Consider the following 57671-nt stretch of genomic DNA (forward strand, 5'->3'; position numbering starts at 1 on the left):
TCAGCCGAGCCATCGAGTATATGCCAACTTTCGCCGCTCGCAAGACATCTCGCAAGAATCACAACAAAAAGACGCCTTCAAGACCCGTCCCTATATAGAGACGCACCCTCCTTCCAAGGCGCGCCTGCGGCTCCTCCGATAATTCGCGCCACATGGCACTCATCACACTCCTCGACGCCCAACTCGCGTTCGGTCACGTCCCGCTGCTGGATCATGCGGACTTTTCTCTTCAGGAATCGGAGCGCGTCGGCCTGATCGGCCGCAACGGCGCCGGCAAGTCTTCGCTGCTCAAGATATTGGGAGGTCTGGAAAAGACCGACGACGGCACCCTGCAGCTTCAGCAGAACCTCCGGGTCGCGTATGTTGCCCAGGAGCCGGTGCTGGACATGGACGCGGACGTCTTCACCGCCGCGAGCCAGGGCCTGGGCCCGGTCATCGCCATCAGAGACCTCTATCTCTCCGGCGCCGACGGCCTGGACCTCGATGCCCTTCAGTCCCAGATCGAAGCCTTCGACGCCTGGAACTGGGAGCAGCGCGTCGAAGAGACGCTGCATCGCCTCCACCTGGACCGCGACGCCCGCGTCGGCTCGCTCTCCGGCGGTACCCGCAAGCGCGTCGCGCTGGCCCAGGCCCTCGTGGCCGCACCCGACGTGCTTCTGCTGGACGAGCCCACCAACCACCTTGACCTCGACTCCATCGAGTGGCTCGAGCAATTGCTGATCGACTTCAAGGGCAGCGTCGTCACCGTCACCCACGACCGCAGCTTCCTGAACCGCGTCGCCACCCGCATCGTCGAACTGGACCGGGGCAAGCTGGGTTCCTATCCAGGCAACTTCGAGCAATACCTCGTGCAGAAGGAAGAGCAACTCGCCCAGGAAGCCGTGATCAGCGCCAAGGCCGACAAGCTGCTCGCCCAGGAAGAAATCTGGATCCGCAAGGGCGTGGAAGCGCGCCGCACACGCAGCCAGAGCCGCATCACCCGCCTGCAGGAACTGCGCGCCAGCCGCTCCGCGCGCCGGGAAGTGCAAGGCAGCGTCAACATGGACGTGGCGTCGGGCCAGTCCAGCGGCAAGATCGTGGCCGAACTCACCGAAGCCACCAAGTCGTTCGGCCCCAAGACGGTCATCCGCAACTTCAGCGGCACCATCCTGCGCGGCGACAAGGTCGGCCTGCTTGGCCCCAACGGCGCGGGCAAGACCACGTTGCTGAAACTGATCCTCGGCGAGCTCGAGCCCGACAGCGGCAAGATCCGCCGCGGCACCAACCTGCAGGTGGCGTACTTCGACCAGATGCGCGACAAGCTTGACCTCGACGCCACGCTTGAAGACTTCATCAGCCCCGGCAGCGAGTGGATCGAGATCGGCAGCCAGAAGAAGCACGTCAAGAGCTATCTCTCCGACTTCCTGTTCTCCCCCGCGCGCGCCAACTCCCCCGTGCGCTCCCTCAGCGGCGGCGAGCGCAACCGTCTGCTGCTGGCACGCCTGTTCGCGCGCCCCGCCAACGTGCTGGTGCTCGACGAGCCGACCAACGACCTCGACATCGACACCCTGGAACTGCTCGAAAACCTGCTGCAGGACTACGACGGCACCGTGTTCCTCGTGAGCCACGACCGGACCTTCCTCGACAACGTGGTCACCAGCACCATCGCCTATGAAGGCGACGGCCGCTGGCGCGAATACGAGGGCAGCGTGCAGGACTGGCTGATCCAGTCCAAGCGCGCGCGAGAGATCGCAGAACAGCGCCAGGCCGCCGCCCCAGCTCCGGCACCCGCCCCCGCGCCAGCCGCGGCCGCGGAACCCGCCGCGCCCAAGGCGGCTGCGGCCCCTCGCAAGAAGCTCTCTTACAAGGAACAGCGCGAACTCGAAGCGCTCCCCGCGCAAATCGAAAGCCTTGAAGCGGAGCAGAAGCGCATCACCGAGATGCTCGAACTCGACGGCGGCGCCATCTACGCGACCGATTCCTCGCGCGCCACCGAGCTCGCCGAGCGCCACGCAAAGATCGACGACGAACTGCTCTCGGCGCTCGAACGACAGGAAGAACTCGGCGCCGGCCGCTGACCAAAGCACTCACTGGCGCGCCCACCGCGCCAGTCCTGTCCCTCTGTCCGACGCCGCCGGGGCGCGGACTGCGCTATACATGCGGCTTCATCCCCAAAGCCCCGGGAAAGCTGCATGTCTTCTTCGCTCCAAGCCTTCTTTCGTCGGTCCACCGCGCTGCTGGCGCTGCTGATCCTCGGGGCCTGCGCGCAATTGCCGCAGAACGTCGACCGGCCCGTATCGACCGCGATCGCCGCGCCAGCCACTGGCACAGCACTGGCCGATCTCGTGCAGCAGCGCCGGCAGGCCGCCAGCGCCCGCTATGAATCCGGCTTCCTGCTGCTGGGCGGGCCGCAAGCCGCCTACGGCAGCCGGCTCGCGCTGATCGAAGGCGCCCAGAAGACGCTCGACCTCCAGTACTACGCCATCCACGCCGACGCCAGCACCGGCCGCCTGGTCAGGGGCCTGCGCGCGGCCGCCGAGCGCGGCGTGCGGGTGCGGGTGCTGCTCGACGACTTCCACACCACCGGCCGCGACGCGCTGGTGCTGGGCCTGGCCTTCATCCCGAACATCGAGATGCGGCTCTTCAACCCGCTGGCCGGTTCGCGCGACTCCACCTTCAGCCGCCTGCTCAACTCGATCGACGACGCCTCGCGCATCCAGCAGCGCATGCACAACAAGCTGTTCCTGGCCGACAACGTGATGGGGGTGGCCGGCGGCCGCAACCTGGGCGACGCCTATTTCGGCAACGCGACCACCGGCAACTTCGTCGATGTCGACGTGCTGGCGGCCGGCCCGATCGTGCAAGACCTCTCGCGCAGCTTCGACAGCTACTGGAACAACGAGCGCGCCTACCCCGTGCAATCGCTGGTCACGCGCGAGGAACTGCAGTCGATGCGCGAGCGCGCGAAAAAAGCCGACCAGGAACTGGTCGAACAGGCCGCCCGCGACCACGACGACCCGCCCCGCGACGATGCGCCGCCCACCGCGGAGCAGCGCGCCCGCGCCTGGGACGAGAAGCCGCTCGACCTGCGCACCGCCGCTTTCGTCTGGGCGCCGGCCGTGATGCTGGCCGACAAGCCAGGCAAGATCCCCGCCGACTCCGGCCCCGACACCGCCAAGGCCCCCGGCCTGGTGGTCAGCCAGCCGGACGACAAGCCCGCCACATCGCGCGGCGCGGCGTCGCTCGAAGCGGCTTCCGACCTGGCCGCCAACGGCGACACCGTGGTCGAAGGCCTGCTCCAGCTGATCGGCCAGGCGCGTTCCAGCCTGCTCATCATCTCGCCCTACTTCGTCCCCGGAAAGGACATGCTGAAGGCCTTCGGCGAGGCGCGCGCCCGGGGCGTGAGCATCCGGGTGCTGACCAACTCGCTGGCCTCGAACGACGCACCGGTGGCACACGTGGGCTACGCCCGCCACCGCGAGACGCTGCTCAGGATGGGCATCGAGCTCTACGAGTTGCGCAGCGAGCAGTCGAGCTTCGGCAATGTGTTCGGCTCCTCGGGCGGCAGCGGCGGGGTCACCGGCCAGTCGCGGGCGATGCTGCACTCGAAGGTGCTCGTCATGGACGGCCGGCTGCTGGTGGTCGGCTCGATGAACCTCGACCTGCGCTCGCAGCTGCAGAACACGGAGATCGCCCTGCTGATCCGCAGCGACGAGCTCTCGCGCGCCGCGTCGGCCCAGATCGAGCGCGGCATGAGCGAGCGCTCATGGCACGTCGAGCTGAAGGACGGCGCCCTGGTGTGGCGCGCGCCCGCGGGCAGCGGCCTGAAGGACGCCACCAGCGAGCCCGACACCAGCGCCAGCCTGCGGCTGATGCTCAAGCTGTTCGGGCCGCTCGCGCCGGATCAGCTGCTCTAGAAAACGCTCAGTGCTTGTGCTGGTGCGCCGAACCGGCGGCATCGGCACCTTCGGGCGCGCCTACCGGCAGCGTCACGTCCAGCGCGGTCTTCACGCCCTTGGCGTCCTCGAACTTCAGCGTCATCGGCACGGTCGCGCCCTTGGTCAGCGCCCCCTTCAGGTCCATCATCATCACGTGATAGCCGCCGGGCTTGAGCTCGACGGTCTGGCCCGCGGGCAGGTCGAGGCCGCCGGGCAGCTCGCGCATCTTCATGACGTCGCCTTCCATCTTCATCTCGTGCACTTCGGCGGTGCCGGCGGCCGGCGTGGAGATGCTCACCAGCTTCGTGCCGGTGGGCGCGGTGAGCTTCATGAAGGCGCCCGTGCCGCTCTGGCCCGGCACCGACTGGCGCACCCAGCCGTCGCGCACGTCGACCGTGGCCACGCCCTGCGCCACCACCACGAGCTTCGCGGCCGGGCTCTTCAGGCCGGCGGTCGAGTTGCCGGATGCCGGCACCTCGGCCCAGTCGGCCACGCCGGTGTCGCAGGTCTGCAGCACCTTGAACCACAGCGTGCCCGGCGTGGCCGGCACCTTGCCGCGCAGCACGAATTCGGAGCGCTCGCTGCCGGGCAAGGCGTTGCCCGGGGTCTCGGCGGTCCAGCGCACTTCGCCGTCGCCGGCCTTCGTCACGTCGAGCTTCCAGCCCTTGCGTGCCTGGGCGTCGCTCAGTACGAAGCCCTTGGGCAGGCGCACGGCCAGCCCGGTGGTGGCCTTGGCGCCTTCGCAGGCGTGGCCGACGCGGAAGGCGGCGTTGTAGTCGCTGCCCACGGTGGCGCCACCCGGCGGCAGCGTCACGTGCGCCAGCGCGGCGGTGGTGCCGGCCAGCATGGCGCAGGCGGCGAGGGTTCGGAGGGTGGCGATGGCCATCGGTTTCGTCATGTCGCGGGTCCTTTGCGGTTGGAACGGGAAAGTCAAAGGTCGAACTTGAGTTCGGCCACGTAGGTGCGTTGCGGGTACGGGTGGAAGGCCCAGTACCTGTTGTTGTTCAGGTTGTCGATGCCGACGGCCGCGCTCCACTGGCGGTCGATCCGGTAGCGTATGCGCGCGTCGACCACGAAGAACTTCGAGAAGCCCATGTACGCGAAGCCGTTGGGGTCGCTGCCGTCGAGCGTGCCGTACTGCCTGCCGCTGTAGCGCGCGCCCACGGTGTAGCTCCAGTTGGCGTCGGGCCGGTAGGTGGCGAGCAGCGCGGCGCGCACCCGGGGCACGCGCGGCTGGTCGTGGCCGACGCTCGCGGGGAAGCCGCTGTTGGCGGTGATCTTCGAGCGCGTCAGCGTGAGGCTGCCGCTCAGGTCCAGCCCGCGCACGCCCACGTCGACCGCGTTCAGCGCCACCTCGAGCCCCCGCGTGCGGATGGCGTCGACGTTCTGCACCGTGCTCACCAGGTTGTTCAGCGCCTGGGTATAGAGCGCGTCCTTGGTGTTCTCGAAGAACAGCGTGGTGCGCAGCACGCCGTCGAGCCCCCAGCCCTTGAGGTCGCGCTCGGCGCTGAGCTCGGTGGTCCACGAGCGCTCGGGGCGCAGGTTCGGGTTGGTGTTGACGATCTGGTTGCCGTTGATCGAGCCTTGGTACAGCTCGCTGACCGTCGGCATGCGTACCGCGCGGCCGGTCGAGGCCTTGAACAGCCAGTCGGACGTGGCCTGCCAGGCGACCGCAGCCTTGGGCGAGTCGTAGCTGTTCTTGCGCGGCGCGAAGTTCAGCAGCGTGCTGGCGTTGCCGAGCTGGCCGCCGTAGGCTTCCCAGCGCTCATGGCGCAGGCCGAGCGTGGTCTTCCAGTCCTGCGCGAAGCGCCAGGTGTCCTGCACGTAGAGCGACTGCAGCCGGGTGTTGCCGTTGAAGGCCGAGAACGGCGATACCGGCGATCCGTTGATCCAGTCGAGCGTGTTGCCGACGCTGGTGCGCAGGCGCGCCGTGTCCTGCTGGAAACCGAAGTCGACCACGTGCGCGCCCACGCCTTCGGCCGAGCCAGTGGGCCGCCAGGTGCCCGCGGCCTTGAAGGTGTTCCAGCCCGAGCCGCCCATGTCGGTGGTGCGGCCTTGTCCTCCAAATGCAGCGCCGTTGAAGGCGCCGGGCAGCGGCGTGGTCGGCGTGCGCGAGGTGTCGCTCGAATAGTCGAACAGGCTGGCCGCCACCTCCCAGTCGAACACCCCGCCCGTGTGGCTCTTCACCGACAGGCCGTGCATGTAGTGGGTGAGCGCGGTCTCCGTCGGCGCCAGCGCGGCGCTCGGCGAATCGAGGTTGTAGGTGCGCCCGGCGATGTTCACCCGGCCGCCGTACACGGGCTGGCCGAGCGGATCGCGCAGGTAGGTGTCGACGCTGCCGTGCGTGGTGTTGTTCCAGGCGCCCAGCGTGTAGGTGGCGCGCACGGTCGGCGAGAAGTCGTACGCCACCTTGAGCTTGGCCTGTTCCTGCGTGGTGTCGTAGATGGTCGAGCCACCCACCAGCCACCAGGGCTGGTTCGACGGGTTCAGCCCCAGCACCGCGCCGGTCACCGGCGTGCCGGCGCTGCCCACGGTGCCGGCGCTCACCAGGCGGTTGCCGAACACCAGCGCCTGCCCCTTGCTGTGGGTGCGCGAGGCGCTGAGCCACCACGACCAGTCGCCGCTGCGGCTGCCCAGCGACATGTCGAGCTGCTGGCCGGCCGGCGACGAATGGCTGTTGTACAGGTCGAAGTTCGACGCGAAGCCGCTGAGCTTGACGTGCGCCTCCAGCTGCGTGGGCATGCGCGTCACGTAGTCGACCACCGCGCCCACCGAGTTGCCCGGGTACGCGGCCGAGAACGGCCCGTACAGCACGTCGACCCGCTCGATTTCTTCCGGCGACACCATGCCCCAGCGCGGCGCGTAGGTGGCGCCGTTGCCCAGCGGGTTCGACAGCATGATGCCGTCGGCATAGACCATCGAACGCGCGCTGTTGCCGGTGCCCGAGGCGCGCGTGGCCAGCACCGCATGGTTGAAGTCGCCGATGTAGCGCTTGCGCACCACCAGGCTCGGCAGGTACTTCAGCGCGTCTTCGCTGTCGGTGGCGTTGACCGTCTCGACGATCTGGTCGTGCGTCACGCCTTCGATGGTGGTCGGGATCTGCGCCGGCAGCGAGGTCGGCCGGCCGCCGGTCACGGTCACGGTGCTGAGGGCGCGGCCATTGTTGCCGGCGGTGTCAGGCGCGTCGGCGGCGGGCGCCTGCTGCGCCAGCGCGGTCGCGCCAAAGGGAAATGCCATGGCTATCGCCAGGGCGCGGGAATGCTTTTTCAAGAGGAACCTTCTCCATGAGACTTCAAGCCGGACAGGCCGCATGCGCACGCCGGGCGTGCGAATGCAGCTATCGTTTCGAGAGCGTCAGGAGAAGGTCGGGGGTCCGCGCGCCGGCAGCGGCGCGGCGGTGGCCGCGGCCAGGCGCGCGGCGGGAATGGACTGGACCACGCGGCCCAGCGGCAGGGGAAGATCGAAAGCCGGCGCCACCATGGCCGGCGGCGGGGCGCCGGTCAGCACGCACAGAGGGCAGTCCATGTGCGAGGCGCCGAGCTCGCGCGCGCCGTCTTCGGTGTGGACCACCACCTTGATGGGGCCGGCGCCGGAGCACACCAGTTCCATCGACTGCGGATGCACCAGCGGCGACGCCACCGCCACGCCCAGCGAGAGCACGAACCACAGCAGCACCCAGCGGCCGATGAGGCCGAGGGAGCGGGAGGGAAGGCGCAGCGCGTGCATGGCGGTCGCGATTATCGGCTCACTTTGCCCTTGGCGGCAGGGGCCTTGGCCGGCGCCTTGCCGGCGGCCTTGGCCGGGGCTTTCGCGCCCTTGGCTGCCGGCGCGGCCTTCGCTGCAGCCGGCCTGCCGCCCTTTGCCGCGGCAGCCGGTGCGCCCTTCTGGCCCTTCTGCGCGCGCTGCCCCTTCACGGCCTTGCCGCCATGCGCCCTGGGCGACGGCGACGGGGCCGCGAGCGCCGGCATCGGCACCGCCGTCTGCTCCTGCGCGTTGGTCAGCACCGGCGTCACGGTGAAGCCGCGCGCCGCCATCAGCGTGGGCAGCCCCTGCGGTCCGATCATGTGCAGCGCGCCGACCGCCGCGAACACGCCCTTGCCGCTGGCGTGCAGCCGCTCGATGCCGTCAGCCAGGCCGGGGTTGCGGTCGTCGAGCAGGCGCTTGAGCAGCCGCTGCTCGGCGGGCGTGTTGACGCAGCCGCACCAGTCGGCATAACGCGCCAGCCGGGCCGCGTCGCTGCGGGCCCAGACATCGGCCAGCTCCTTGAGCTGGCCGCGCAGCTTGCCCGACTCCAGTTCGTCGAGCGCGGCGTCGATCTGCTGGCCTTCTTCGTCTTCCGACTCGCCGGTCAGCACCTTCAGCTGGTCGGCCGCGTTCTCGAGCGCGACGATCGGTTTGCTGCTGTTGCGGGCGGACACGGCCAGCGTCTCGTCCACGCCGAACTCGGGGTACAGGCCGTCGGCGCGGCCCGCCAGCGCGGCCAGTGCCGTGACCTGCAGGATGGGCTGCAGCTTCGACGTGGTGCCGGGCGGCACGCAGGCCTCGGTGTTCTGGCGCTCGAGCCGGCGGGCGCGCTCGCCGTCGAGCACGCGGGCCACCAGCGCCGGGTCGGCCGGCTGCGTCATGGTGCGGGCGGTGGCCTCGTCGCGCGAGTCGAGTTCCAGCGCGAGCAGGTCGCTCTGCGCCAGCGCCTTCTGGATGGTCGGCCCGGGCCGCACCCAGTCGCCGCGGCCCACGTGCAGGGTGCCGTAGAGCCACGAGGTGCGGCCGTCGCGCTCGATGCGCCACAGCATCCCGCGGTCGACGCCGTTGCGCAGGCCGATGCCCGGCTTTTCGAGGCTGGCGATGGCCGAAGGCGGGCAGGCCGCATGGGCGGCGCCGAATGTAAAGACGCAGCACGCGCCCGCCAGGATCTGGCGCGGCGCCCGCTGCACGAGGCGCAGGGGCGCCGAGAAATCGATGTCGCGCATCCGCGCCGACATATAGATGCCGCGCATCCGCGCGGCGAGGATCCGGAGTATCCGCAAGGCTTGCTCCACGATGAAAGAAAGTCCGGCATTCTCACAGCACCGTTGCCCATAATCCGAAACCATGCAAAGCATCTTTCACCTTGCCTTCCACGTTCGCGACCTCGACGGCGCCCGCCGTTTCTATGGCGACGTCCTGGGCTGCGCCGAAGGCCGCAGCACCGACACCTGGGTCGACTTCGACTTCTTCGGCCATCAGATTTCCCTGCACCTGGGCGAGCCCTTCGCCACCACCCGCACCGGCCGCGTCGGCGACGCGATGGTGCCGATGCCGCACTTCGGCCTGGCGCTCGCCCTGCCCGACTGGCAGGCGCTGGCCGGCCGCCTCGAGGCCGCCGGCACCGACTTCGTGCTCAAGCCCCAGGTGCGCTTCGAGGGCCAGCCGGGCGAGCAATGGACGATGTTCTTCTGCGACCCGTTCGGCAATCCGATCGAGGTCAAGGGTTTCCGTTCCCTAGACACTCTTTACGACAAGTGACAAGCCCGCGCCTGCACCTGAGGCTGCTCGGGTTCGGGCTTGCCGCCCTCGTGCCCCTGCTCGGGGCCACGGCGGCGCATGCGCAACAGGACTGCGAGCTCAACGGGCGCAGCGTGAACCCGGACAACGGCGCCACCACCGCGGGCCAGACCGGCATCCTGCGCTGCAAGAACCGCGCGACCGGCGAGCTGCAGCGCGAGGAGCAACTGCAGAACGGCGTCTCGATGGGCCTGGTGCGCATCTACGAGAAAGGCAAGCTCGCCAAGGAGCACACCCTCAATGCCAAGGGCAACCTGCAGGGCCGCGCCCGCGAGTTCTCGCCCAACGGCCGGGTGCTGCGCGAGGCCACCTACGACGACGGCCAGGAGCGCGGCCTGGCGCGCAGCTACTACCCCGACGGCAAGCTGCGCCGCGTCATCTTCTATCCGGACACCGGCAGCGGCAGCGAACGCGGCTCGGTCGAGTTCACCGAGCGCGGCCAGCTCTCCGCGCTGCGCTGCGCCGACGCGCCCACGCTGGCGCCGGTGGTCGACGACGCCAAGCTCTGCGGCTTCAGCGGCGGCCCGTCGCAGGTCGACCTGTTCGATGCGCGCGGCAACCTGCGCTCGCGGCTGTCGTTCCTGTCGGGCAAGCGGGTGCGTTCGCAGAGCTTCTACGACAACGGCAAGACCGCGGCGCTCGACGAGACCATGGGCAACCAGCGCACCGAGCAGAACTACTCGTCGGAAGGCGTCAAGCGCCGCGAAACGGTGTTCCTGCTGGTCGAGCGCGCCGCCATCCGCCAGCGCGAGCAGTCCTTTTCCGAAAAAGGCACGCTGGTGCGCGACCAGCGCTGGAACAGCGCGGGCGAGCCGATCGGCGACGACAGCTACTACCTGAACGGCCAGCCGAGCAGCAAGTCGGCGTACAGCGGCAGCGGCAATGGCCGCGTGGTCGACATCACCGAGTTCTACGACAGCGGCCAGCGCGCCGCGCAGGGCCGCTACCAGATCGCGGGCCGCGGCAGGCAGGTGCCTGTCGGCACGCACCAGCGCTTCAACGAAAAAGGCACGCTCATCGCCGAGTCGAGCTTCGACGCCAAGGGCCGCGTGACGCGCGAGCGCGCCTGGGACGAAAACGGCGAGCTGCAGCGCGACGACGAAGTCTTCGAGGACGGCTCGCGCAAGGCCTACGCGAAGTAGCCGGCGGCCACTGCGCGAGGCTCCGGGAGCGTCAGTCCAGCTTGATCCCCGCCTGCTTGATGATCGGGCCCCAGCGATTGGACTCCGCGCGCGACAGCGCCGCGAACTGCGCCGGCGTGCCGGGCATGGCTTCCATGCCGAAGTCCTCGAAGCGCTTCTGCACGGCTGGCGTGCCGAAGGCCTTGTTCAGGTCGCCGTTGAGCTTGCTCACCACCGCGGGCGGCAAGCCGGCCGGGCCCAGGATGCCCTGGAAGGCGAACACCTCGGTGTTGGGCACGCCCACTTCCGCCAGCGTCGGCACGTTGGGCAGCAGCTTGCTGCGCGCGCCCGAGCCGATGGCCAGCACCCGCACCTTGTTGCTCTGCATGATCGACAGGCCCGAGGCCAGGTCGAGGAACATGCAGGGCACCTGCCCGCCCATCACGTCGGCCATGGCAGGCGCGGCGCCACGGTAGGGAATGTGGGTGATGAAGGTGCCGGTGCGCACCTTGAACATTTCCATCGCCAGGTGGTGCGGCGAGCCGTTGCCGGGCGAGGCGTAGTTGACCTTGCCGGGGTTGGCTTTCACGTAGGCCAGGAAGTCCTTGAAGTTCTTGGCCGGGAAGTCCGGGTGCACCACCAGCGCGAGCGGGAACTTGCCGATGGCGCCGATGTAGGTGAAGTCTTTCTCGGGGTTGAACGGCAGCTTGCTGAACAGGTGCTCGTTGAAGGCCAGCACGGCGTTGTCGGCCGACAGGACGGTGTAGCCGTCGGGCTTGCTCTTGGCGACGATGTCGGCGCCGATGTTGGTCGAGGCGCCGGGGCGGTTGTCGACCACGATCTGCTGGCCCAGCGTCTGGCGCATCGATTCGGCCAGCACGCGCGCGATCACGTCGGTGCCGCCGCCCGCCGGGTAGGGCACGACCCAGCGGATGAGCTGCGCCGGGTATTCCTGTGCGCGGGCGAAGGGGGTGACGGCCACGGCGGCGCTCGATGCGAGCGTGGCGAGAAGGGTGCGGCGATCCATGGATCAGTCTCCGGTTGTTGGTTGTTTGCAATCAGGAAGCGGACAGCGATGGTACGGGCAGCGCGCGCAACGCGTCGGCCAGCGCGTCGCGGCAGCGCGCCTCGTCGCCGACCTGCTCGAACAGCAGCAGCGCGAGCCGCGCGAGGAACAGCGATTCGCGCTCGGCGCCCGCTTCGCTGATGGCACGCGCGCACTCGGCGTAGAGGCGGTCGCGGGCCTCGGGGGGAAGAGCGGGGTGGGTCATGCGGAAAGTGTCTCCAGGGCAACGGCGGCCGAAACCGCGGCGCGTTCCAGCGCGGGTTGCAGGGCACCGGCCGGCAGCCGGTGCCAGCGCGCGGCCACGTGGCCGTCGGGACGCAGCAGATAGACCGCGCCGTCTCGCGCGCCGAGCGCCTCGAACACATCGGACGAGGCGTTCGCGTCGACACCGGCGATGCCCGGGCCGGCGATGGTGCGCACGGCGAAGGGCAGCGCGCCCTGCTGCGCGCGCGCGATGTCCGCGGCCGGCAGCACGGCGACATCGGGCCGCAGCACCAGCAGCGTGAAGGTGGGCGCGATCCAGTCGGTCAGGTGGCCGCGCTCGAGCTGCTGCTCGGGCATCGCCTCGCCCGGCAGCGGACCTGCCGGCAGCTCGTCGCCGATGCTGGACAGCGGCGAAGCGGCATAGCGCACCGCCTGCGTCTGGCGCGGGTTGATCAATTGCGCGATGCCACGGTGCGCCTCCGACAGCGACAGCGCCGCCTCGCGCAGCAAGTCGAAGCCGCGCGACGGCGGCGACATGAACTCGGTGCTGCGCATCGCGTTCTCGGCATTCACGTGGAAGGCCTCGATGCGCTCCTGCGAATAGCTGTCGAGCAGCGCCGCGTCCGACAGGCCCCTGGCCACGAAGGCCAGCTTCCACGCGAGGTTGTCGGCGTCGTCGAAGCCCGAGTTGAGCCCGCGCACGCCGAAGATCGGCATCGCATGCGCCGCGTTGCCCGCGAACACGACGCGGCCGTGGCGGTAGCTGTCCAGCGTCATCGCGCCGGCGCGGTAGACCGAGGTCCACACCGTCTTCCACGGCAGGTGGCCTTCGCCGATGGCGTCGAGGTGGCGCTGCACGAACTCGGCCACCGCCGCCGGCTGCAGTGCTTCCTCGGTGCTCTGGCCGGGGCGCAGCTGGTAGTCGATGCGCCAGATGTCGTCGGGCTGGCGGTGCATCAGCACGGTCGAGCCGGGGTTCCACGGCGGATCGAACCAGGCGCGGCGCTCGGTCGGGTGGCCGCTGTGCAACTCGATGTCGATGATCACGTAGCGGCCTTCGTAGCCCGTGCCCTCCAGCGCGAGCCCCATCGCCTTGCGCACGAAGCTCTGGCCGCCGTCGCAGGCCGCGAGCCACTGGCCGTGCAGCCGGTAGCTGCCCTCGGTGTTGCGCACGTCGAGCGTCACGCCTTCGTCGTCCTGCGAGAGACCGATGAGTTCGGTGCCCCAGCGGATGTCGATGAGCCCCGGCGTCGCCTCGTTGCGGCGGAAGATTTCTTCCAGCAGGTAGTGCTCGGCGTAGTACTGCTCCAGGTTGATCATCGGCGGCAGCTTCTGCCGCGCGTCGTGCGGCATCTCGAAGCGGAACACCTCGGCCGTCTTGTAGAAGCTGCGCCCGCCGGTCCACGGCAGGCCCTTGCTCATGAAGTCCGGCAGCACGCCGAGCCGCGCCATGATCTCCAGGCTGCGCCGCGAGATGCAGGCCGCGCGGCTGCCCACGCACACGGTGTCGTCGGCCTCCAGGATCACGCAGCGCACGCCGTGGTTCGCCAGCCCCAGCGCGAGCGCCATGCCGACCGGGCCGCCGCCCGCGATCACCACCGGGTGGCGGCCGGGCTCCACGCCGTCGTGCTCGAGCGGCGGGGTCCACGGCTTGTAGCGGGTGTAGTGGAAGGCGCCGACGGAAGGCGGCAGTTCGGTGGCGCTGGCCGGTGGCGGCACGGGGCCGCCGGCGGCGTCGCCGGGTGCGGCTGCGGGAGAGTTCGTCATGCGACGGGATTGTCCCGATGCGCGGGGACTGCCGATGTCATAACTTCGTACGAGGTAGTTACCCCAATCCCTGACTTTTTTCCCTTCCCATGAGACGCTGGCGCATCCATCCCACCGACACCGCGCTGGCCGCCGGCGTGGTCAGCGACGTGCTCGGCGGCGTGGGCACGGCGCACCTGGCCACCAGCTACCTGAAGGCGATGCAGCGCGTGATGCCCGTCACCTTCTGCACCGTGTTCGCGGTGAGCGCGGCGGGGCGCATCGAGGCGGTGTCGGCGGCCAGCAGCTACGGCAGCACGGCCGAGCGCACGTCGGAGCGCTACGTGGCCCAGCGCTTCGACCTGCTCGACCCCAACATGGCCTGGCTCGCGGCGCGCAAGCTGCCGCAGCGCGCGCAGCTGTGGCTGGGCCATCAGCGCGCCGACGAGGTGGCCGACCCCGCCTACCGCGCGGCCTGCTACGGCGACGTGGGCATCCGCGAGCGCGCGTCGGTGCTGTTGCTGCTGCCCACCGGCCAGCGCGTGGCGGTGAGCTTCTACCGGAGCCTGGCGCAGCCCGAGTTCGGCGCGGAAGACTTCGGCCGCATCGAGGCGCATGCGACGCTGCTGGCCGACGCGACCGCCGCGCACGGGCGCAGCGCGATGGCGGTGCGCGAAGCCGTGGAGCCCGCGCTGGCCTCGCGGCTGCTGACGCTGAGCCTGCGCGAGCGCGAAGTCATCGGCCACCTGATGGCGGGCAAGACCGCGAAGGAGGCGGCACGCGAGATCGGCGTGGAGCTGACGACCGTGCGCACCCACCAGTACCGGGCGTTCCGGCGGCTGGGGATACGGTCGCAGAAGGAACTGCTGCGCGGCGCGGGGCCGCACTGAGCCAGGCCGGAAGCGGGCTCAGTCCTCGGAGGCTTCTTCTTCCGGCGCCTCGTCGGCCTGCGTGCCCGCGGCCGGCTTCACCAGCGACACCGGCGCCTCCTTCGGCCGGCCGGCGGTCGACACGACCTCCTGGTCGATCGCGCCGAACAGCGAGCGCCCGTCAGGCCCCTTCATCTCGATGCGGATGGTGTCGCCGAACTTCATGAAGTCGGTGTAGGGCTGGCCGGTCTGGATGGTCTCGATGCAGCGCTTCTCGGCAATGCACGAGTAGCCCTTTGGCCAATCCATGTGGCCGTTCTTTTCCACGCCCTTGTTGCTCACGGTGCCGCTGCCGACGATGCTGCCGGCGCGCACGTTGCGCGTCTTGGCGATGTGGGCGATGAGCTGGCCGAAGTGGAAGGTCATCTCCGGGCCGGCGTCGCACATGCCGACCTTGCGGCCGTTCCAGCTGCTCTGCAGCGCCAGGTGCACGCGGCCGTGCTGCCAGGCTTCGCCCAGTTCGTCGAGCGTCACGGCCACGGGGCTGAAGGCGGTGGCGGGCTTGCTCTGGAAGAAGCCGAAGCCCTTGGCCAGTTCGGCCGGAATGAGATTGCGCAGGCTCACGTCGTTGGCCAGCATCACGAGGCGGATGCCGTCCAGCGCCTGGTCGGGCGTGGTGCCCATCTTCACGTCGCCGGTGATGACGGCGATCTCGGCCTCGAAGTCGATGCCCATGGCCTCGCTGGGCACGACGATGTCGTCGACCGGGCCCAGGAAGTCGTCGCTGCCGCCCTGGTACATCAGCGGGTCGGTGTAGAAGCTCTCGGGCACTTCGGCATTGCGCGCCTTGCGCACCAGCTCGACGTGGTTCAGGTAGGCCGAGCCGTCGGCCCACTGGTAGGCGCGCGGCAGCGGCGCCATGCACATCGCCGGATCGAAGGGAAAGGCATGGCGGGCGCGGCCGTGGTTGAGCGCGTCGTACAGGTCCTGCAGCTGCGGGCTCATGAAGCCCCAGTCGTCCAGCACCTGCTGCAGCCGGTTCGCGATGCCGGTGGCGTAGTGGGCGAGCGTGAGGTCGCGCGAAACGACGACGAGCTGGCCGTCGCGCGAGCCGTCCTTCAGGGTGGCGAGTTTCATGATGCGGTACTTGCGTGAGGGCGGCCGCCGCTCCCACTTAAACTGGTTGAACGGGCGGCAGTGTACCGAGGTGGTCTCGGTGAACCTCCGTGCCGGCGCCCCACTCCACACACTGATGCCGACGCTCGTCGCCCCCCCTCCGCTGTCCGCCGGCATGCCCGGCCGCCCGTCCTGGCGGGTGCTGGCCGCGCTGACGCTGCTGGTGGCGGTGATCCATCTGCTGGTGCTGGGGCTGGCGCCGACAGCCATCGGGCCGGAGCCCTCGCCGCTGGCCAACAAGTTCATCACGCGCACGATCGTGATCGCACCGCCCGCCTCCGAAAAACCGGCCGCGCCGGCCGCCGCCGCACCGCCGGAAGCCAGGCCGCCGGCCCCGGTGAAGCCGCGCCGGCCGCGCGCGCCGTCGGTGCCGAAGCCCAGGCCAGCACCGGCGCCCGAACCGCAGATCGACAACGCAACGCCCAAGGAGCCGGAAGCGCCCGACCTGACGGTGCAGCCTGCTACGGATTCAGGAGCAATGCCGGCGGACACCCCGGCCAACGCCGCGGGCTCGGACGCCGGCTCGGGCACGGCGGTCGCCGGCACTGGCGACGGCACGGCGGGCGCATCCGCCGGCGCCTCGAACCCCACGTCCGGCAACATCGTCGGCACCCAGTCGCTGCGTATTCCGGGATCGGTCACGCTCGATTTCGCGGCCACCGGGCAGGACGGCTCGTCCCCCATGCAGGGCGTGTTCGGCGAGCTGACCTGGCTGCAGGACGGCAGCCGCTACGACGCCCGGCTGACGCTGAAGGTGCTGTTCAGCACCATCCGCAGCCAGCACAGCACCGGCCGCATCGGCCCCTCGGGCATCGAGCCCGACCGGTACTCGGAGAGCCGGAAGTCCGAGGTGGCCTCGCATTTCGTGCGCGACCAGGGGCAGGTGGTGTTCAGCAACAACGCGCCTCCCGTGCCGCTCCTGGCCGGCGCGCAGGACCGGCTGAGCATCATGATGCAGCTAGGCGGCCTGCTGGCCGGCGACCCGGGCCGCTACCCGGCGGGCAGCCAGATCTCTGTCCAGACGGTGGGTCCGCGCGACGCCGGCGTCTGGGTCTTCGTGGTGGGCGACGAGGAGCAGCTGAGCCTGCCGGCCGGCGAATACCGGGCGCGCAAGCTCACCCGCAGCCCGCGCCAGCAGTTCGACAGCAAGCTGGAGCTCTGGCTGGCACCGGACTACGGTTATTTGCCCGTTCGAATCAAGCAGACCGAGCCGAACGGCAACTTTGCCGACGCCCAGTTGCGCAAATCCCTACCCACAACCCCCTCGAACTGAGGCAAAACTCACACATCGACGTTGAAGTAAACAAAAAGACAACGGGTCTTGAAACTGGCGCGTTGATTGCTACGTAATCTCTATGAATGCCATCGACATCCTTACGGGGCCAGCCATGAACATGCTCTATGACTCGGAGTCTTTCGTCGTCGTCCACGTCCAGCCGAATGAAGGCGACGCGCCCGCGCAGCCGAACATGCCGGTGCTGGAGCGCCACGGCTTCGAGATCGTGGACAAGCGTTCGGGCAAGGAGGTCTACCTGGACGGCTCATGGGCCGAGCTGTTCCAGCAGCAGATCGCCGCCTGGCAGCTCAACACCCCCACCCAGGAAGAAGTCGAGGACACGCTGGAAGGCTATGCCGAACTGGCCCACACGCCGGTCCTCGTGCACTGATCCCCTTTTCCGCTTCCCAGCAAAAAGCGCCCTCCTGGGCGCTTTTTTCATGGGCCGACCGCTCGGTCCTCAGCGACGGCGATAGATCCACCGGAACATCGGCCCGACCAGCAGCAGCACCGCCACCAGCCGGCACACCTGGAACGCCGTGACCACCGGCACGCCCAGTTGCAGCACCTTGGCCGTGATCGACATCTCGGCGATGCCGCCTGGCGAGGTGCCAAGGATCATCGTGGCCGGATGCAGCCCGGTCGCCGCCGCCAGCAGCCACGCCACCCCGCCGCACAGCGCCAGCATGCCGAAGGTGCCCAGCACCACCGAGCCCAGCCAGCGCGGCGCCGTGTGCAGGAACTCCCGGCTGAAGCGCACGCCCAGGCTCACCGCGATCACCAGCTGCGCCGTGTTCGACATCCACGTGGGCACGGCCGACAGCGACTGGCCCGCCATGGTGAAGCCCATCGCCACCAGCAGCGGCCCGATGAACCACGGGTTGGTGCGCTTCAGCGCGCGCATGGCGAGGCCGCCGAGGCCGGTCGCCGCCGCCAGCAGCGCCAGTCCGCCCGGGTTCACCTCGCGCACGCCCGGCGGGTTGATCTCTAGGCCGTGCAGTCCGCTCCACTGCATCGCGAAGGGAATGGTCACCGTCACCACCACCAGCCGCAGGCTGTGCGCCGCCGCCACGAGGTCGGTACGCGCGCCGGCCGATTCGGCCATCAGCGTCATCTCCGACGCGCCGCCGATGGCGCCCGAGAAGTAAGTCGTGGCTCTCATGGATTTCTCGGGCACATGCGGCATGCGCGCCGAGTGCACCCCGTGCAGCCAGCGCCCGAAGCCCCAGCCCAGCAGCAGCGCCCAGCCGATGGCCAGCGCGATCGCCCACCACACACTGGCCACCAGCGACACCACGTGCGGCGTGAAGTACAGCCCCAGCGCCATGCCGATGGTCCACTGGCCCGCGTTGCGCAGCGGCGTGTGGCTGGCCGTCGGCAGCCCTGCGATGGAGGCCAGCGACACCGCGATCAGCGGCCCGATCATCCAGGGCAGCGGCGTGTGCAGCACCAGGCATGCGCCCGCGGCGGCGAGCGCCAGCAGCAGCGTGGCCAGCACGCGGACAAGGAAACGGAAAGGCACGGACGGACAGGAAAAAGCGGAGATGGACGGCACGGCGCCCATGCGCCGAGCGCATAGTATGGCCCGATGGCTCTTTCACGACTCTCGCCCGCGCGGGCTCCCCGCCTCTTCTTTCCCCTGATCGCCACGTTCGCAGCGGCCACCCTCGCCGGTTGTTCGGCGCTGCCGTCCGGCGACGGCGCAGCCGATGCGCCCGGCACGCCCATCGCGCGCCGCGTCGCCGCGCTGCTGCCGGTCGACGCCCTGCTGCTCGGCGAGCAGCACGACGCGCCCGAGCATCACGTCATCGAGCGCGAGACCGTGGAGGCGCTGGTCGCACGCGGCCAGCTCGCCGCGCTGGCGCTCGAGATGGCGGAAGAAGGCCGCGGCACCGCGCATGTCGCGCCCACCGCCACCGAAGCCCAGGTGCAGGCCGCGCTCGACTGGAGCGACAAGGCCTGGCCCTGGGCCAGCTACGGCCCGGCCGTGATGGCCGCCGTGCGCGCGGGCGTGCCGGTGGTCGGCGCCAACCTGCCGCGCGCCCGCATGAAGGACGCGATGGCCGATGTCTCGCTCGACGCCCAGCTCGGCAGCGACGCCTACATCGCGCAGCAGACCGCGGTGCGCGAGGGCCACTGCAAGATGCTGCCCGAGTCGCAGATCATTCCCATGACCCGCATCCAGGTCGGCCGCGACCGCGCGATGGCGCAGGCCGTGGTCAAGGCGCGCCAGCCCGGCAAGACGGTGCTGCTGATCGCCGGCTCCGGCCATGTGGTGCGCACGCTCGGCGTGCCGCAGCACCTGCCGAACGACGTCAGGATCGCCACGGTGCGGATGCTGGCGGCGCCCACGCTGGCGAACGTGGTGCCCGGCGAATACGACCGCATCTGGCAGACGCCGCCCCTGCCCGAGAAAGACTACTGCGCCGAGCTGCGCCGGCCTGCCAAGACCAGCTCGCAGTAAGCGTAAAAAAAGCCGCGAACCCCAAAGGGCCCGCGGCTTTTCGCATGCCGCCTCGCGGCGGCGCTGCTGTCTCAGCGCGTCGCGATCGACGACACCGACGAGTTGCCCGTCGCCGATGCCGTGATCTGGTTGCCCGTGGTGCGCAGCGTGCTGTTGCCTCCGCCACCCGCCACGCCGATGCCCACGCTCGCGCCGCTCACGGTTGCCGTCACCGCGCCGGTGTTGACCTGCGTGCTGACGATGACCGCGCTTGGCGTGCCGTTGTTCAGCGCGGTCTGCGTGATGCGGTTGGTGGCGCTGTTGCCATAGGCCTCGGCGGTCAGGGTGTTGCCCGTCACGCCGACGGTGCCGAGCGTCGTGCCGACCGGGCCGCCGGTCGAGTTGAGCGCCACCATGTAGCTGGCACCCGAACTGCTTGCCGACACCGCGCCGTCATTGGTCTGGCTGTTGCGAATGGCGGCCGCCGCGCTGGCGTTGAGCGCAGCGGGCAGCAGCCCTCCGCCGCCCGTGCCCTGCGCGGCAAGCCCGCCGTAGCCGCTGCCCGCGCTCGACTCCAGCAGGTTGGTGGCCGCATTGCCGCGTGCGAGGGCGCTGGTCGTGTTGGCGTTGAGCGCCACCGAGCCGCCGTTGAGCGGCGAGGGCGCCGTCACCGCCACGTTCGCGGTGGTGCTGGCCTGTGCCGTGACGGCGGCGCTGCTGGCCTGCGTGTTGACGATGCCGCCGGTCGCGCCCTGCACCGCATCGCTCACCAGCGACACCGAGTTGGCGGCGCGGTTGGCCGATGCCTCAGCCACCGTGCTGTTGCGCGCGATGCTGAGCGAACCGCCGGCAAGACCTGCCGTCACCGGCGCGGGCGTGCCGCTGTCGTCGTTGTACAGGTTGGTGGTGGCCTTGCTTGTCACCGCCGCGGCGGCGGTCTGCTGGTTCAGCAGCACATGGTCGCCGGTCGCAGCGATCGCTGTCATCGCCGCGGTGGAGCCCGCCGCGCTCGCGGGCGAGGTGTTGGTCGAGGCCACGCTCAGCGTGTTGGACACGTCGTTGATCACCGCCAGCGACACGTTCTTGTTGCCCGACAGATCGATGCGCGACGACGTCGAGGCCGCCGGCGCGAACACCTCCATCGAGGACGTCGAGTCGACGTTCTTCGCGGTGCTCGTCTGCGTCGACTGCAGCGCCGTGCGTGCGGTGATGCTGTTGCCGGTCAGCTCGACACCGTTGGTCGCCGTGTTGGCGACGGCCTGCGAACCCTGCGCGTTGTTCGAAACGCTCAGCTGGGTGCCGCTGATGCTCGCGCCCGCGGTGGTGTCGATGCCGTAGGCGCCCGACACGCTGGAAGAAATCGCACCCGCGCCGCTCACGGTCTGGACGTTCGACACCGCATGGTCGGCGTAGGCGCCGTTGATCAGGGCGCCCACGCTGGTCGCAATGGCCGGGAGCGCGCCGCGCACGGCGATGGTGTTGCCGTCGACGGCGAGGCTGTTGCTGGCCGAGTTGCCCGTTGCGGAGCCGCTCGCGATGTTGCCGCTGACAGAAACCGCCTGGCCCTGCACCGTGAGCCCGTCGATCTTCACCTGCACGCCGCTCTGGTTCGCACGCGTCGCGGCGGCCGAGCCGATCTGCGCGGTGACGTCGGCACTCGTCTGCTGCAGGTTCTGCACCGCGCTCGTGGTGGCCAGAGCGTTGCCTTCGATGCTCACGCCGTTGGTCGCGCTGTTGCTGTTGGCCTCGACGATGGTCTTGTTCTTGTCGGCGGCCACGCTCGAACTGACCAGGTTGCCCACGATGTAGGTCTGCACCTCCGGCCCGCCGCTTCGCGTGGCCGAGACCGAGCCCTGGCCCGACTGCGCGTTCTGCACGCCGAACGCGGCATTCACGCTGGCCGCGCCGACCGCCACGCCCGCGCCGGAAGGTGCCACCGGAAGCGTGGCGACCAGCGTCGTGATGTTGTTGCCCGTCACCTTCACCGTGTTGCCCGTCGCGCTGTTGCCATAGGCCAGCGCCTGCGTGGTGTTGCCGGAGCTGGACACCGTGGCGTTGGTGACGCTGCCCGAGATCACGGTGCGCACCGGCGTCACGCCGCTGGCGTCGGCCGAAATCTGCGTCGCGTTGCCGGCCACGGACTGCACGTTGGTCACGTTGGCCACGTTGGTTCCGGAGAGCAAGCCCGAGAAGCCCGGCGCCGAGCTGCTCAGGTTGTTCAGGTCCAGCGTCAGGCCGTTGGCCGCGGTGTTGCCGTAGGCTTCGGCGCCCAGGGTATTGCGGTCGTTCGCCAGCTTGCCGCCCGCGGTCGTGTCGCCGAGGTTGCCGGCGACAGTGACCGCGAAGGCATTCAGGCCGGGTGCCGAGGGGCCGCTCGCCACGGCCTTCACGCTGGCCTGCACCGACTGGTCGCCGAGGATGCCGAAGGCGGCATTCACGGTCGGCAGGCTGCCCGCATTGCCGTCGAACGGCAGGCCGCCGGCGCCCACGGTGACGGTGGAGGCAGCGCCGCCCGCGGTCACGGCGGCGATGTTGACCGCATCGATACCCAGGGTGTTTTTCGCCGAGTTCCCGGTGGCGCTGGCGATCTGTTTGTTGTCGGTCAGCGCGATGCTGCTCGCGCTGCCGGTCACGTTGCCGTTGACTGCAAGCAGCGCCGCCGCATTGCTCAGCGTGGCGCTGACGGTCGCACCGGCGTCGCCCATCTGCACGCTGGCGATGCCCGCGCCGGTGCCGAGCGTCGAGCCGGTGGCAAGCGTCAGCGCGTTGGTCGCACCGCTGCCCAGCGCCGCTGCCTGCTGCGTGTTGCCGGTCACGGCAAAGGTGCTGCCCGCAATGGGCGAGGCGACCAGGTTCGCACCCACGAAGACCTGAGAGCCGTCGTTGGTCGCCGCGACCGGGCTGCCGTAGTTGCCCTGCAGGTTGGTGATCGTGGCCGCGCCGCCGGCCGAGACGCGGCCGTCGTTGGCGGTGCCGCCCGTCAGCACGGCGGAGGCGCTGCCGAGGGTCATTCCGCCCGCGTCGATGGCAAGGCTCTGGCTGATCTGGTTGCCCGTGGCCGTCGCCGCGGAGCTGTTGCCGGCCACCGACACGACGGCATTGTTGGTCGTGCCGCCGAAGCCGGTCAGCACGCCGATGTTCGACGCCGTCATCTGGGCCGTGATCGGCGACTGGTAGTTGGCCTGCTGGTTCGACAGGGCGCTGGTGCCCTTGAACGCGCTCAAGCCGTCGGTGCTGGAGATTGCGCTCGACGCGGCATTGCCGGTGGCAGCGGCCGTGACGGCGTTGGCCCGGAGGTCGACGGAACCGCCGCTGGCAATCGACTGCACCGTCGCGCCCACCAGCGCGTTGGTGGTGCTGCTCGTGATGCCCACGCCGATGTTGCCCTGGCTGTTGACGATGGCCAGGTCGGCGTTGACGTTGGTGTTCACGCCCACGCCGTTGTGGGTGCTGTTGTTCAGCGCCGTGGCGGGCGTGCCGATGCCGGCTACCGACACGCCGTCGACGAGGATGAAGTTGCCGGCGGTTCCCGCGGTGCCGCTCAGCGCCTCGTTGCCGGTGGCCGCGCTCGATATGTTGTTGCCCCGCACCGCGAGCGCCGACTGCAGCGTGTTGGTGCCGCCGAGCGGCACCCCGGAGACCACGGCGTCGATAGCCGAGTTGTTGTTGGTCGCGGAGTGCGTGACGGCGCCTGGCGCGGCGTTGTTGTTCACCTGCAGGTTGGAAACCACCGCCGAGCCCGCGAAGGAAGGCGCGCCGCCCGACACGATGGCGGCCGTGTTCGTCGCGCTGTTGCCCTTGAGCACGGCGGCGATGGAGTTGCGTTCGAGCGAAGCGCCGGCGGCAATGGCACCCGAACTCGGCAGCAGCCACAAGTCGACGCGATTGCCCTGGCTCTCGGCGCTGGAGCTTGCGCCCGTGGCCGACTGGAACGTGGTCACGACAATGTTGCCCTTGGCATCGAAGACCTGCGGGGCGCCCACCGGATAGCGGAGCACCGACGAGCCAGCGAGCGCGGTGCCGGACGCGGCCGCCGTGCCCAGCACCAGCGACGAGCCGCTGTTGAGCGTGGTCGTGGCCGAAATCGTGTTGTCCGCGGCGGCCACGCTGCCGGCCTGGATCGTGGTGGAGTAGTTCCCCATCGAGCTGTTCGTCACGCTGCTGGAGATCACGCCGCTGTTCTGCGAGAGCGCCAGCGTCGCGGCGCTGCTCACCGGCGTGGGCGGCGAACCGGGGGTCGGCGCGATGGTGCGCACTTCGATGTTGCCGGTGGCCTTGGCGCTGATCGCGTTGCCGTTGGTGTAGCTCGAGGTGGGAGGCGTCCCCGCGGTGCCGGTGGTGGTGACACCCACGGTGGCGCTGCTGATGGACGCGTCGACCGCGCCCAGGTTGGTCTGCGGATTCACCGAGGTGCTGGTCCCCGTGACGGAGGGAGCGAAAGCGCCGCTGACGGCCGTCTCTGCCGCATGCGCGCCGGTGGCGATCAGGACCATTGCAACGGCCGAGCCGATGCTGCTGAGTGCGGGCCTGCGTGCGGCCCCGTTGCGGATCTTGCGTGCTTTCATGTCATGACTCCTCGGATGTTTGAGAACGATGGGGCGAAGCGTGTGAACTGAATTTCAGGGGCTCGACTTGCTGGACGGATGCGCGGCGGCTCAGCCCCCTTTGCCGGCGCTCTCGGAAGAAATGGAAGCAGCGCTGCCGACCACCGCCCCGCCGATGCGCAGCTTGGCGATCTCCTGCAGCCCCGGGCCGTCGCGGTGGATCGATGTGTCGGCCGCGTCGGGCCGCCAGGTCACGCTGATGGCGCCCGGCGCCACGCCGCGGTTGGCCAGTGCCGAAGTGACGGCGGCGATGCGCTGGTCGGTGAGTTCGTCGCGTTTGCGGGCGTCCCAGTTCTCGGTGTCTCGCGCCACCAGCACGATGTCGGTCGCGCCCTTCTTGGACAGGCCCGCGATCTGGTCGAGCAGCGCCAGCGTGCTGCCGCCGAGCGTGGTCGCGCCGAAGTCGAACGGCACCTGCGTGGCCGTGCCCGTGAGGCGCGCGCCGCCGGGGCCGCCCGCGTTGACGGCCACGCCGCCCTGCACCACGGGCGAGGTGACCGCCGCGCCGCCCACCGTGGCATCGCCCGGGTTGTCGACTTTGCGCAGCTGGTCTGCGGGCACGGTCGGGATCGGCTCGCCGCCGCCCGGGCGCATCGTCATGCAGGGCCGGTGGTCGACCTGCGTGACGGCGGCCATGAGCCGCACCACGCCTTCTTCGAGCGCGGCGCGCACGCCCATCTGCACCGGCTCCTGGCCCTTGGCGCCGATGTCCACGTCGTACAGCTTGCTGCCGAAGAAGCGGAACACGTTCAGGCCCACTTCGTAGCCGTTGAACTGCTTGGTGAGGCTCACCGTGCGCACCACCATCAGCGACTTGGTGTCGACGATGCGCAGGTCCACGCTCACCGACTGGCTGAAGGTGCGCGCCTTCACGCCCACCTGGTTCACCGCGAACTCGGCGCCGCCGGAGTTGATGTTGTAGTTCAGCTCGGTGATGCCGCCGACGATGAAGTAGTCGGACTTGTTGATGGTGCCGCCGAAGTACGGCATCCACGGCACGGTCTGCCCGCCGTTGGGTCCGCCGAGCTGGTGCGTGCGGCCGTCGCCGAGCTGGCGGCGGTCGGCGTAGGCGAGTTCGCGCTCCGCGATCACCGGGTCGAAGCGCTCGGCGATGCTCACCGCGCCGCCGAGCTTGCCGAGCGCCGAATACACCATCAGCGCGCCGCCCTGCGTGATGGCGTTGCCTTCATTGATGCTGTACTTGCCGGTGTAGTCCTTCACGTCGCCCACGCCGATGACGATGGGCGGGCGCCGCGTGGCCGCGATGTGGTCGGCGTAGCAGGCGAGCACCGCCTCCATCGGCGTGACGTTGTCGCGCACGGCGGGGCCGAGCACCACGGGCGCCTCGTTGGGCGCAAATCGCTGCTGCGGCGCGGAGACGCAACCGGCGAGCGCCACGGTCGCGACCGCGGCGAGTGCGAATGTTCGGATGGTGTGCATGTCGCGTGCCCCGGTTTTCAATTGAGCACCCCGAAGGCGCACGCCGAGCTGCCGCCCACGCTGGCTGTCTGCGCGCCGGCGTTGCCCTGCGTCGAGTTCAGCGCCTGGTTGGCCGCGCCCTGCACCTGCGTGCTGGTGCCGCCGACCACGGCCGAGCCCACCGCGCCGCTGTTGGCCTGCGAGGTGCCCACCGTCGCGCCGCCCTGCGAGCCCACTGCGCTGCGGCTGTCGTTGCCCGAGGCATTCGAATTCGCGCCCGCGTTCGACGGCGAATTCGCGACCGTGCTGTTGTTGCCGTCGTTGCCGGTCGAGGTGGCCGAGACGTTGCAGTTGTACTGGCGGCCGATGGTCGTGTTGTAGACCGGGGCGGCGTAGTAGCCGCTCTTCTGCTTGCGGATCATGTCCTGCACCGCCGCCTGGTTGACCTTGTCGGCGCTCGACTGGAACTGCCACGAGGTGTTCTCGCCGACGTTGTTGGCCAGTGCAAGCGAAGAAGACGCGCAGCCGCAGGCCGTGAGTGCCAACGCGATCAGCCTGTGAATCCGATGGCGACGATGACCGGCCTGGCCGAGGCCGGCATGTGAAAAGACGCGCTGCATGACTTCTCCTCTCCGTGTGGCGCACGCCCTGAATTCGTCATTGAATTCACGGGTGCGACGTTTCGCGAGAGGGGATGCTAGGGAGCGGAAGAAGCCGCCGGTATCCCGAGAACCGGTAGAAGTGGTGGGAACAAACCCATGCATGCGCACGCGCCGTGCGACAGAATCGATGCCATGTCACGCACCGCCGTTGCACCCCATCGCCGCCTTCATTTCGCGGGCATCGCGATCCTCATCGCGGGCTGGATCTGCGCGGTGCTGGTCTACATCGTGGCAAGCGGCAACGACAGCGCGACGGCGGCCGATCGCCGCGTCATCGACGGACAGGTGTACGTGGTTCCGCTCGAAACATCGAAGCGCGAACAGCAGGAAATGGAACGGCTGGGCGGAAAGACGACCGTGTGGATGGTCGAGTCCGCGACCTGGCTCGGCTCGCTGTGGCACGGCAAGCGCCTGGCCTTCACGCTGGCGCTGCTGGCTACCGTTATCGGTGGGTCCTGCGTGTACCTCGCGGGCCTTGCCGCGGAGGAAGTGGACGGGTAGCCAGAGGCCGGTTCACGCCGCCGCGGCGTTGTCTGCGGCGGCGTGTGCAGGCAACGCTCAGGCGTGCGCCTTGATCGAATCCGCCAGCGTGTTCACCAGCGTGTCGATGTGCGACTTCTCCACGATGTACGGCGGCGCGATCACCAGCACGTCGCCCGCCGGGCGCACCAGCGCGCCCTTGTGGAAGCAGTCCAGGAAGACTTCATAGGCGCGCTTGCCCGGCGTGCCCGCGATGGGCGCAAGTTCCACCGCCGCGGCCAGGCCGAGGCTGCGGATGCCGATGACGTTGGGCAGGCCCTTGAAGGCGCTGTGGAAGGCGTCGCCCAGCACCTTGCCCATTTCGCCGGCGCGGGCGAACAGGTTCTCCTGCTTGAACAGGTCGAGCGTGGCGATGGCCGCGGCGCAGGCCACCGGGTGGCCCGAGTAGGTGTAGCCGTGGAAGAACTCGACCACGTGCTCGGGCGCGTCGGTCTTCATCATCGCGTCGTAGAGCTTGTCGCGGCAGATCACGCCGCCCAGCGGAATCACGCCGTTGGTCACGCACTTGGCGAAGTTCAGCATGTCGGGCACCACGCCGTAATAGTCCGACGCGAAGTTGGTGCCCATGCGGCCGAAGCCGGTGATGACCTCGTCGAAGATCAGCAGGATGCCGTGCTTGTCGCAGATCTCGCGCAGGCGCTTGAGGTAGCCCTGGGGCGGCAGGTACCAGCCGGCCGAACCGGCCACCGGCTCGACGATGATCGCGGCGATGTTGCTCGGATCGTGCAGCGGCAGGATGCGGGTCTCGAGCTCGACCAGCGGGTCTTCGGCCCACACCGGCTCCTCGTTGTGGATGTAGGCATGGTTCACCGGATCGTGGATGAAGCGCATGTGGTCCACGCGCGGCAGGAAGGCCGAACCGAACACCTTGCGGTTGCCCGGGATGCCGCCCACCGACATGCCGCCGAAGCCCACGCCGTGGTAGCCCTTCTCGCGGCCGATGAACACATTGCGGTGGCCTTCGCCGCGCGCGCGGTGGTAGGCCAGCGCCACCTTCATCGAGGTGTCGGCGGCTTCCGAGCCCGAGTTGCAGAACAGCACCTTGTTCAGGTCGCCGGGCGCCAGCGAGGCGATCATCTCGGCGGCCTTGAAGGCCTTGTCGTTGCTGACCTGGAAGGCGGTGGCGTAGTCGAGCGTGTCGAGCTGCTTCTTGATCGCCTCGTTGATCGGCTTGCGGTTGTGGCCCGCGCCCACGCACCACAGCGACGAGATGCCGTCGATCACCTTCTTGCCGTCGTGGGTGGTGAATTCCATGCCGTCGGCCGCCACGAAAACGCGCGGGTCCTTGCGGAAATGACGGTTGGGAGTGAAGGGCAACCACTGGTTGTCCATGTTGAAGTCCTGGAAGGCCATGTCTCGCTCCTGTGGGTTTCGGGTCGGGGAAAATCGCGATTCTGGCACCCCTGCGACAATCCCACCCCGATGACGACCTCTACGCCCACCTCGCCCGCCTACATCCTGAACCTCTCCTGCCCCGACCGGACGGGCATCGTGCACGCCGTCTCGGGCTTCCTGCTCGAGCATGGCGCCAACATCGAAGAGGCCGCCCAGTACAACGACCACGGCACGGGTCTATTCTTCATGCGGGTGCGCTTTGCCTGCGGCGACCACAGCGAAGCCGCGCTGCGCGAAGAGCTGAAGACCTTTGCCGCCGGCTTCGGCATGACGCTGCAGCTGCACGCCGCCGCCGAGCCGATGAAGACCGTGCTGCTGGTCAGCAAGGAAGGCCACTGCCTGAACGACCTGCTGTTCCGCTGGAAGAGCGGCCTGCTCGCCATCGACGTGCGCGCCATCATCTCGAACCACCGCGACTTCTACCAACTGGCCGCCAGCTACAACGTGCCGTTCCACCATATCCCGGTGACGGCCGCGACCAAGGCGCAGGCCGAGGCCAGGCAGCTGGAAATCATCGAGGCCGAAGGCGCGGAGCTCGTGGTGCTCGCGCGCTACATGCAGATCCTGAGCAACGACCTGTGCCGCAACCTGGCCGGCCGCGCCATCAACATCCATCACTCCTTCCTGCCCAGCTTCAAGGGCGCCAAGCCCTACTACCAGGCGCACGACCGGGGCGTGAAGCTGATCGGCGCCACCGCCCACTACGTGACGGCCGACCTCGACGAAGGCCCGATCATCGAGCAGGACGTGGCCCGCGCCGACCACACCGATACGGTGGAAGACCTCACGGCCCGAGGCCGCGACACCGAGAGCCAGGTGCTGGCGCGGGCGGTGAAGTGGCACAGCGAGCACCGGGTGCTGCTGAACGGCCACCGCACCGTCGTCTTCCGCTAGATCAGTTCCTGTAGGGATTGTTCGGGCGGCGGTCGTAGCGGTTGGGCACGCCGTCGCCATCGCGATCCCAGCGGCCGGCGCTGTACACCCAGCGGCCACCGTCCTGGCGCCATGCCGGCGCACGGTACGCATAGCCCGGACGGGCACGCACCCAGTAGCCGCCCACCCACACGTGGCGACCGCCACGCCACTCATAGTGGCCCGGCGCCCAGACGAAGCCGCGGCGCGGCGGCGGCACGCGTTCGAAGCGCGGCGGAGGCGGCGCCACCTGGATGGTCACCACGGGTTGCGCCTGCGCGGCGGTGGGAACGGTCAGCGCGCCCACGGACAGGAGCGAAGCCGTGCCGATGGAAAGAGCCAGTGCGATTTTTTTCATGAAGGACTCCTCATGAGTTGTTGGACGAGCCTTCATGCTGCCGGGATCATGTGAAGCGCCTGTAAGCGGGACACGAAGTCTTATGTAGAGCTGTTTCGCGATCCTCGTGGGTTGCGAACGCTCACTCCAGCAGTTCCTTCAGGTCGACGGCCGCCGCCATGGCCGCATGTCCGGCCTTGTTCGGGTGCAGGTGGTCGCCGCTGTCGTACTTCGGATTCAAGGCGAGCGGATCGGCGGGGTCGCGCAGGACGGCGTCGAAATCGATCACGCCGTCCACGTCCTGCCGCCCGCGGATCCATGTGTTGACGGCGCCGCGCATGGCTTCCGTCGCGGCCGTCCAGTAGGGCGTGTTGCGGAACGGCGGCACGGTGCCGATCATCAGCTTCACGCCCTTGGCGCGCGCCTGCTTGATCAACTGCTCAAGCCCTTCGGTGACGCGCTCGGCCGTCGGCGCCTCGGACGCGAGGAGTGGGAACCCCGGCACGTCGACGAACGCGCCTCGGCCGATGTCGTTGGTGCCCATCAGCACGATCACGTGCGTCACGCCGCTTTGCGCCAGCACGTCCTTCGCGAAGCGCGACATGCCGCTGGGCCCTGAGCTGTCGAGCAGCAGCCGGTTGCCGCCGATACCCATGTTGATCACCGACAGCCCCGCCGGCACCTTCGGGCTGTCGCGCAGCCGCGTGGCCAGCATGTCGGGATAGGCGCCGCCGCCGGCGTCGTTGCCGCCCGCGGTGATCGAGTCGCCGAAAGCCACCACGATGCGGGCCGGCTGGCTCGTGAGCACGTCCAGACCGGTCACGATGTGGTTCAGCGCCAGCGGCACCGCGCCTTGCAGCCTGGGCGTCGTGACGGCATTGCCCGGGGCGACCCAGCTCGTGCCGGGGCCGCGCTGGTAGATGGTCGCGAAAGGCGTCGGCTGGTCCAGGTAGGTGCTCACCGCCAGGGTCTGTCCGGCCTCGGCCTGCAGGTCGAGGCCGTCGCTCCAGGCGTCCGCGCCGGGCGCGATGGTGAGGCTGCCGCGCCCGCCGAAGCGCAGCACGCCCAGCGTGGCCGGAGACACCGCGTTGCCGCCGGTGACGAGGCCCACGCTCGCGGCGGCGATGTGCAGCGGCGCCTTGCCGAAGCGGTTGGAGAAACGCACGCGCACGCGGCTTCCATCCAGCGCGGGCTGCACCAGTTGGCGCAGCGTCTGCCCGCGAAACACATGCTTGCCCGGCCCCGCCTGCGGCGCGGTGGTGGGGTTCGCCATGAGTTCGCTGAATTCGGTGGGCGCGGCCGCCCAGCTTGCGACCCAATGGGCTTCGGCGGGCTGCCGGGGCGGCTGGCCGTCGGACGATGGCAATGCCCACACGCCGGCGGCCACGGCCGCAAGCAGAAAAGCGATCAGCCAATGCGTTGCGGCGCCCGCGCAAAACCGGGCCCGCCAACGAGAAATCAATTCCATGCGCGCAAAGCGACCCAGTTTACGGAGCCGCCGTGACCCCGGTCGTTACGAGGTCTAGCGTGCGGTTACCAGGTGTCGACGTAGGGCGAGACGGCTTCGTGGCGCCGTCCGGCCGAATCCAGCCCGCGCACCAGCCAGGTGCGCGTGTCGGCCGGGTCGATCACCGCGTCGATCTCCAGCGTCTGCGCCATGTGGATCGCCTCGCCGTTCGCGTACTGCTGCGCCACCAGTTTCTTGAACAGCGCGTCGCGTTCGGCGCCCTCCGGCACGGCGGCCAGTTCCTTGCGGAAACCCAGCCGCACGGCACCTTCGAGCCCCATCGCGCCGAATTCGCCGGTGGGCCAGGCCACGGTAAAGACTGGCGCGTCGAAGCCGCCCGCCGTCATCGCCTGCGCGCCCAGGCCGTAGCCCTTGCGCAGCACCACGGCGAAGAACGGCACGCGCAGATGCGACGCCACCATGAACATGCGGCACACATGGCGCACCTGCGCCTGCGCCTCGATTTCGGGGCCGACCATGAAGCCCGGCGTGTCGCACAACGAAACAATCGGAAGTCCGTGCGCATTGCAAAGCTGCATGAAACGCGCGGACTTGTCGGCCGCCTCGACGTCGATCGCACCGCCCAGGTGATGCGGGTTGTTGGCCATCAGGCCCACGGGCCGGCCTTCGATGCGCGCCAGCGCGGTGACGATGCCCGCGCCGAAGCCCGCGCGCAGCTCGAGCAGCGAGCCGGTGTCGGCCACGCCGCGCATCGCGGCGCGCACGTCGTACACGCGAAGCCGGTTCTCGGGCACCACGTGGCGCAGCGTGCGCGGGTCGGCGCATTGCCAGTCGGTGGTCGCGCCCTGGAAGTACGACAGGTACTGCTTGGCCGCCGCGACGGCGGCGGCCTCGTCGTCCACCAGAATGTCGATCACGCCGTTGCGCGACTGCACGCTGCTCGGTCCGATCTGTTCCGGCGCGAAGGTGCCGAGCCCGCCGCCTTCGATCATCGCGGGGCCGCTCATGCCGATGTTGCTGCCCTTGGTGGCGATGATCACGTCGGCGCAGCCCAGCAGCGCCGCATTGCCCGCGAAGCAGCGGCCATGCACGATGCCGACCACCGGCACCTTGCCCGACAGCGCCGCGAACTGGCTGAAGGTGTGGTTGTTCAGGCCCGCCACGATGGGCATGTCGGTGTCGCCCGGCCGCCCGCCGCCGCCTTCGGCGAACAGCACGACCGGCAGCTTCAGCTGGTGCGCCACCGCCAGCAGCCGGTCGGTCTTGTGGTGGTTGCGCATGCCCTGCGTGCCGGCCAGCACGGTGTAGTCGTAGGCCAGCACCGCGCAGCGCGAGGCCTCGGGGCCGAACTGCTTCGCGTTGATGCTGCCCAGGCCGGTGACCATGCCGTCGGCGGGCGTGTTGGCGATGAGGTCTTCCAGCGTGCGGCGGCGCGTCTGCGCGGCGATGGCGAGCGCGCCGTACTCGATGAAGTTGCCCGGGTCGGAGGCGGTGTCGCACAGGTCGGCGATGTTCTCGCGCGCGGTGCGGCCGCCCTGCGCATGGCGCTTGTCGACGGCGGCCTTGCGGTTGATGTCCAGCGTGGGCGCATGGCGGTCGATGACCTTTTGCAGGTCGGGGCGGACGGCGTCCAGGTCATGCTCGGCGCGCGCCTCGGCCTCGACCGCCTGCGCGTCGACGGCTTCGAGCTGCAGCAGCGACTGGCCTTCGACAAGGTAGTCGCCGGGCGCGGCCAGCAACGCGACCACGCGGCCGGCCACGGGCGCGTGCAGCAGGTGCTCCATCTTCATGGCCTCCAGCACGCCGAGCTGCGCGCCGGCGGGCAGCACGTCGCCCACGGCCACTTCGAACTGCACGAGGCGCGCGGGCATCGGCGCCTTCACCGTGAGTTCGTCCGCGCCGTCGTCCGCGAGAGCGGCTTCCTGGACGGGCGCGGCAACCGTCTTCTTCGCCTGCTTCTCGAATGAAACAGCCGATGCAAGCAGATCGCCCAGGTGCGCCTCGACAAAACGGGTGTGCACCGCCTGCGTCGCGAACTCCGGCCGCGCGGCAATGGCACGCAGCAGCGAGAGGTTGGTGGCAATGCCCTCGATGTGGCATTCGTCCAGCGCGCGCAGCGAGCGCCGCAACGCATCCGCGAAACGCGGCGAAGGCGAATGCACGATCAGCTTCGCGAGCAGCGTGTCGTAGTGCGGCGAAGGCGCGAGGCCCGCGTAGCCGTGCGTATCGACGCGCACACCGGGGCCGGCCGGCAGGTCGAAGCGCGCGAGCGTGCCGCCCGAGGGGCGCGCATTGCCTTGCGCGTCCAGCGTTTCCGCATTGATGCGCCACTGCAGCGCGAAGCCGCGCTGCGACGCGGTGCGGTCGGCCTCCACGCCGAGCGCGCTCAGCGTTTCACCGGCCGCCACGGCGATCTGCAGTTGCACGAGGTCCAGCCCCGTCACGGCTTCGGTCACCGTGTGCTCCACCTGCAGGCGCGGATTGGCCTCGATGAAGACGAAGGGCAGCGTCGACGACTGCGCATCGACCAGGAATTCGAAAGTGCCGAGCCCGCGATAGCCGACCGTCTTCGCCATGCGCAGCGCGGCCTGCGTGACCTGCGCGCGCAGGGCCTCGGGCAGCGAAGGGCTGGGCGCGATTTCCACCAGCTTCTGAAAGCGCCGCTGCAGCGTGCATTCGCGCTCGCCCAGGCTGGCCACTGCCTTGCCGTCGCCCAGCACCTGCACCTCGATGTGCCGCGCGTTGCGCATCAGCCGCTCGACATACACGCCTTCGATGCCGAAGGCCGCCTTGGCCTCCGACATGCAGCGTGCGTGTGCCTGGGGCAGCTCCTGCGCGTCCAGCACCGCGCGCATGCCGCGGCCGCCGCCGCCGCCGATGGCCTTGACCATCACGCCCGCGCCCTGCGCATGCTGCTCGGCGAAGAAGGCCTGCGCCTGCGCGAGCGTCACCGCGCCGGCGCTGCCCGGCATCACCGGCACGTCGCATTGCGTGGCCAGTGCGCGTGCGCGCGCCTTGTCGCCGAACAGGCCCAGCTGCTGCGGCGTCGGGCCGATGAAGACCAGGCCGGCGTCCGCGCAGGCCTGTGCGAAGTCGGCGCGCTCGCTGAGAAAACCGTAGCCGGGATGCACCGCATCGCAGGCCTGCGCTTTCGCCACCGCGATCAGCGCATCGATGTCGAGATAGGCGGACGGCCCGGTGGCATCGAGCGCCACCGCCACATCGGCCAGTTGCGCGTGCAGCGCCGCCGCGTCGTCGCGCGCGTGCACGGCCACGCTGGCAACGCCCAGGTCGCGCAGCGCGCGCACCAGCCGCACGGCGATCTCGCCGCGGTTGGCAATCAGAACTTTGGAGAACAAACGGAACCTCTCAGCTTTTGTCTTTGAGCAGCCGGCGCAGCACCTTGCCGGCGCCGGTGGTCGGCAGTGCGTCGATGAAGCTCACGGCGCGCGGCGCCTTGTAGCTTGCCATGTTGTCGCGCGCCCAGGCCACGAGCGCGTCGGCCTCCAGCGCGGCGCCGGGCTTGCGCACGATGAAGGCCTTCACCACCTCGCCCTTCTCCGCGTCGGGCTGCGCGATGACCGCCGCCTGCGCCACCGCCGGATGCTTGATGAGAATGGTCTCGACCTCTTCCGGGAACACGCTGTAGCCCGAGACCTTGATCATTTCCTTGAAGCGGCCGATGAAGGTGAGGTAGCCGTCGGCATCGAGCTTGCCCATGTCGCCGGTGTGCACCCAGCCGTTGCGCAGCGTGGCGGCGGTGGCTTCGGGCTTGTTCCAGTAGCCCTTGAACGAGCCGGGGCTGGTGAGCACGATCTCGCCGACTTCGCCGGCGGGCATGTCGGCCTGCGTCTCGGTGTCGATGATGCGGATGGTCACGCCCGGCACCGCGATGCCTTGCGTGCCCCAGCGCGGCGCATGGTGCGGCGTGTAGGTGTCGCAGGTATGGGTCTCGCTCAGGCCGTAGGCGGCCTCGAACGAAGTGCAGTTCGGCGCATGCGAGCGCCACTGCTGCGCCAGCGGTTCGGTGAAGGTGATGCCGAAGCTGGTCACCGGGTTCATCTTCAGGCTCGACAGGTCGAAGCCGGCGATGTCCGGCACCTGCATGCAGGCCACGTTCATCGGCGCGATGCTGTACCACCAGCTCACCTTGAAGCTGGCGATGGCCTGCAGCACGGCGCGCGGATCGAAGCGGTGCAGCAGCACCGAGGTCGCGCCGCTGAGCACTGGCACGTTCACGCCCATCAGCATGCCGGCGATGTGATACAGCGGCGCGATGGACAGCAGCACGTCGGCCGGGCCCACGCCGTTGCAGTCGGCCGCGGCGCGCGTCTTGAAGAGCGCATTGCCGTAGCTCAGCATCGCGCCCTTGGGCAGGCCGGTGGTGCCGGATGTGTAGGTCATGAGCGCCACGTCGTCCATCTCGATGGCCACGGGCTGCGGCCTGGCGTCGGACTTCATCACCGCGAGGAAATCTTCGCAGCCCTCGGGCACGGTGCGCGCCGCGTTGTGCTCCACGGCCAGTTCGGCCGGCAGGTCGAGCGAGGGTTCGGCGGACAGCAGGTCGGCGTAGTGCACCGCGAACACATGCTCGAGCGCGCTTTCAGGCTGCACCTTGCGCACCACCGGCAGCAGCGGCGCGGCCGCGACGATCACGCGCGCCTTCAGGTCGTTGACCTGGTAGGCCAGCTCGTGCTCCTTGTTGAGCGGACCGCTCGGGCAGACGATGGCGCCGATCTTCTGGATGCCGAAGTGCGCCACCAGGTACTGCGGACAGTTGTTCAGGAAGAGCACCACCGGTTCGCCCTTCTTCACGCCGAGGGCCTGCAGCCGCGCCGCGAAGGCGTCGCTCGCGCGGTCGAGTTCGGCCCAGCTCATGGCGTGGCCGTACCAGATGCAGGCGGCGCTGGCGCCGCGCTCGCGCGCGTGGGTGCGCAGGTATTCGTGCAGGGGCTGCTGGGGGCGTTCGGGCATTGTCTCCATGGCGTCACTTTCTCAGGGTTATCGATAGCCGCCCATGCATGACGGGCGCTTGCCAATGCCGCATGGTGCACGAACAATCCTACCCATGGGTATAACTTCCGCGACACGGCACAAACCCTCTGGGGACCAGAGCGAGACAACGGCCACCACGCAGCCGCACCTGCCGCAGGGCACCGGCCGCCAGCGCGCCGCCACGCAGGGCACCGACCTGCAGCGCGAGCGCATCCTGCAGGCGGCCGCGCAGCTCTTCGCGGCGCAGGGCTACGCCAACACGACCATGGCGCAGATCGTTCGCGCGCTGGGCGTGACCAAGCCTTTCGTGTACTACTACTTCCGCGACAAGCAGGAGATCTTCGAGACGCTCTCGTGGGCCCCGGCGGTCGACTGCTTCACCGCGCTGGACTTCGCGGCCACAGACTCGCGCCGCGCCAGCGAGAAGGTGCTCGAGGGCATCGAGCGGCTGATCCGGGCGACCATCGCGCACCACCCGGCGGCCTTCTTCGCCTACCGCGAGCCGCAGGTGTACCGGCCCGAGTACCTCGCCGCGCAGAAGAAGCTCGCGCATCACTTCTACGACCTGCTGTGCCCGCTGCTCGAAGAAGCGCGGCGCGACGGCGACCTCGACTTCACCGAGACCAAGATCACCGCGCTCGCGGCCTGCAGCCTGCCCGGCTTCCTGTACAGCTGGTACAGGCCGGGCGGTCGCCTGTCGCCCGACGAGGTGGTGGCCGAGCTCACGAAGCTGGCCAGCCGCGTGATCGGGCTGCGAACGAAGAACTGACCACAACACCCTCCGGAGACACACCATGAAGTTCAACCGTGCGCCATTGGCGCGGATCGCCCTTGCCTCCCTGCTTTGCATCTCGGGTGCCGCGCAGGCGCAGCAGCAGACTTACAAGATCGCCTACATCGACCCGCTCTCGGGCCCCTTCGCCAATGTCGGCGAGCTGATGCTGATGCACACGCAGTACGCCATCGAGGACATCAACGCCAAGGGCGGCGTGCTCGGCGGCACGAAGCTGCAGCTGCTGCAGTTCGACAGCAAGCTGTCGGCGCAGGAGAGCCAGAGCGCGCTGCAGGCGGCCATCGACCAGGGCGCGAAGGCGATCGTCACGGGCGGCTCGGGCTCGTCGGTGGTCACGGCGCTGGTGCAATCGGTGGCGCGCTGGAACCAGCGCAACCCGGGCAAGGAACTGATCGTGCTGAACCACTCGTCCATCGACCCCGAGATGACGGGCAAGGCCTGCAGCTTCTGGCACTTCCAGACCGAGGCGAACACGGCGATGAAGATGAAGGCGCTGGCCAACTACATCAAGAAGACGCCCGACGTGAAGAAGGTCTACCTGCTGAACCAGGACTATGCGCACGGCAAGCAATGGGCCAGCTATGGCCGCCAGATGGTGGGCCTGGCGCGGCCGGACATCCAGTTCGTCGGCGAGACGCTGCATCCCATCGGCCGCGTGAAGGACTTCGCGCCGTATGTCGCGAACATCAAGCAGAGCGGCGCGGATTCGGTCATCACCGGCAACTGGGGCCAGGACATGACGCTGCTGCTGAAGGCGGCGGGCGACGCGGGCTACAACCTGCGCTACTTCAATCACAGCGCGGGCTCGGTGCCGGGCACGGTCACGGCCGTGTCGCAGGCGAAGCTGGGGCAGCTGACCTGGGTGGCCGAGTGGCATCCGGGCGAGGCCGACACGCCGAAGGTGGACGCGCTGGCCAAGGCCTACAAGGCCAAGACGGGCAAGGACTTTCTCGCGCCGCGCATCGACATGACGCCGCGCCTGCTGGCCGCGGCCATCAACAAGGCCGGCTCCACGGACACGGTGAAGGTGGCGCACGCGCTCGAAGACCTGATTTTCGATTCGGTGGTGGGGCCGGTGCGCATGCGCGGCGAAGACCATCAGTTGCTGCTGCCGCAGGTGGTCAACACCATTGCGCCAGTCGACGGCAAGACGGTGAAGGTGGGCTGGGAGGGCACGAACTACGGCTTCCGGACTGACGCGGTCTATACCGGGAACGAGCTGGCCCAAGGCACGGAGTGCAAGATGGTCAGGCCCTGAGCGCGCCTTCCTTCACGCCAGCTGAAGCGGACGGGGTCTTGTAAGGGAAACCCCGTCCTGCCTGCCGCCTGTGCCGTCGGGATACTCCGGCCTAGAAGCCCGGATATCAGAGGCGGGTCCATTCCAAAGGCACAACAAGACCATGGCAGGCAAAAACTCGCTCCACCCGATCCCGCATCCGGCGAAGAAACCCTTCGTCGGCAACCTGCTGTCGATCGGCTCCGATTCTCCCGTGCTCGACATGTGGAAGATCGCGCAAGACCTCGGTGGCATCTACTGGCTCGACATGCCGGGCATGCCCGTGATCGTGGTGTCGTCGCCCGCGCTGGTCGACGAACTCTGCGAGGAAGCCCGCTTCGACAAGAGCACGCGCGGCGCGCTGCGCCGGCTGCGCGCCGCCTCGCACGGCCTCTTCACGTCGGACACGCACGAGGAGACCTGGTCGAAGCCGCACAACATCCTGCTGGCCAACTTCAGCCAGCGCGCGATGCAGGCCTACCACCCGATGATGCTGGACATCGCCGGCCAGCTCGTCACCAAGTGGGAGCGCCTGAACTTCGACGAAGAGGTGGACGTGGTGCGCGACATGACCGCGCTCACGCTCGACACCATCGGCCTGTGCGGCTTCGGCTACCGCTTCAACTCGTTCTACCGCGAAGGTTTCCATCCCTTCGTCGACGCGATGGTGCGCACGCTGGAGACGGTGCAGAACCGCCGCGGACTGCCGCTCGAAGAGCTGATGCTCAAGAAAGAGCTGGCGCAGCAGCGCAAGGACATCCGCTACATGCACAAGATGGTGGAAGACATCATCGAGGAGCGGCGCGCGAGCGGCGCCGACATCGCCACCAAGCCCGACCTGCTGAGCTACATGATCGCGGGCGTGGACAAGAAGAGCGGCGAGCAGCTCACCGACAAGATGATCCGCGACGAGTGCATCGAATTCCTCATCGCGGGGCACGAGACCACCAGCGGCCTGCTCTCGTTCGCCATCTACTTCCTGCTGAACAACCCCGAGGCCATGGCCAAGGCGCAGGCCGAGGTCGACAACGTGTTCGGCCCCGACACCACGCAGAAGCCCACCTACGCGCAGGTCAACCGCCTGCAGTACGTGATGCAGGTGCTGAAGGAATCGCTGCGCCTGTTCCCGACCGCGCCGGCGATCTCGATGCGCGCCAAGGAAGACACGAAGATCGGCGGCCAGTACACCATCAAGAAGAACAACATGGTCATCATGCATGCGCTGGCGCTGCATCGTGACAAGGGCATCTGGGGCGAGAACGCCGACCAGTTCAACCCCGACAACTTCAGCCGCGAGGCCGAGCGCGAGCGGCCGGTGAATGCCTTCAAGCCCTTCGGCAACGGGCAGCGCGCCTGCATCGGGCGGCAGTTCGCCCTGCAGGAGGCGGTGCTCACGCTGGGCATGATCCTGCAGCGCTTCAACCTCGTGGACCACACGGGCTACAAGCTGAAGATCAAGGAAGCGCTGACGATCAAGCCCGAGAACTTCAAGATCAAGGCGCTGCTGCGCGACCCAGCATCGCGCCCACGCGGCAACATGAGCGACGCGGCGGCCGCGCCGGTGCAGCCGGCACAGACCGCCGCCGCGCGCAAGCCGCAGGCGGCGCGCCACGGCACATCGCTGCTGGTGCTGCAGGGCTCCAACCTGGGCACCGCCGAAGACCTGGCGCGGCAGCTCGCGGAAGCGGGCGAGATGCGCGGCTTCTCCACGCAGCTTGCCTCGCTCGACGACTACGCCGAGCGGCTGCCGGCCAACGGCGCGGTCGCCATCGTCTGCGCCTCGTACAACGGCGTGGCGCCCGACAACGCGGCCGAGTTCCACCGCTGGCTCGACAAGGCCGACGACGCGCTCAACGGCGTGCGCTTCAGCGTGTTCGGCTGCGGCAACACCGACTGGGCCGCCACCTACCAGGCGGTGCCTCGCCGCATCGACGAACGGCTGGAAGCGCTGGGCGCCACGCGGGTGCATCCGCGCGGCGAAGGCGATGCACGTGAAGACATGGACGGCGCCTTCCAGGACTGGAGCGACGCGCTCTGGCCCGAACTGGTGAAGGCCTTCGACATCAAGACCGGCGCTGACACGCCCGCGCAGAGCGAGCCGCTCTACACGTTGGAAGAGCTGCCGCCGCCGCAGAAGAACGCGATCGTCGATGCGCTGGGCGCGGTGGCGCTGCGGGTGATCGAGAACCGCGAGCTGCAAAGCGGCGGCAACGACGCAGAAGCCGGACGCTCCACGCGCCACGTCGAGCTGATGCTGCCCGAGGGCCTCGTCTACCGCGCCGGCGATCACCTGAGCGTGGTGCCGCGCAACAGCCCCGCGCAGGTCGAACGCGCGATGGCGCGCTTCGGCTTCGACCGCACGGCCCATTTGCGCCTGCATGCGGTCGCGGGCCGCAAGGCGGCGCTTCCGGTCGAGCAGGTGATCGCAGTCGACCGCCTGCTGGGCGACTACGTCGAATTGCAGGACGTGGCCACGCGCAAGCAGATCGCCACGCTCGCTGCCTACACCGAGTGCCCCTTCACCAAGCCCAAGCTGGTGGCCCTCTCGGGCAGCGACGAGGCTTCGCAGGCGGCATACAAGGCCGAGGTGCTCCACAAGCGCAAGTCGCTGCTCGACCTGCTGGAAGAGCACCGCGCCTGCCAGGTGCCGTTCGCGGTGTTCCTCGAAATGCTGTCGCCGCTGTCGCCGCGCTACTACTCCATCTCCTCGTCGCCGACCATGACGCCGGGCAAGTGCAGCGTGACGGTGGGCGTGGTGAGCGGCCCGGCCAAGTCGGGCATCGGCACCTTCGAAGGCGTGTGCTCCAACTTCCTGGCGCGCGCCGAGGCCGGCGACACGGTGCACGGCGTGGTGCGCGAGACCACGGCCGAAGGCTTCAGGCTGCCCGAGGATGCGAGCCGCCCGCTCATCATGGTCGGCCCCGGCACCGGCCTCGCGCCGTTCCGTGGTTTCCTGCAGGAGCGTGCCGCCCAGGTGGAGGCGGGCAATCCGCAAGGCGAAGCGCTGCTGTTCTTCGGCTGCCGCCATCCGGAGCAGGACTTCATCTACGCCGACGAACTCCAGGCCTGGGCGCACCGGGGCGTGATGAAGCTGCATACCGCGTTCTCCCGTGCGGGCGAGCGCAAGGTCTACGTGCAGGACCTGATCCGCGAGCAGTCAGCCCATGTGTGGAAGCTGCTCGAGGCAGGCGCGGTGGTCTATGTGTGCGGCGACGGCTCGCGCATGGAGCCCGACGTGCGGCGCACGCTGAGCGATCTGGCGCGCGAGCACGGACACGACAGCGCCGCATGGATGGACAAGATGATTGCCGACCAGCGTTATGTGCTGGACGTGTGGGCGGGCAGCTGAGGCCCGCCGCCCTGCTCAATCGTCCCGATCGGGGTCCGGATACACCAGCGGCCCCAGCAACCCGCGATTGAACGGCTTCCACTGCCCTTCAGGCTGCGCCAGCCGGTCGGCCACCGCATAAAGCACCGCCGGATGCCCGCCCAGCCCCAGGTGGCTGGCCAGCACTTCGATGTTCTCCGACTGCGGCCCGGTCTTCTCGATGCTGCAGCGCCATGCGACCACGCCGTCGGTGCGGCTGAAGATCGAGGTGGTCGGCACCGGCGGCGTCGGCTGCACGAACTTCATGCGGCGCGGATCGTGCGAGCTCTGGCCGCTCACGCCTTCGTACACGCGCCATGCATTGGTGGCGCGAGGGCTGCCGGAGAAAGGGCTGCCCAAGGTGATGACGTTGCGGATCATCGGCGCATAGGAAGACGCCAGCAGCCGCGCATACACGCCGCCCAGGCTCCAGCCGATCACGCTGACTTTCTTGCCGCTTTTCTCGTGCAGGGTCTTGAGCAGCTCGACCATGCCGTCTTCCACGCCTTCGCGCGGACCGAGGTTGCGGCCCAGGCCCCAGCCGTGGGCGTCGTAGCCGCGGCTGCAGAGGTAGCGGCGCAGCAGCAGCGTGGAGCCGTCGCCCGCCACCAGCCCCGGCAGCACCAGCACCGGGTGCCCGTCGCCGCGCGGCGTGAGCTGCAGCAGCGGCCACATGGCGATGCCGGCGCCGGTTTCCCAGAGCGCGCGGGCTTCGGCCAGCAGCAGCAGGCGCGACGGCGGCGTGATGGGATCGTTGGCTCGGGCGTGGGTGGCGGTGGTCATGATGGAGGGCTCCTTGTTGGTTTTTATCTTCTTCAGCACGAAGTTGGGGCTCTGGCAGCCAATGCCCCGTCGGACAACAACGACATTTATCCGAGGTATTTGCCCCTCAGGTAATCGAGGTAAGCCCTCGATTCGCTCGAAACATACGGAGAAACCAGCGTGAGCGTGTAGAAGGCCGCAAGGCCAGGGTCGGCCTGCGCCAGCGCATCGCGCCCCGGCACCAGCCGCTCGAACGACAGCCAGCAGGTGGTGGTGAACACCATCTGCAGCGCCAGGATGCGGGCCTGCTCGGCGCTGGTCTCGATCACGCCCGAGGCCACCAGCCCTTCGCACAACGTCTGCGCGGCCAGCAGGTTCTGCGCCGTGAGGGCCTGCGCGCGCTGGCCGAGCGCCGGGTATTCGCTGGCCAGGAATGCCATGTCGCGGTAGATGAAGCGGTACTCGTCGATGGCCTCGAAGCGCAGGTGCAGCGCCAGCCACAGGTCGTCGATGGCGGCAATGGAGGCCGACGAGCCGTTCAGCGCCTCCAGCCTTTGCTCGAAGCGCCTGAACAGCCACTCGACGATGAGCTGCTTGGCCTTGAAGTGGTAGTGCAGGTTGCCGGGGCTGATGCCGAGTTCGGCCGCGATCTTGTGCGTCGACACGGCCGCGAGGCCTTCCGCGTTGAACAGCGCCAGGCTGGCCTGCAGGATGCGGTCGCGCGTGGTGTTGGAGCTGGCCACAACCGGTGTGTTGTGTGGTGGCCGCTCAGCGTTTGCCGCGTCCGCGCGGAGCGGCGGGGGCGGCAGTCGCGGTGCCTTCGAGCTGCGCCACGCGTTCGCGCAGCCGGGCGACCTCGTCGCGCAGGGCCTGCACTTCGTCGGCGGCGGGCATGCCCAGGCGCTGCAGGGCGGTGGCCACGCGCTGGTCGAACACGTCCTCGAACTTGCGGATGCCGAAGCTGTCGAGCCCGAGGCCGGGCACCTTGCCATGCCCGATGCCGAGCAGGCCTTCGATCACGTTGGCCTGGCGCTTGGCGACGTCGTTGCGCACGTTGTCCAGCGCCTTGAGGCCGGCGCGCAGCAGGCCTTCGGCCTTGCCGGGCTCGGGCGCCTTCGTCGAGGCGGACGCCGCCTTGCGGGGCGCCGGCTTCTTCACGGCCGGTGTCTTCGAGGCCGATGTCTTCCTGGCAGGCGCCGCCCTCTTCTTCGACTTTGCAGTTTCGTCAGGACGGGTCGCCATGCAGTGCTCCAGATACCGGAAAAATGAAAAAGGGCGCCGCCAGGCGCCCCGGGGTCAGGCCGCCTTGCGGGCGGCAGCGCGGCGAACCGGCTTCTTGGCGACGGCCGCCTTGGCCTTCACCGTGCGGACCGGCTTGGCGGCTTCTTCGGCGCCGCTCACGCGGGCTTCGATCTGCTTGGTGCCGGCGACGATCTTGTCGGCGATCTGCACCGAGACGGTGGCGATCGGCTGGTTGATGGCGCTCAGCGTGTTGATGACCGAGGTAGCGACCGGCGATTCGACGCGCGCCACGCGGCTGGCGACCGACTCGATGCCGGTCGTGGTGCCCGCGGCCACGCGGTCCATCACGTTCACGATGCGGCTGGTGTCGATGTCCAGGCGGTTGGCCAGGAAGCCGTTGATCTTCTCTTGCGCGCCGATCAGGTTGGCCTTGACCTTCTCGCTCACCATCGGGATCTGGCGGCCGCCCAGGAAGTCGCTGTAGCGCGAAGCGGCGCCGTTCAGCAGGCGATGCACGCCGGTGCGATAGGCGCCGACCAGGGTCTTGCCGGCGTCGTTGTACTGGCCGACGACGTGAACGGCTGCGGAAGCGATGGTGGTTTGCGTGGACATGGTGTGATTTCCTTGAAGTTGAAAGGCTCGCGAAGGAAACAGTCAGGTGTTCTGTCGCGATGGGCCTATCTTCTTCCCCGGAGCCTAGGCCTGGAAAACTAGAACCGTCGGAAAACTAGTTCAACTGCCCCAATTTTCTTTTCGAGGGCCGGCTCCGGCGCCGATCATGCCGCCGCGGCCCGGGGAGCGCTGGAGCGCTTGGCCGGAGCGGCCTTGCGGGCCGGAGGCTTGGGGGCCGCAGCGGCCTTGGCCTTCTTCGCCGCAGCCTTGAGGGGAGCCTTGACGGGCGGCTTCGCTACCTTCTTGGCCGCGACCTTGACGGGCGCCTTCTTGCGCGCGGCGGGCCTCTTCTTCGCGGCGGCCGGTGCGGCGGCCACCTCGGCCTCGTCCGAAGGCTCCTCGACCGTCTTCGGCGGCACGGGCGCGGGCGCGGCGCCGGCGGCGGCCGGGTGCTTCTGCGTCAATTCCATCAGCAGCTTGTGCTCGGCCAGCATGTAGTCGCCGATCTCGGTGATGTCGGGTACGGCGCGGCGGCAGGCGATGAGGCCGTAGTCCATGCGGCCGTTGTAGCTCTGCACCGTCACGTTCAGCGCGGTGCCGTGGCTGGCGATCGACACCGGGTAGTAGCAGGTGACGAGCGCGCCGGCAAAGTACATCGGGAACGGCGCGCCGGCCACGTTGGAGATGGCCACGTTGGCGGCCGGCGGCAGCAGGTTGACGATGCCGGAGCGCCCCACCATCGACGCGATGCCCGACACCAGCCAGGGCGCGGCGAAGGTCGGGAAGTCGTCCAGGATCACCGCCTTGAAGCGGTTCATGGTCGACTTAGACGAATTCGAAGACGCGTTGATCGCCTTCAGCCGCTGCACCGGGTCGGTGATGTCGGTGGCCAGGCTCACCAGGATCATGCTGGCCTGGTTGTTGGCCGTCTGGTCGCCCGCTTCGCGAAGGCTCACCGGCACGCCGGCCACCAGCGGCTTGGCCGGCAGTTCGTTGTTGTCGGCCAGGTAGTGGCGCAGCGCGCCGGAAACTGTGGCCATGACCACGTCGTTGAGCGACACGCCGAAGTGCTTGGCGATGTACTTGGTCTCGGCCAGCGAGATGGTGCGGCCCGCGAAGGTGCGCTGGTTGGTGATCGACACATTGAGCGAGGTGCGCGGCGCGAAGAGGTTGAACTTCTTCGGCGCGGCGGCGGCGTCTTTCTCGGCCGCCTTCTCGTCGGGCTTGGCGAGGCCACCGATGGCGCGCGCGATGGCCGGCGCCATCTTGAAGAGCTTCACGTACTGCTGCGCCGTGTTGCGCAGCGCGGCGCTCGCAAGTTCGGCCATGCCCAGCTGGTAGCCGCTGCTGCGCGGGCGCGAGCGCGGCGGCTTCACCACGCGGCCGGTGGCCTCCAGGTCGAAGATGGCCTTGCCCACTTCCACGCCGGCCTGCCCGTCGATGCCCGCGTGGTGCACCTTGGTGTAGAGCGCCACCTGTCCGCTCTTGAGGCCGTCGATGATGAAGAATTCCCACATCGGCCGGCTGCGGTCGATGAGTGTGGAATGCAGTCGCGCCACGTACTGTTGCAACTGCCGGTTGGTTCCGGGCTTGGGCAGCGTGATGTGGCGCACGTGGTAGTCGAGGTCGATGTCGTTGTCCTCGACCCAGACCGGGTTGGTCATGTCGAAGGGCATCAGCGCGAGCTTGCGCGTGAACACGTCGGCCAGGTGGATGCGGCTGGCCATGAAGTTCTTGGCGTCTTCGTAGAAGTCGCCCTTGTAGCCCTTGGGCAGGTCCAGCACGTTCAGGGAGCCCACGTGCATCGGCATTTCCGGCGTTTCCAGGTGCAGGAAAGTGGCATCAAGTCCGCTCAGGTGTTTCATGTGTTGTGTCTCCTTGGTGGGGCATGCGCCGCTTGGCAGGATAGCGCGGGCATCGCGTTCTTGGGCCTCTGGTTATTCAGTGTTTCCACCGGGGGGAAGGCACCGGCGGGACAGGGGTTTGCCCCAAGTAATGAAAAAGTGACCGCGGGCAAATCCACCGGGCACGGGTGTGTTTCACGAGGCCTCCGTACACTGGGGCCATGACATCCAGCCTCCCTTCGCAATCGCAAGACGACCATCTCTGGCTCGAGGACATCGACGGCGACAAGCCGCTCGACTGGGCCCGCGCCCAGAACGCCCGCACCGTGCAGGCTTATGCGCAATCGCCCGCTTTCGATGCGCTCCAGCAGGGCATCCTCGAGGTGCTCGACTCGGACGACCGCATCCCGATGGTGCGCAAGATCGGCGCGCGCTTCTACAACTTCTGGCGCGACAAGGACCATCCGAAGGGCCTCTGGCGCCGCACCACGCTGGACGACTACCGCAAGCCGCAGCCCGCCTGGGAGGCCGTGCTCGACCTCGACGCGCTGGCCGCGGCCGACGGCGAGAACTGGGTCTGGCACGGCGCCGACTGCCTGGAGCCCGACTACCGGCGCTGCCTGATTTCTCTTTCGCGCGGCGGCGCCGACGCCGACGTGGTGCGCGAGTTCGACCTGGAGACCCGGCAGTTCGTCGAAGGCGGCTTCTCGTTGCCCGAGGCCAAGAACCACGTGGGCTGGAAGGACATCGACAGCCTCTACGTGGCCACCGACTTCGGCCCCGGCTCGATGACCAGCTCCAGCTACCCGCGCATCGTGAAGGAATGGCGGCGCGGCACGCCGCTCGCCGACGCGGCGACGGTCTACGAGGGCCTGCACGAAGACATGTCCGTCAGCGCGTACCGGGACAACACGCCCGGCTTCGAACGCGACTTCGTCACGCGGCAGATCGACTTCTACGAAAGCGAGACCTGGCTGCGCGGCGCCGACGGCCGGCTGGTGAAGATCGACGTGCCCGACGACTCCAACACCGACATCACGCGCGAGTGGATGCTGATCGAGCCGCGCGAAGACTGGACGGTGGGCGGCCGCACCTACGCTTCGGGCTCGCTGCTGGCCGCGAAGTTCGACGACTACATGGCCGGCGGGCGCGAGCTGACGGTGCTGTTCGAGCCCGACGACACCACCGCGCTCGACGACCACTCCTGGACGCGCAACCACCTGATCCTCAATGTGATGCACGACGTGGTGAACCGCCTGGAGGTGCTCACGCCGCCCGCCGACGGAAAAGGCCCATGGAAGCGCGAAAGCCTGGGCGGCGCGCCCGCGCTCTCGACCATCGCGGCCGGCGGCATCGACGAGGACGAGAACGACGACTACTTCCTCACCGTGAGCGGCTTCCTGCAGCCGACCACGCTCTACATCGGCACCATCGGGCAGGGCGAGCCCCAGGTGCTGAAGGACAGCCCCGCGTTCTTCGACGCCTCGCGCTACCGCGTGAGCCAGCATTTCGCGACCTCGAAGGACGGCACGCGCGTGCCCTACTTCGAGATTTCAGCCAAGGACCTGCAGGCGAACGGCAGGAACCCCACGCTGCAGTACGCCTACGGCGGCTTCGAGATTTCACTGCAGCCCAGCTACAGCGGCAGCATCGGCCGCGCATGGCTGGACCAGGGCGGGGTGTACGTCATCGCCAACATCCGCGGCGGCGGCGAATACGGCCCGCGCTGGCACCAGGCCGCGCTGCAGGAGAACCGGCTGCGCACCTGCGAGGACTTCGCGGCGGTGTCCGAAGACCTCATCGCGCGCAAGATCACCTCGCCCGCGCACCTGGGCGCGATGGGCGGCAGCAACGGCGGCCTGCTGATGGGCAACATGCTCACGCTGTACCCGCAGCTCTACGGCGCGATCGTGAGCGAGGTGGCGCTGCTCGACATGCGGCGCTACACGCAGCTGTCGGCGGGCGCCTCGTGGATCGCGGAATACGGCGACCCGGAGCAGCCCGAGGAGTGGGAGTTCATCCGCACCTTCTCGCCTTATGAGAACGCGAAGCCGGGTCAGGCCTATCCGCCGGCCCTCTTCACCACCTCGACGCGCGACGACCGCGTGGGGCCGGTGCATGCGCGCAAGATGCACGCGAAGATGCTGGCGCTGGGCTGCGACAGCAGCTTCTACGAGAACATGGAAGGCGGCCACAGCGCGGCCGCGGACAACAAGGAATCGGCGTTCATGGATGCGCTGGGCTACGCCTATCTCTGGAAGCACCTGCGGTAGCCGGCGTCATGTGAGGCCGCGCGCCGCGCCTTCGCCCAGCGCGCCGTAGGGGCCGATGTAGCGCCTGCGCTCCAGCCGTTCGCGCAGCTCCGCGCAGGTCATCGGCCGGCCGGTGCTGTAGCGCCCGTCCGTGCACGGGTCGGTGCCCCATCGGTCGGGGTCGCGGTAGCGCAGGCGGCGTGCGCGCTCTTCTTCCTCCCTGTCGAGCCTGCGCAGCAACTCGCCGCAACTCATGGGCCGGCCATAGCTGTAGCGCCCATCGCGGCAGGGGTCGTAGACGGGCGGCGATGGCGAATCGAACTGCGCCCATGCCTCGGCCGCGGCCGCGGACGCGAAGAGGCACGACGCCGCCAGGATGATCACTTCAAGGACAAGGGTGGTCTGCAGGGTGCGCATGTGTACTCCGGTGCTTGGGCAATGCATCTTCCGGCGACAACATGGAGGGAACATTGCGCCTCGCGTTCGGCATGGCCGCAATACTCATGCAATGCACCCTGCCTAGAGTGCGGCACGCCGGAAGAACGCCCGGCGTCGCATTTCTCTCTCTACGAAGGAGCATGACCGTGCGCATCCTGCTGGTGGAAGACGAGCCCGAGATGGCGTCGGTGCTGCGCACCGCGCTGCACAAGCGTGGCGTGCTGGTGGACCACGCCGCCACGCTGGCCGATGGTGGCCGCCATGTGGAAGCCACGCCCTACGACGCGCTGGTGCTCGACCGCCGGCTACCCGACGGCGACGGCCTCTCGCTGGTGTCGGACCTGCGCGCCGCCGGCAACCATATCCCGGTGCTGATGCTCACCGCGCGCGATGCGCTGGACGACCGCGTGCAGGGCCTGGACGCCGGCGCCGACGACTACCTCGGCAAGCCCTTCGCGGTGGAAGAGCTGCTGGCGCGCATCCGCGCGCTGCTACGCAGGCCCGCCGCAGCCCTGCCCGACGTGCTGCGCATCGCGGCGCTGAGCTTCGACTTCACGCATTGCGAAGCCAGCGTCGACGCGCAGCGCATGGAGCTGCCGCGCCGCGAACTGCTTGCCTTGGAAACCCTGGTGCGGCGTGCCGGTCGCACGGTGCTGCGCAGTTCGCTGGAGCGGGCGGTGTTCGGGCTCGACGCGGAGATCCAGTCGAACGCGCTCGACACGCATGTCTCGCGCCTGCGCAAGAAGCTCGCCGACACCGGCGCAGGCGTGGAGATCGCCAGCATTCGCGGCGTCGGCTACCTGCTGCGCTCGCAGTCATGAGCACGGGCACGCAAGGCCAGGGCGCGCAACCTTCGCTCAAGCGGCGGCTGATCCGGCAGCTGGTGTTGCTGCAGGTGGCGATACAGCTGGTGGTGATCGGCGCGCTCGCGGCGACGGGGCAGCTGATCGACTTCAGCTCGCCGGAGAACACGGTCGAGATCCTGCAAGAGGCCGTGGCGCGCGAAGCCGACGGCCGCCTCTCGATGCGGCCGACCGAGCGCCTTGCCGCGCTGCGCCGGGCGCAGCCCGGGCTGTGGTTCTCGGTGCGCGACGCACAGGGGCGGCAGGTGGTGGAAGGCCGCATCCCGCCCGAGTTCGCGCGCATCGGCGACACGCTCGACCAGGTGCGGCAGGCGCGGCTGGGCTGGAACATCGGTGACGCGCCGCGCCAATCCGCGCGCATGCGCTGGGTCGATTCGCCCGCCGGCGAGGTGCAGATACTCACCGGCGCCGACAGCCCCATCACGTGGCGCAACCTCGGCCTGTCGGTGCTGCTGCTGTTGCTGAAGGTGGTGCTGCCGATCATGGCGATCACCGTGACGGCCACGCTGCTGGCAACGCACTTCGTGGTGCGGCGCACGCTGGCCGGTCTGAACGCGGCAGCGGCGCGCGCCGGCCAGATCGACGCCGACCAGCGCGGCGTGCGCCTGCCGCTGTCCGACGTGCCCGGCGAAGTGGCGACGCTGGTGGCGGCCTTCAACGACGCGCTGCAGCGGCTGGACGACGGCCATGCGCGCCACGAGCGCTTCCTGGCGGATGCGGCGCATGAGCTGCGCACGCCGCTCGCCATCCTCAACACACGCCTCGACAACCTGCCCGACAGCGCCGAGAAGACGCGCCTGCTGGCCGACGCGGCGCGCCTGTCCGTGCTGGCGGGGCAGCTGCTGGACCTGCAGCGCATGAAGGGCCGCGAGGAACGCAGGCAGCGCGTGGACCTGGTCGACATGGCGCGCGAGGTGGTGGCCGAAATGGCGCCGCTGGCGCTGGCCTCGGGCTACGACATTTCCTTCGAGCCGCAGGCCGGCCGCGTGGAGATCGACGGCGACCGCGATGCGCTGTCGCGCGCGCTGACCAACCTCGTGCGCAACGCCATCGACCATGCGGGCGGCCAGGGCAGCGTGGTGGTGCGTGTCGACGCCAGCGGCGACGTCGACGTGATCGACGACGGCCCCGGCATTCCGCCCGCGCAGCGCGCGCATGTCTTCAAGCCCTTCTACCGCGTGCACGCCAGCGGGCCGGGCGCCGGGCTCGGCCTGAGCCTGGTGCAGGAGATCGTGCGGCTGCATGGCGGCGAGGTCTCGGTGCACGACGGCCCCGAGGGCGGCGCGCTGTTCCGTATGCGCTTCAGGCCGGCCCGCGCGAGCGGCATGACCGACGCCGGGGCATTCGAATGACGCGGCCGCCTCGCGAGGCGCGCAGCCGGTTGCGCGCGGTGTTGCCGTGGCTGATGTGGCCCGCGCTGTACGGCGCGGGGCTGCTGGGCGCGGGCGCGGCCTTTGCCAGCGATGCGCCGCTGCCGTGGTTCAACACGGTGTACCTGTCGCTCGCGCTCGCGATCGCCGCCTGCGAGCGCTGGATGCCGCACGAGCCGCGCTGGCTCGCGAACGACGGCGAAACGCCGTGCAACCTGGCGCACACGCTGCTGACCAAGGGCTTCGCGCAGGTCGTTGCCGCGCTGGTTGCAAGCGCGCCCCTCGCTGCGGCAACGGCTGTGGCAGCCGCGCGGAACGCCGGCGGCCCTTGGCCTTCGCACTGGCCGCTGCCGGCGCAGGTGGTGCTCGCGCTGCTGGTCGCCGAACTAGGCCTGTACATTGCGCACCGCTCGGCGCATCACCTGCCGCTGCTGTGGCGCTTCCATGCGCTGCATCACAGCGTGCGGCGGCTCTGGGTGCTGAACACGGGGCGCTTCCACTTCATCGACAGCGCGTTCAAGGCGCTGCTCGGCCAGCTGCCGCTGTACCTGCTCGGCGCGCCGCTGGCGGTGTTCATGTGGGTGGGCGCGGTGACGGCAGTGACCGGGCTGCTGACCCATTGCAACATCGAGATGCGGACCGGCTGGCTCGACCGCGTCTTCAGCACGCCCGCGCTGCACCGCTGGCACCACTCGAAGCTGCTGGCCGAGGGCAACCGCAACTACGGCGAGAACCTCGTGCTGTGGGACCAGCTGTTCGGCACCTGGTTCAACCCGCCGCGCCGCCCGCCCGCGGACATCGGCATCCACGGGCAGGTGGCGCCGCGGTTCCTCGCGCAACTGGCGCAGCCATTCACCGCGTCGGGCGTGCGGCAGATCATGGGCATGCCGCCGGTTCGTCGGCACAATGGGCCAACATCCAGCGCCCCGGAAGCGGGGGAGCCCATCCGCAAGACATGAGAGCCCGCGCATGACCGACCACACCACCACCCTCGAACTGATAGGCGCCCCCACCGATGTCGGCGCCAGCGTGCGCGGCGCCGGCATGGGGCCCGACGCGCTGCGCGTGGCGGGCCTGCCGGAGGCGCTGGCGAAGCAGGGCTTCGCGGTGATCGACCGCGGCAACCTCGCGGGCCCCGCCACGCCGTGGGCGCCACCGGCCAACGGGCTGCGCCATCTCGACGAGGTGGTCGCGTGGAACCGCTCGGTCTACGCCGCGATCGACGGCGCGCTGGGCGCCGGCCACGTGCCGCTCATGATGGGCGGCGACCACTGCCTGGCCATCGGCTCGATCAGCGCGGTGGCATGGCATGCGCGCAAGCGCGGCAAGAAGCTGCGCGTGCTGTGGCTCGACGCGCACTCCGACGTCAACACCGAGACCACCAGCCCCAGCGGCAACCTGCACGGCATGCCGGTGTCGTGCCTGCTGGGCCACGGGCCCTCGGTGCTCACGGGCTGGAGCGGCGAGCGCGCGGCGCTGGCGCACGAGGCCATCCGCTTCATCGGCATCCGCAGCGTCGACAGCGACGAGAAGGAAGCCATCCGCACGCTGGGCCTGAGCGTGTTCGACATGCGCCACATCGACGAACACGGCATGCGAACCACCATGACCGAAGCGCTGCAGGACGTGGACGAAGACACGCATCTGCACGTGAGCTTCGACCTCGACTGCCTCGACCCCGGCATCGCGCCCGGCGTGGGCACCGGCGTGCGCGGCGGGCCGACCTACCGCGAGATGCAGCTGTGCATGGAAATGATCGCGGACACCGGCCGGCTCGGCTCGCTCGACGTGGTGGAGCTGAACCCGGCCCTCGATGTGCGCAACCAGACGGCCGAGGTGGCCGTGGAACTCATCGAGAGCCTGTTCGGCAAGTCGACGCTGGTGCGTTAGGGCTTGGCGGCCTGCGCAGCCTTGGCCTTGACCGTGTACTGCTGATAAGCCGGAATCGCGATGGCCGCAAGAATGCCGATCACGGCGATGACCGGCAGCAGCCACGCACCGATGATGACGCCGACGCCGTTGGGCGGCGGCGGCGCGCCGAAGCGGTTGCGGCCCTGGGTGCCGCCCTTGAAGACCCAGATCAGCCCGACGAAGGGAATCAGCGCCAGCAGCAGCGTCCAGGCCGACCAGTCCATGTCGTGCGTGCGCTGGATCGCCACCAGCACATAGAAGATGAAATAGGGAATCAGGGCCAGCACGGTCACGACGCCGATGCCGGTCGGCGTGCCCAGGCCCGCGGCGCCGATGATGCCGCCCAGCACGCCGGCACCGATGATGCACAGCAGGTACGAATAAAGCATGTACGCCAGGAAGCGCACCCGCCCGATCCGGCCCTTGGCGGACCACAGCTTCACAGGCTGCACGCTCGCGTTGTCTTCGTAGATGTCGTCCACCGCGGCGCGGGGCGCGGCATAGGGATTGGCGTTGGTCAATTCCGTCATTTGCTTCTTCTCCTCTGTCTGTCAGTTGTTGAATGATGAGTAGCTGAACGCGAACATTGTGAACAGGGACGGCTACAAAAGACCAGCCCTTTTGACGGCGTGATAGCGGTTCACCAACGCCACCGCCAGGTCGGCCGGCTCGACGTCGACCGACAGCGGATCGTTGCCGACCACGCGCGCGAAGGCATCGCGCCTCGATTGTTCGAACAGATGGGCCGCCGCCACGTCGACCGCGTCGCGCGGCTGCGCCAGCGGCTGGTTGGCGATGCGCCCGAGCACGCGTTCGCGCAGGCTCGCGACCAGCACCAGGTGTTTGCGGCGCAGCAGCTTGATGGCGGGGCGCAGCTCGGTGGCGTCCTCGTCGCGGAAGTTGGTCAGCACGATGACGAGCGCGCGCCGCTTCTGCGTGAGCAGCAGTTCCTGCGCGGCCAGCAGGTAGTCGGAGTGGGTGGCGCCGGGCTGGATGTCGTGCAGCCGGTTCATCAGCGCGTTGAGCGTGGCGGTGCCCTTGCGCGGCGCGAAGTCGCGCCGTTCTTCGGGCGGGCAGCCGAAGGTCATGGCGCCGACCTCGTCGCCCTCTTTCAGCGCCACGTAGCTCAGCAGCATCAGCGCATTGAGCGCCTCGTCGAAGTGGCTGTTGGCCTGCAGTGCCTGCGCGCCTTCGTCGGCGCGCATGCGGCGGCCGCAGTCGAGCAGGAAGAGCACGCACTGGTCGCGGTCGTCCTGGAACTCGCGCACGATGGGGCGGCGCTGGCGCTGCGTGGCCTTCCAGTCGATGTGGCGCAGCGAGTCGCCGGTCTTGTAGTCGGCGAGCTGCCGGAAGTCGGTGCCCAGGCCGCGCTGCGCATAGGTCTTGATGCCGATCTGCGCGAGCCGACGGTCGCCCGAGAGCCACGCATAGCGCGCCAGCGCGGCGAAGTTGGGGTACACGCGCAGCCGGCGCGGTTCGCCCAGCGTCTGGCGCACCTCGAAGCAGCCGAGCCGGGTGCGCCAGCGCAGCTGGGTCGCGCCGAACTGCGCCACGCCGCGCCGCGTGGCCGTGGCCGTGTAGCGCAGCGCGACGCGCGAGCCCCCGGGCACGGTGACGGACTGCGGCAGGCCGTCGAAGCTGAAGTGCGCGTCGAGCTCGTCGAACACCGCCACCCGCCATGGCTGCTCGCCCTCGTTCACCAGCGCGAGCGTAAGCACCGTCGGCACGCCGAGGGAGAACGCGCCCGGCAGGTTGCGTTCGATGCGCAGCGGCGCGGCGCGCCAGAGGCGCAGGCTCCGCCACAGGTCGAACGCCGCGAACACGAGCCCCAGCGCGAGCAGCGCACCCGCCAACAAGGCCACGTAACCCACGGGCACGCCCAGCAGCAGCGCCACGGCGGCGGCCACGGCCAGGCCGGCCAGCGCCAGCACGGCGGCGCGCGCGGGGATCGGAACAGCCAAGCGCATCGACCGGCCTAGAGCCTCGGGGCTTCGACGCTGTCGCGGGCGGCGCGCAACAGCGCGTCGACGCTCACGCCTTCGAGCTGCGCATCGGGCGAGATCATCACGCGGTGACGCAGCGCGGGGAGCGCCTGGCGCGCTACGTCGTCGGGCGTGATGAAGTCGCGCCCGGCCATCAGCGCGGCGGCGCGGGCGGCGCGCACCAGCGCCATGGTGCCGCGCGGGCCGGCGCCCGACGACAAGCCCGGCCAGTCGCGCGTGGCGCGCGCGATGCGGACCGCGTAGTCGATCACGCGCTCGTCGGCCTGCACCAGGCAGGCCAGCCGCTGTAGCTCGAGCACCTGCGCCTCGTCGAGGCAGGGGCGCACCGCGTCGAGCGGAAACTGGTTGCCGGCGCGCTGGTTGGTGGTGAGCTGCACGATGGCGTTTTCCTCGCTGTGGCTGGGAAAGCCGATGTCGATCTTCAGCAGGAAACGGTCGAGCTGCGCCTCGGGCAGCGGGTAGGTGCCTTCGGTGTCGATCGGGTTCTGCGTGGCCATCACCATGAAGGGGCGCGGCAGCGGCATGGCCGTGCCTTCGAGCGTGACCTGGTACTCCTGCATGACTTCGAGCAGCGCGCTCTGGGTCTTGGCCGGCGCGCGGTTGATTTCGTCGGCCAGCAGCAGGTTGGTGAACACCGGCCCCTGGTGCACGCGCAGGGTGCCGAGGCTGCCTTCGCCGCGCGAGGCGATGTCGAGCACCGCATGGCCGGTGATGTCCGAGGGCATCAGGTCGGGCGTGAACTGCACGCGCGCATAGCGCAGCGTCATGGCCTGCGCCAGCGCCCGCGCGAGCAGCGTCTTGCCCAGGCCCGGCACGCCTTCGATCAGCACGTGGCCCGAGGCGACCAGCGCCACCAGCGTCTGGTCGACCGCCTCGAGCTGGCCGACCACGGCCTGGCCGACCTCGGCGCGCAGCGTCTGCAGCCACTGGGCCGCGCGCGTCAGTTCTTCGGGTTGGATGGCTTGCATGGGCGTCGTCTCTCGGTTCAGGGTGTGGAGGGGGAAGAAGATGCAGCGGAAGCAGGCGAAGGCACGAAGGGCCCGTTGGCATCGAGCCGCCGGCGCGCGGTTTCCAGCACTTCCAGATCGAGGGCCATGGCCCCGGGGTTGCGGGCGCGGTCGGCCATCGCCCGCACGAGCATGGCCGCTTCCAGGCCGGTGGCCTTGGCGATCGCGCCAGCGCGCGCCGATTCGTCGTGGCGGGCATAGCCGCGCAGCTGGCGAGTGGCGGATTCGTTCAGCGCGCGCAGTTGCGCCGCGTGCAGCGCATCGCCGCCATGCATGTGCAGGAAACCGGCGGTGCCGCGCACCTGCTCGGCCATGGAGCGCCGGTGCGTGCTGGCCGAAGGCGCGAGCGGGCCGAAGCGCACGGCCGCGCGCCAGAGCGCGGCGGCCAACGCCAGCAGGCCCACGACCCAGACCACCCAGCTTCTGTGCCAGAGCCAGCGCAGGAAGGGCTCGCGCGCCTCCTCGGCAACGAACCAGACCTGCGAGCCGGTGCGCAGCTGCAGCGCTGCCACGGCGAACGGCGCGTTGTCGCCGCGCAGCAGGTTCTGGTTGTGCCACACGCCCGAGGGCAGCAAGGTGACGGTGCCCTGGCCGACGCGCACGCGGATTGCTTCAGCGCCGCGTGCGCCGCGCGCCATCCACAACGGCGGCTGGCGCTTGTCGGAGGGGCTGAACTGCACCGGCTCCGCCCAGGTACAGATGCGAAAGCCGCGTCCGCTGGCAAAGCTCGCGGGCACGGTGTCGGGCTCGGTCAGCATGCGGCAGTCGGCATCCTTGGCGCGCTGCTCGTCGCGCTGCAAGCGGGGCTTTTTCTTCTTCGACGCCACGGGCTCCTTGGGCTCTTCCGGGCGCACCGGCTTTTCGCGGACCAGCGGAATCCAGCTCTCCAGCATGTCGTTGCTGACAAGGTAGCCGGGCATCACGAGATGGCCGCCCTGCTCGACCCAGCGGCGCAGGCGCTGCTCGCGCTCGGGGAACATGTCCCAGTAGCTGGAGGCGAGCACCAGCCGCGCCTGCGCGGGCGGCATTTCGTCCAGGCTTTCGCGCTTGACCACCTCGGCGCCGAGGTGGCGCAGCAGCGACTGCACGGCATAGAAGGCGTTCTTCTTGACCTCTTCGCTCGCGGGCGTCGGCACCTCGGTGTCGGCCCATTCGGTGGCGGAGACCAGCCAGCCGCCCAGCACCACCAGCGCGAGCACCGAAACGATGCGGACCGCCCAGGTGTTCATGCGACGGCCTCCTGTGCGAAACCGGGCTGGGGCGCAAGGGTTGCCGGCAGATGCAGGTCGAACTCGCCGCAGATCGCCAGCACCTGCGCGGTGGAAGGCAGGCGCCCGCCGTAGGCCGCCAGTTGCCAGGCATCGACCAGCCGCGCGAAGAAGGCCTGCGCCTCCGGCCGCAGCCGGGCCGCGGACAGGGCCACGCACTCGCCCTCGGTGCTCGCGGCGCGCACCGGCACGCCGTGCGCATGCACGAGGCGCGACAGCGCGCCGCGGTACAGCAGCGACAACGCCGGCCGGTGCTGGCCGCGCTGCCAGAGCGCCGCGGCGGCATTGCCGACATCGTCGGGCAGGCTCTCGGGCCGGATGTCGAGGCTGCCGACATGGCTGGGCAGCGGCGCCTTGCCGGGCCGCGCGCCGCCGGCACGCACTTGCGCCCAGCGGCGGATGCGAATGACCAGCCACGCCAGCGCCAGCGCGGCCAGCCCCCAGATGAGCCAGCGCGCGCCTTCGGCCACGGCCTTCACGAAGTCGCGCAGCCAGTCGAGGCTGTCGGTCTTCTTCTCGGGCTCTTCTTCCTCGTCGTCGTCGCGCTCCTTGAAGCGCAGCTTCTTCTCGGTCTTGACGCCGGGCATGTTCGGGTCGGCGCGCACTTTCTCGGCGGCCGCCCTGACCTGCTCGCGCGTCGGGGCCGTGTCGGCCGAGGCCGAGCTTGCGCCGGCCGCGCAGCACACGGCCAGCACGGCGGCGAACAACCATCGGCGGATGTCACCGGAACCCACGGCGGAACTCCTGTTCGATGTCCCAGGCTTCGAGCTCGACCCGTCGGTTCAGGTACATCGCAAAACCGGCGCCCACGTAGAACGGCTCCAGCACGCCGACGACGATGGCGTAGGCCCCGGCAGCCAGCAGGCTCTGCAGCGGCGCGTCCGATTGCGTGAGCCAGCCGAACAGTTCGCGCGTGCTGCCTTCCGGCGCGAACCAGAACAGCAGCGACAGCAGGCACACATCGAGCGC

Annotated in this window: 47 protein-coding genes (1 of these 47 running past the window's edge); 18 read left to right on the forward strand and 29 right to left on the reverse strand. The window is 69.3% G+C overall.

All coding sequences use genetic code 11. From position 1 onward, the window contains the following. Positions 1-152: 152 nt before the first annotated feature. Positions 153-2057 (forward strand): ATP-binding cassette domain-containing protein, encoded by a 1905-nt coding sequence (locus tag L3V85_RS30090; RefSeq protein ID WP_237676277.1) that lies wholly within the window; start codon positions 153-155, stop codon positions 2055-2057. Positions 2058-2171: 114 nt separating this feature from the next. Continuing rightward, positions 2172-3896, forward strand: coding sequence for a phospholipase D family protein (locus tag L3V85_RS30095; RefSeq protein WP_237676278.1), 1725 nt, complete (start codon positions 2172-2174; stop codon positions 3894-3896). Positions 3897-3903: 7 nt separating this feature from the next. Here L3V85_RS30095 and L3V85_RS37460 read toward each other — a convergent pair whose 3' ends face one another. The 4 genes from L3V85_RS37460 to L3V85_RS30120 all read right to left on the reverse strand — a co-directional run bounded on the left by L3V85_RS37460 (position 3904) and on the right by L3V85_RS30120 (position 8944). Further along, entirely contained in the window at positions 3904-4815 is a 912-nt protein-coding gene (locus L3V85_RS37460; RefSeq protein ID WP_337250097.1) for a copper chaperone PCu(A)C, read from the reverse strand. 32 nt (positions 4816-4847) lie between these two features. Next, the gene (locus L3V85_RS30110; protein WP_237676279.1) at positions 4848-7154 is read right to left on the reverse strand and encodes a TonB-dependent receptor; all 2307 of its coding nucleotides are present in this window, start codon (positions 7152-7154) and stop codon (positions 4848-4850) included. 117 nt (positions 7155-7271) lie between these two features. After that, the gene (locus L3V85_RS30115) at positions 7272-7643 is read right to left on the reverse strand and encodes a DUF2946 family protein (RefSeq protein WP_237676280.1); all 372 of its coding nucleotides are present in this window, start codon (positions 7641-7643) and stop codon (positions 7272-7274) included. A gap of 11 nt (positions 7644-7654) precedes the next feature. Further along, positions 7655-8944, reverse strand: coding sequence for a TraB/GumN family protein (locus L3V85_RS30120; RefSeq protein WP_237676281.1), 1290 nt, complete (start codon positions 8942-8944; stop codon positions 7655-7657). Positions 8945-9008: 64 nt separating this feature from the next. Here L3V85_RS30120 and L3V85_RS30125 point away from each other — a divergent pair, with 64 nt between their 5' ends. After that, positions 9009-9422: a VOC family protein gene (locus tag L3V85_RS30125; protein WP_237676282.1), complete on the forward strand. Its 414-nt coding sequence runs from the start codon at positions 9009-9011 to the stop codon at positions 9420-9422. 17 nt (positions 9423-9439) lie between these two features. After that, positions 9440-10603, forward strand: a complete 1164-nt coding sequence (locus L3V85_RS30130) for a toxin-antitoxin system YwqK family antitoxin (RefSeq protein WP_414080250.1) — start codon at positions 9440-9442, stop codon at positions 10601-10603. 31 nt (positions 10604-10634) lie between these two features. Here the strand turns inward: L3V85_RS30130 and L3V85_RS30135 are convergent, their stop codons facing one another. From L3V85_RS30135 to L3V85_RS30145, 3 genes are read right to left on the reverse strand one after another with little or no spacing between them, the layout of a single operon-like run. Further along, positions 10635-11609, reverse strand: coding sequence for a Bug family tripartite tricarboxylate transporter substrate binding protein (locus L3V85_RS30135; RefSeq protein ID WP_237676284.1), 975 nt, complete (start codon positions 11607-11609; stop codon positions 10635-10637). Between the two features lie 31 nt (positions 11610-11640). Next, positions 11641-11853 (reverse strand): hypothetical protein, encoded by a 213-nt coding sequence (locus L3V85_RS30140; protein ID WP_237676285.1) that lies wholly within the window; start codon positions 11851-11853, stop codon positions 11641-11643. Then, on the reverse strand, positions 11850-13619 hold the full coding sequence (locus tag L3V85_RS30145) for an FAD-dependent monooxygenase (protein WP_237676286.1): 1770 nt from the start codon (positions 13617-13619) through the stop codon (positions 11850-11852). The genes L3V85_RS30140 and L3V85_RS30145 overlap by 4 nt, the downstream gene beginning before the upstream one ends. An 89-nt stretch (positions 13620-13708) precedes the next feature. Between L3V85_RS30145 and L3V85_RS37370 the strand changes: the two genes are divergently transcribed. Continuing rightward, positions 13709-14488 (forward strand): helix-turn-helix transcriptional regulator, encoded by a 780-nt coding sequence (locus L3V85_RS37370; protein WP_272934289.1) that lies wholly within the window; start codon positions 13709-13711, stop codon positions 14486-14488. Between the two features lie 18 nt (positions 14489-14506). On the opposite strand, the gene L3V85_RS30155 is transcribed toward L3V85_RS37370, so the two are convergent. Continuing rightward, entirely contained in the window at positions 14507-15604 is a 1098-nt protein-coding gene (locus L3V85_RS30155) for a fumarylacetoacetate hydrolase family protein (protein ID WP_237676287.1), read from the reverse strand. A gap of 115 nt (positions 15605-15719) precedes the next feature. On the opposite strand from L3V85_RS30155, the gene L3V85_RS30160 reads away from it, so the two are divergent. Both L3V85_RS30160 and L3V85_RS30165 read left to right on the forward strand, forming a co-directional pair. Further along, positions 15720-16916: a DUF3108 domain-containing protein gene (locus L3V85_RS30160; protein ID WP_237676288.1), complete on the forward strand. Its 1197-nt coding sequence runs from the start codon at positions 15720-15722 to the stop codon at positions 16914-16916. Between the two features lie 115 nt (positions 16917-17031). Next, positions 17032-17310, forward strand: coding sequence for a BTH_I0359 family protein (locus L3V85_RS30165; protein ID WP_170217241.1), 279 nt, complete (start codon positions 17032-17034; stop codon positions 17308-17310). Positions 17311-17379: 69 nt separating this feature from the next. Here the strand turns inward: L3V85_RS30165 and L3V85_RS30170 are convergent, their stop codons facing one another. Further along, a complete protein-coding gene (locus tag L3V85_RS30170; RefSeq protein ID WP_237676289.1) occupies positions 17380-18441 on the reverse strand; it encodes an AbrB family transcriptional regulator in 1062 nt (353 codons plus the stop codon). Positions 18442-18507: 66 nt separating this feature from the next. Here L3V85_RS30170 and L3V85_RS30175 point away from each other — a divergent pair, with 66 nt between their 5' ends. Continuing rightward, on the forward strand, positions 18508-19383 hold the full coding sequence (locus L3V85_RS30175; RefSeq protein ID WP_237676290.1) for a ChaN family lipoprotein: 876 nt from the start codon (positions 18508-18510) through the stop codon (positions 19381-19383). A gap of 71 nt (positions 19384-19454) precedes the next feature. Here L3V85_RS30175 and L3V85_RS30180 read toward each other — a convergent pair whose 3' ends face one another. The 3 genes from L3V85_RS30180 to L3V85_RS30190 all read right to left on the reverse strand — a co-directional run bounded on the left by L3V85_RS30180 (position 19455) and on the right by L3V85_RS30190 (position 26005). After that, positions 19455-23927, reverse strand: coding sequence for a beta strand repeat-containing protein (locus L3V85_RS30180; protein WP_237676291.1), 4473 nt, complete (start codon positions 23925-23927; stop codon positions 19455-19457). 90 nt (positions 23928-24017) lie between these two features. Then, entirely contained in the window at positions 24018-25406 is a 1389-nt protein-coding gene (locus L3V85_RS30185; protein ID WP_237676292.1) for a CsgG/HfaB family protein, read from the reverse strand. A gap of 17 nt (positions 25407-25423) precedes the next feature. Then, a complete protein-coding gene (locus L3V85_RS30190) occupies positions 25424-26005 on the reverse strand; it encodes a hypothetical protein (RefSeq protein WP_237676293.1) in 582 nt (193 codons plus the stop codon). Between the two features lie 174 nt (positions 26006-26179). On the opposite strand from L3V85_RS30190, the gene L3V85_RS30195 reads away from it, so the two are divergent. Beyond that, positions 26180-26548 (forward strand): hypothetical protein, encoded by a 369-nt coding sequence (locus tag L3V85_RS30195; RefSeq protein ID WP_237676294.1) that lies wholly within the window; start codon positions 26180-26182, stop codon positions 26546-26548. Positions 26549-26605: 57 nt separating this feature from the next. On the opposite strand, the gene L3V85_RS30200 is transcribed toward L3V85_RS30195, so the two are convergent. Continuing rightward, complete coding sequence (locus L3V85_RS30200) at positions 26606-27940, reverse strand: aminotransferase class III-fold pyridoxal phosphate-dependent enzyme (RefSeq protein ID WP_237676295.1); 1335 nt, start codon at positions 27938-27940, stop codon at positions 26606-26608. Positions 27941-28009: 69 nt separating this feature from the next. On the opposite strand from L3V85_RS30200, the gene purU reads away from it, so the two are divergent. Next, positions 28010-28876, forward strand: coding sequence for a formyltetrahydrofolate deformylase (gene purU / locus L3V85_RS30205; RefSeq protein WP_237676296.1), 867 nt, complete (start codon positions 28010-28012; stop codon positions 28874-28876). Position 28877: 1 nt separating this feature from the next. Here the strand turns inward: purU and L3V85_RS30210 are convergent, their stop codons facing one another. The 4 genes from L3V85_RS30210 to L3V85_RS30225 form a co-directional block, all read right to left on the reverse strand. After that, the gene (locus L3V85_RS30210) at positions 28878-29252 is read right to left on the reverse strand and encodes a YXWGXW repeat-containing protein (protein ID WP_237676297.1); all 375 of its coding nucleotides are present in this window, start codon (positions 29250-29252) and stop codon (positions 28878-28880) included. 121 nt (positions 29253-29373) lie between these two features. Further along, positions 29374-30618, reverse strand: coding sequence for a GDSL-type esterase/lipase family protein (locus L3V85_RS30215; RefSeq protein ID WP_237676298.1), 1245 nt, complete (start codon positions 30616-30618; stop codon positions 29374-29376). A gap of 146 nt (positions 30619-30764) precedes the next feature. Beyond that, positions 30765-34058: a carboxyl transferase domain-containing protein gene (locus L3V85_RS30220; protein WP_237676299.1), complete on the reverse strand. Its 3294-nt coding sequence runs from the start codon at positions 34056-34058 to the stop codon at positions 30765-30767. Between the two features lie 10 nt (positions 34059-34068). Continuing rightward, complete coding sequence (locus L3V85_RS30225; RefSeq protein ID WP_237676300.1) at positions 34069-35682, reverse strand: AMP-binding protein; 1614 nt, start codon at positions 35680-35682, stop codon at positions 34069-34071. An 85-nt stretch (positions 35683-35767) separates the two neighbouring features. Between L3V85_RS30225 and L3V85_RS30230 the strand changes: the two genes are divergently transcribed. The 3 genes from L3V85_RS30230 to L3V85_RS30240 all read left to right on the forward strand — a co-directional run bounded on the left by L3V85_RS30230 (position 35768) and on the right by L3V85_RS30240 (position 41112). Next, the gene (locus tag L3V85_RS30230; protein WP_237676301.1) at positions 35768-36463 is read left to right on the forward strand and encodes a TetR/AcrR family transcriptional regulator; all 696 of its coding nucleotides are present in this window, start codon (positions 35768-35770) and stop codon (positions 36461-36463) included. Between the two features lie 25 nt (positions 36464-36488). Continuing rightward, entirely contained in the window at positions 36489-37745 is a 1257-nt protein-coding gene (locus L3V85_RS30235) for a branched-chain amino acid ABC transporter substrate-binding protein (RefSeq protein ID WP_237676302.1), read from the forward strand. 142 nt (positions 37746-37887) lie between these two features. Next, positions 37888-41112, forward strand: coding sequence for a bifunctional cytochrome P450/NADPH--P450 reductase (locus L3V85_RS30240; RefSeq protein WP_237676303.1), 3225 nt, complete (start codon positions 37888-37890; stop codon positions 41110-41112). A 15-nt stretch (positions 41113-41127) separates the two neighbouring features. Here L3V85_RS30240 and L3V85_RS30245 read toward each other — a convergent pair whose 3' ends face one another. The 5 genes from L3V85_RS30245 to L3V85_RS30265 form a co-directional block, all read right to left on the reverse strand. Then, the gene (locus L3V85_RS30245) at positions 41128-41913 is read right to left on the reverse strand and encodes an esterase/lipase family protein (protein WP_237676304.1); all 786 of its coding nucleotides are present in this window, start codon (positions 41911-41913) and stop codon (positions 41128-41130) included. Between the two features lie 86 nt (positions 41914-41999). After that, entirely contained in the window at positions 42000-42635 is a 636-nt protein-coding gene (locus L3V85_RS30250; protein WP_237676305.1) for a TetR/AcrR family transcriptional regulator, read from the reverse strand. Between the two features lie 25 nt (positions 42636-42660). Beyond that, the gene (locus L3V85_RS30255) at positions 42661-43134 is read right to left on the reverse strand and encodes a phasin family protein (protein ID WP_237676306.1); all 474 of its coding nucleotides are present in this window, start codon (positions 43132-43134) and stop codon (positions 42661-42663) included. Between the two features lie 54 nt (positions 43135-43188). Further along, entirely contained in the window at positions 43189-43746 is a 558-nt protein-coding gene (locus L3V85_RS30260; protein WP_237676307.1) for a hypothetical protein, read from the reverse strand. Positions 43747-43910: 164 nt separating this feature from the next. Further along, entirely contained in the window at positions 43911-45611 is a 1701-nt protein-coding gene (locus L3V85_RS30265; RefSeq protein WP_237676308.1) for a WS/DGAT/MGAT family O-acyltransferase, read from the reverse strand. Positions 45612-45811: 200 nt separating this feature from the next. Between L3V85_RS30265 and L3V85_RS30270 the strand changes: the two genes are divergently transcribed. Next, positions 45812-47863, forward strand: a complete 2052-nt coding sequence (locus L3V85_RS30270; RefSeq protein ID WP_237676309.1) for a prolyl oligopeptidase family serine peptidase — start codon at positions 45812-45814, stop codon at positions 47861-47863. Positions 47864-47869: 6 nt separating this feature from the next. On the opposite strand, the gene L3V85_RS30275 is transcribed toward L3V85_RS30270, so the two are convergent. Further along, positions 47870-48259, reverse strand: coding sequence for a hypothetical protein (locus L3V85_RS30275; protein ID WP_237676310.1), 390 nt, complete (start codon positions 48257-48259; stop codon positions 47870-47872). A 161-nt stretch (positions 48260-48420) separates the two neighbouring features. Here L3V85_RS30275 and L3V85_RS30280 point away from each other — a divergent pair, with 161 nt between their 5' ends. Genes L3V85_RS30280 through rocF form a run of 4 tightly spaced genes read left to right on the forward strand, consistent with a single transcriptional unit; the run spans position 48421 to position 52403 of the window. Continuing rightward, positions 48421-49101: a response regulator transcription factor gene (locus L3V85_RS30280; protein WP_237676311.1), complete on the forward strand. Its 681-nt coding sequence runs from the start codon at positions 48421-48423 to the stop codon at positions 49099-49101. Then, positions 49098-50495 carry a sensor histidine kinase gene (locus tag L3V85_RS30285; RefSeq protein WP_237676312.1) on the forward strand — a complete coding sequence of 466 codons (1398 nt, stop codon included), beginning with the start codon at positions 49098-49100 and terminating at the stop codon, positions 50493-50495. Before L3V85_RS30280 ends, L3V85_RS30285 begins: the two co-directional genes overlap by 4 nt. Next, positions 50492-51472 carry a sterol desaturase family protein gene (locus tag L3V85_RS30290; protein ID WP_237676313.1) on the forward strand — a complete coding sequence of 327 codons (981 nt, stop codon included), beginning with the start codon at positions 50492-50494 and terminating at the stop codon, positions 51470-51472. The genes L3V85_RS30285 and L3V85_RS30290 overlap by 4 nt, the downstream gene beginning before the upstream one ends. A 10-nt stretch (positions 51473-51482) precedes the next feature. Continuing rightward, positions 51483-52403: an arginase gene (gene rocF, locus L3V85_RS30295; RefSeq protein ID WP_237676314.1), complete on the forward strand. Its 921-nt coding sequence runs from the start codon at positions 51483-51485 to the stop codon at positions 52401-52403. Here the strand turns inward: rocF and L3V85_RS30300 are convergent. The 6 genes from L3V85_RS30300 to L3V85_RS30325 all read right to left on the reverse strand — a co-directional run. Next, on the reverse strand, positions 52400-52954 hold the full coding sequence (locus tag L3V85_RS30300) for a DUF805 domain-containing protein (protein ID WP_237676315.1): 555 nt from the start codon (positions 52952-52954) through the stop codon (positions 52400-52402). The genes rocF and L3V85_RS30300 overlap by 4 nt on opposite strands. Before the next feature lie 72 nt (positions 52955-53026). Then, positions 53027-54391, reverse strand: coding sequence for a DUF58 domain-containing protein (locus L3V85_RS30305; RefSeq protein ID WP_237676316.1), 1365 nt, complete (start codon positions 54389-54391; stop codon positions 53027-53029). A gap of 8 nt (positions 54392-54399) precedes the next feature. After that, a complete protein-coding gene (locus L3V85_RS30310) occupies positions 54400-55395 on the reverse strand; it encodes an AAA family ATPase (protein WP_237676317.1) in 996 nt (331 codons plus the stop codon). Positions 55396-55412: 17 nt separating this feature from the next. Further along, positions 55413-56663 carry a DUF4350 domain-containing protein gene (locus L3V85_RS30315; RefSeq protein ID WP_237676318.1) on the reverse strand — a complete coding sequence of 417 codons (1251 nt, stop codon included), beginning with the start codon at positions 56661-56663 and terminating at the stop codon, positions 55413-55415. Beyond that, positions 56660-57436 (reverse strand): DUF4129 domain-containing protein, encoded by a 777-nt coding sequence (locus L3V85_RS30320; RefSeq protein ID WP_237676319.1) that lies wholly within the window; start codon positions 57434-57436, stop codon positions 56660-56662. Before L3V85_RS30320 ends, L3V85_RS30315 begins: the two co-directional genes overlap by 4 nt. Next, positions 57423-57671 carry the 3' portion of a hypothetical protein gene (locus L3V85_RS30325; RefSeq protein WP_237676320.1) on the reverse strand. Its footprint extends 483 nt past the window's final position, so only the last 249 of its 732 coding nucleotides appear in the window; the start codon falls outside the window, past its right edge — the gene reads right to left on this strand; it ends in the stop codon at positions 57423-57425. Before L3V85_RS30325 ends, L3V85_RS30320 begins: the two co-directional genes overlap by 14 nt.

This window comes from Variovorax paradoxus, from assembly GCF_022009635.1.
Taxonomy (GTDB): domain Bacteria; phylum Pseudomonadota; class Gammaproteobacteria; order Burkholderiales; family Burkholderiaceae_C; genus Variovorax.

Coding starts and splice junctions, on each gene's coding strand:
- L3V85_RS30090 (WP_237676277.1), top strand. CDS start 153: ATGGCACTCATCACACTCCTCGACGCCCAACTCGCGTTCGGTCACGTC.
- L3V85_RS30095 (WP_237676278.1), top strand. CDS start 2,172: ATGTCTTCTTCGCTCCAAGCCTTCTTTCGTCGGTCCACCGCGCTGCTG.
- L3V85_RS37460 (WP_337250097.1), bottom strand. CDS start 4,815: ATGACGAAACCGATGGCCATCGCCACCCTCCGAACCCTCGCCGCCTGC.
- L3V85_RS30110 (WP_237676279.1), bottom strand. CDS start 7,154: ATGGCATTTCCCTTTGGCGCGACCGCGCTGGCGCAGCAGGCGCCCGCC.
- L3V85_RS30115 (WP_237676280.1), bottom strand. CDS start 7,643: ATGCACGCGCTGCGCCTTCCCTCCCGCTCCCTCGGCCTCATCGGCCGC.
- L3V85_RS30125 (WP_237676282.1), top strand. CDS start 9,009: ATGCAAAGCATCTTTCACCTTGCCTTCCACGTTCGCGACCTCGACGGC.
- L3V85_RS30135 (WP_237676284.1), bottom strand. CDS start 11,609: ATGGATCGCCGCACCCTTCTCGCCACGCTCGCATCGAGCGCCGCCGTG.
- L3V85_RS30140 (WP_237676285.1), bottom strand. CDS start 11,853: ATGACCCACCCCGCTCTTCCCCCCGAGGCCCGCGACCGCCTCTACGCC.
- L3V85_RS30145 (WP_237676286.1), bottom strand. CDS start 13,619: ATGACGAACTCTCCCGCAGCCGCACCCGGCGACGCCGCCGGCGGCCCC.
- L3V85_RS37370 (WP_272934289.1), top strand. CDS start 13,709: ATGAGACGCTGGCGCATCCATCCCACCGACACCGCGCTGGCCGCCGGC.
- L3V85_RS30155 (WP_237676287.1), bottom strand. CDS start 15,604: ATGAAACTCGCCACCCTGAAGGACGGCTCGCGCGACGGCCAGCTCGTC.
- L3V85_RS30160 (WP_237676288.1), top strand. CDS start 15,720: ATGCCGACGCTCGTCGCCCCCCCTCCGCTGTCCGCCGGCATGCCCGGC.
- L3V85_RS30165 (WP_170217241.1), top strand. CDS start 17,032: ATGAACATGCTCTATGACTCGGAGTCTTTCGTCGTCGTCCACGTCCAG.
- L3V85_RS30175 (WP_237676290.1), top strand. CDS start 18,508: ATGGCTCTTTCACGACTCTCGCCCGCGCGGGCTCCCCGCCTCTTCTTT.
- L3V85_RS30180 (WP_237676291.1), bottom strand. CDS start 23,927: ATGAAAGCACGCAAGATCCGCAACGGGGCCGCACGCAGGCCCGCACTC.
- L3V85_RS30185 (WP_237676292.1), bottom strand. CDS start 25,406: ATGCACACCATCCGAACATTCGCACTCGCCGCGGTCGCGACCGTGGCG.
- L3V85_RS30190 (WP_237676293.1), bottom strand. CDS start 26,005: ATGCAGCGCGTCTTTTCACATGCCGGCCTCGGCCAGGCCGGTCATCGT.
- L3V85_RS30195 (WP_237676294.1), top strand. CDS start 26,180: ATGTCACGCACCGCCGTTGCACCCCATCGCCGCCTTCATTTCGCGGGC.
- L3V85_RS30200 (WP_237676295.1), bottom strand. CDS start 27,940: ATGGCCTTCCAGGACTTCAACATGGACAACCAGTGGTTGCCCTTCACT.
- purU (WP_237676296.1), top strand. CDS start 28,010: ATGACGACCTCTACGCCCACCTCGCCCGCCTACATCCTGAACCTCTCC.
- L3V85_RS30210 (WP_237676297.1), bottom strand. CDS start 29,252: ATGAAAAAAATCGCACTGGCTCTTTCCATCGGCACGGCTTCGCTCCTG.
- L3V85_RS30225 (WP_237676300.1), bottom strand. CDS start 35,682: ATGGAGACAATGCCCGAACGCCCCCAGCAGCCCCTGCACGAATACCTG.
- L3V85_RS30230 (WP_237676301.1), top strand. CDS start 35,768: ATGGGTATAACTTCCGCGACACGGCACAAACCCTCTGGGGACCAGAGC.
- L3V85_RS30235 (WP_237676302.1), top strand. CDS start 36,489: ATGAAGTTCAACCGTGCGCCATTGGCGCGGATCGCCCTTGCCTCCCTG.
- L3V85_RS30240 (WP_237676303.1), top strand. CDS start 37,888: ATGGCAGGCAAAAACTCGCTCCACCCGATCCCGCATCCGGCGAAGAAA.
- L3V85_RS30245 (WP_237676304.1), bottom strand. CDS start 41,913: ATGACCACCGCCACCCACGCCCGAGCCAACGATCCCATCACGCCGCCG.
- L3V85_RS30255 (WP_237676306.1), bottom strand. CDS start 43,134: ATGGCGACCCGTCCTGACGAAACTGCAAAGTCGAAGAAGAGGGCGGCG.
- L3V85_RS30260 (WP_237676307.1), bottom strand. CDS start 43,746: ATGTCCACGCAAACCACCATCGCTTCCGCAGCCGTTCACGTCGTCGGC.
- L3V85_RS30265 (WP_237676308.1), bottom strand. CDS start 45,611: ATGAAACACCTGAGCGGACTTGATGCCACTTTCCTGCACCTGGAAACG.
- L3V85_RS30270 (WP_237676309.1), top strand. CDS start 45,812: ATGACATCCAGCCTCCCTTCGCAATCGCAAGACGACCATCTCTGGCTC.
- L3V85_RS30275 (WP_237676310.1), bottom strand. CDS start 48,259: ATGCGCACCCTGCAGACCACCCTTGTCCTTGAAGTGATCATCCTGGCG.
- L3V85_RS30280 (WP_237676311.1), top strand. CDS start 48,421: ATGACCGTGCGCATCCTGCTGGTGGAAGACGAGCCCGAGATGGCGTCG.
- L3V85_RS30285 (WP_237676312.1), top strand. CDS start 49,098: ATGAGCACGGGCACGCAAGGCCAGGGCGCGCAACCTTCGCTCAAGCGG.
- L3V85_RS30290 (WP_237676313.1), top strand. CDS start 50,492: ATGACGCGGCCGCCTCGCGAGGCGCGCAGCCGGTTGCGCGCGGTGTTG.
- rocF (WP_237676314.1), top strand. CDS start 51,483: ATGACCGACCACACCACCACCCTCGAACTGATAGGCGCCCCCACCGAT.
- L3V85_RS30300 (WP_237676315.1), bottom strand. CDS start 52,954: ATGACGGAATTGACCAACGCCAATCCCTATGCCGCGCCCCGCGCCGCG.
- L3V85_RS30305 (WP_237676316.1), bottom strand. CDS start 54,391: ATGCGCTTGGCTGTTCCGATCCCCGCGCGCGCCGCCGTGCTGGCGCTG.
- L3V85_RS30310 (WP_237676317.1), bottom strand. CDS start 55,395: ATGCAAGCCATCCAACCCGAAGAACTGACGCGCGCGGCCCAGTGGCTG.
- L3V85_RS30315 (WP_237676318.1), bottom strand. CDS start 56,663: ATGAACACCTGGGCGGTCCGCATCGTTTCGGTGCTCGCGCTGGTGGTG.